The sequence below is a fragment of the Defluviimonas sp. D31 genome, from assembly GCF_033436765.1.
Lineage (GTDB): Bacteria > Pseudomonadota > Alphaproteobacteria > Rhodobacterales > Rhodobacteraceae > Albidovulum.
Map to the genome: position 1 here is coordinate 112,194 of NZ_JAWQFN010000010.1, position 54,342 is coordinate 166,535.

Sequence of the window (54,342 nt, forward strand, 5' to 3'; positions counted from 1 at the left end):
TCCGTGCTCTGCATCCCACCCAATACAACGGATCAGTACTGCGGCCACCCGTCGAGATGGATCCTTTATGAGGAGATCATCAACCGCTTGCAGGGCGAGTCCGGTGTTAGCCATAAGCATCTGAGCAAACCGCCTGATCCACTCCGGATCTTTGGCAGCAAGCCTGTCCATGGCTACAAGCGGCAGGTGAAACAAGATACTGGGCACGACGGCTTCGAGGCCAACAATGCGTGTCCCCCGCGTCATAAACGCCCCTTCTCCATACCACGTACCCGGCTGCGCCAGATGCGCAATTTTCGGTCCTGAAGGGTTTTCAGATACGGTCACGGCGATCTGACCCTCGATGATCGCATAACAGCCACCAGCCGGGTCTCCGACCGAAAATATCGTTGTACCTGCTTCGAAGGTCTGTGCGCGTCCCACGCTGAGAATGGCATCTTGTACTGCCGCGCACTGAAGCGACAGCCAGCCCTTGGTCCTTAGAACATCCACGATCATCCGAAAACCTCAGGCATTTGTCCGTTCCGACCCAATGTTCAGTGATCTTTTCTGTAATCTGAATCGTATCTGCCTAGGCAGAAGCGAACAGGGAGAGAAAACCATGATACGACCTTTGGCACTAGCGGGGGCTTGCACAGCTATCTTGGTTGGTGCGGCTTTCGGTCAAGAAAAGCCCAACATTCTCGTCATCTGGGGGGACGACATTGGGTGGCAGAACGTCTCGGCCTACGGAATGGGCACGATGGGTTACACCACGCCCAATATCGACCGAATCGCCGAGGAAGGCATCCGCTTCACCGATCACTACGCCCAACCCTCTTGCACCGCCGGACGTGCCGCGTTTCTCACCGGCCAGTACCCGATCCGCTCAGGCATGACGACCGTGGGCCAGCCCGGCTCGCCGCTTGGTCTTCAGGCCGCGTCGCCCACACTTGCTGAAGAGTTAAAGCAGATCGGGTATCGTACCGGGCATTTCGGCAAGAACCACCTTGGCGACCGCAACGAGCACCTGCCCACCGTCCATGGCTTCGACGAGTTCTTCGGCAACCTCTATCACCTCAACACGCAAGAAGAGGCCGAGCAGCGTGACTACCAGCTCTTCGGCGAGGCGTTCTCGGGTTCATTGGAGGAGTACGAGGCGCAATTCGGCACCCGTGGCGTCATCCACAGCTTCGCCTCGGAAACGGACGATCCGACGGAGCAGCCGCGTTTCGGCAAGATAGGCAAGCAGACTATCGAGGATACCGGGCCGCTCACTCAGGAGCGGATGAAGAACTTCGACGCAGCCGAGGTCATCCCGCTGGCCGAAGATTTCATGAAGAATGCCCAGGAAGCAGGCGAGCCATTCTTCGTCTGGCTCAACACCAGCCGGATGCATCTTTACACCCGCCTCAACGAGGAATGGAGGTACGCCGCCGAAACCTACACCACAGAGGCCGACTACCACGGCTCTGGCATGCTCCAGCATGATCACGACATTGGCTTGGTTCTCGACTGGCTGGAAGCCCAGGGTTTGGCCGAAAACACCATCGTATGGTACTCGACCGACAACGGGCCGGAACATTCCTCGTGGCCGCATGGCGCAACAACGCCGTTCAGAGGCGAAAAGATGACCACCTATGAAGGCGGAGTGCGGGTCATCTCTATGGTCCGGTGGCCCGGCGTTCTGCCGGAGGGAGAGACGCTGAACGGCATTCAAGGCCACCAGGACATGTTCACGACTTTGGCCGCTGCTGCAGGCATCGAGGACGTTGCCGCAGAGGTCATGGAAGAAAAGCAGCAATACATCGACGGCGTGAACAACCTCGCCTACTGGAAGGGCGAGCAGGATCACTCCAACCGCAACCACATCTTCCACTATTACGAAGGAACCTTGGCAGCCGTCAGGATGGGTCCGTGGAAATTCCACTTCATCACCCGTGAGGACTACTACGGTGACATCGTCGCGCATTCGATGCCGCGAGTGTTCAATCTGCGCATGGACCCGTTCGAGAGCTACGACAGTACGGATTCCTTCGGTCACCTGATCCAGAAGGTCTCCTGGCTGTTCCAGCCAATGAACGTGCTTCTGACCCAGCACCTTCAGACGCTCGCCGACTACCCGCCGGTTCAGGGCGGCGCGTCCTTCGACATGTCCAACGTGGTCGAGGATTTCCTGAGCAAGTCTTTGCAATAGTAACGACACACTTCCCGGCGTTGACCACAATCGGCGCCGGGATATTATGAAACGAAAACAATGGCTTGAGTCAATTGGCGCCCGGGAGGCAAGGGTTCTCTCATCGGCTGAATCGAGCTCGAAACCGCCCATCCGGCCTGGTCAGGGCCGATGCCGGAAAGCCGTAACTTGGCCGTTACCGGCTTCGGTTCGGCACGCGCCACTTTTTCGAGCGTGATCCGGTTCAGCGCGTATCCTTCGGGGTCTGGACCCGCCGCGCCTGTCTCCTCAGCTGGGCGGCATCAGGATGGGTTCGGCGGTCTCGACCGGGCCGACGCCGACTGGGAGGGGCGTGTCCGGTCTCGCCATTGAAGCGCGCCCGAAGGCCGGGGCGCGCGGGGTCAGACGCTCTTGGCTTGCGCGAGGTAGCGCCGGAGCGGCGCGAGGCTGTCCGGGTCGCCGGCCAGTTCGGCCCGTGCGTGGTCGATGATCGCCACCTCGTGCGCGACGAGCAGGTCGGCGTGGTGCCTGAGGGCTTCGGGCGCGCCGGCGCGGACCACCTCGAATTCCGCGACATAGGCGCCGTAGTCGTCGCGCATCTCGGTGAGGAGGTCGTGCCAGTCCCGGCCGGCGAGGTCCCGTGCCTCGGCGCGGCCTTCTTCGAAAAGCGCCGGGCGGTCCGCGGGACGCACATCCGCGGCTTCGAGCAGCGGTTCGAGCGCCCGCGCCGTCGCCCGCTCCATTTCCGCCATAAGCGTGAGCGCGTCGCGCGCGCGGCCCAAGTGCATCCCGGCGAGTGCTGCGAAATAGGCTTCGCCCGACACCTCTTCTTCGTAGGCGGACAGAAGTGCTGCCGCATAGTCGGGAAACGCGCGGGCTTGCAAGGGCATTTGGTCCTCCGGCTCGTGACCCGCTCACTCTGCCGCGACCGGCTTCGGTTCGGCAAGCGCCACGATGCCGGGCGTGGCCGGTTCGGGGGGCTATTCGGCGCCGCCCACCCGGTTCCAGCGCCCCTCGTCCCAGGTCAGCGCGACGACGCAGCGGTTGAGGTTGGTCCCGCCGCATTCGGAGCCGTGAACCTGCGCCAGAAGCACCGGGCCGGTGTTCATCAAGGCGAGATCCCAGCCCTTGTTCAGGATCGTCGTGACGGTGTCGCCGACCTTGAAGGTCGTGGTGCAGCCGCCGGTGCCGCAAAAGAGGCTCACCGCCGTCGAGCATGCGAGCCGGAATTCATCAAGCGCCCAGTCCGGGTTGAAGTCACCGTCGAGATCGGGCCGCGACACCGCGCCCCAATCGACCGATAGCACGCCGTTGTCGAAGCCGGCGCAGTCGGCGCGCGCAGCCTCGATCCGGTCGCGGAATTCGGGCGGCAGGTCGGCGAGGTCCTGCGCCGCGGCGGGAAGGGCGCTGAGGAGCGCGGCGAGGCAGGCGGCATGGGCGGAAAACGAGTGCATGGAAACCTCCGGTTCAATGCGGTCTTTGTCCGTCAGGCCAGCGCCGAAGGCAATCCTCGCGTCGCGTCAGGCCAGACGCGGCGTCACTCCGCCGCGACCGCCTTCGGTTCGGCGAGCGCCACGATGTCGAACATGATCCGGTTCAGCTCGAAGTCCTTCGGGGTATAGACCCGCGCCACGCCCATCTCGCGAAGCTGCGCGGCATCCTCCTCGGGGATGATCCCGCCGACCACGACCGGGACATGCGCGAGCCCCGCCGCGCGCATCCGCTCCATCACCTCGGCCATCAGCGGCAGGTGCGAGCCCGACAGCACCGACAGGCCGACGACATGCGCCTCGGCCTCGGCCGCCGCCGCGACGATCTCGGCGGGGGTGAGGCGGATGCCCTCGTAGCTGATGTCCATGCCGCAGTCGCGCGCCCGCGCGGCGATCTGCTCGGCGCCGTTCGAATGGCCGTCGAGGCCGGGCTTGCCGACGAGGAACTTGAGCCGCCGCCCGAGCCGCTTCGACACGGTATCCACCGCGTCGCGGATCTCGTCGAGCCCCTCGGTGCGGTTCGACGGGCTCTTCGACACGCCGGTCGGGCCGCGGTATTCGCCGTGGACCCTGCGCATCACGCCGGCCCATTCGCCGGTGGTGACGCCGGCTTTCGCGCAGGCGACCGAGGCGGGCATGACGTTTTCCCCCGCAGTCGCTGCCGCGCGAAGCGCGGCCAGCGCTGCGTCCACCTCGCCCTCGTCGCGCGAAGCGCGCCAGTCGTTGAGACGCGCCACCTGGTCGACCTCGACCGCGGGGTCGACCGTCAGGATCGAGCCGTCGCCGGCCGTCAGCGGCGAGGCCTCGCCCTCGCGCCAGCGGTTGACGCCGACGACCACGGTCTCGCCTGCCTCGATCCGGCTGAGCCGTGCGGCATTCGACTCCACCAGCCGCGACTTCATGTATTCGATCGCCGCGATCGCGCCGCCCATGCCGTCGAGCGTCTTCAGCTCGTCGCGCGCGCCCGCCTTCAGCGCCTCGACCTTCGCGGTGATCGCCGGGTTGCCGTCGAAGAGGTCGCCGTATTCGAGAAGGTCGGTCTCGTAGGCGAGGATCTGCTGCATCCGCAACGACCATTGCTGGTCCCAGGGGCGGGGCAGGCCGAGGGCCTCGTTCCAGGCGGGAAGCTGCACCGCGCGGGCGCGGGCGTTCTTCGAGAGCGTCACCGCGAGCATTTCGAGGAGGATGCGGTAGACGTTGTTCTCCGGCTGCTGCTCGGTGAGGCCGAGCGAGTTCACCTGCACGCCGTAGCGGAAGCGGCGGTATTTCTCCTCGGCGATGCCGTAGCGCTCAAGGCAGATCTCGTCCCAGAGCTCGGTGAAGGCGCGCATCTTGCACAGCTCGGTGACGAAGCGGATGCCGGCGTTGACGAAGAACGAGATGCGGCCGACCATCGCCGGGAAGGCGTCCGGTGCCACCTTGCCCTTGAGATCGTCGAGCACCGCGATGCCGGTCGCAAGCGCGAAGGCCAGCTCCTGCTCCGGCGTCGCACCCGCCTCCTGCAGGTGGTAGGAGCAGACGTTCATCGGGTTCCATTTCGGCAGGTGCTCCGCCGTATAGGCCGCGACGTCGGTGATCATCTTCAAGGACGGCTTCGGCGGGCAGATGTAGGTCCCGCGCGAGAGGTATTCCTTGATGATGTCGTTCTGCACCGTGCCCTGCAGTGCGGCGACATCGGCCCCCTGTTCCTCGGCCACCGCGATGTAGAGCGCGAGCAGCCACGGCGCGGTGGCGTTGATCGTCATCGAGGTGTTCATCTGGTCGAGCGGGATGTCCCTGAACAGGGTCCGCATGTCGCCGAGGTGGCAGACCGGCACGCCGACCTTGCCGACCTCGCCCCTGGCCAACTCGTGGTCGCTGTCGTAGCCGGTCTGGGTCGGCAGGTCGAAAGCGACCGAAAGCCCGGTCTGGCCCTTGGCGAGATTCGCCCGGTAGAGCGCGTTCGACTTTTCCGCCGTCGAATGGCCGGCATAGGTGCGGAACAGCCAGGGCCGGTCGCGCTCGGGTTGGTCGGACATGGGCGTCACCTCGCGGGGTAATATAGTTCTTCGCTCGGCAACCTATGCGGAATAAAGTTGCGCGTCCAGATGCTGCAGTGCAAAAAGATCGGCTCTCCGCAAACCGTGCTGTCGCGCAGTACGGAGGCCGCCGCCGCTCGCCCGTCAGCCCTCTTTGAAGCGACCAGCCGAAGGTTCGATCAGTTACATACGCTGCGCTCCCGGGCCTAGGGCCGGGCGGGTTCTGAACGGATTCATTCCGCTACGTCAAGATGACCCAAATCAACTCGCTTTTTTAGCGCAGGGCCGTACATTTGCCGGGCCTTCGCGATCGAAAGGGATAACCGAATGAAGCAGCTTCTTCTTGCGGCCACGCTTGTGGCAAGTGCCACCGCCTCGGCGGCACAAGACGCACAACCGCAAACGCTATTTACCAATGTCAATGTATTCGACGGCATGAACGAACAGCGCATCGAGAATGCGAACGTTCTTGTCGAGGGCAATCTCATCAAGACCGTCTCGACGGAGGCGATCGACGCCGGCGGCGCCACGGTCATCGACGGCGGCGGGCGGACGCTGATGCCGGGCCTCATCGATGCCCATTGGCACACGATGTTCAATTGGTCGCCTATCAGCAATACGCTCGGATCCAGCTTCGGCTACCTCAATATCGGGGCGGCGAAGAAGTCTGAAGACACGCTGATGCGCGGATTCACGACCGTTAGAGACGTTGGCGGGAACAGTTTCGGGGTGAAACGGGCGATCGACGAGGGCTTGGTCGTGGGGACCCGCATCTATCCTTCGGGGCCCTACATCGGCCAGACCGCCGGGCACGGCGATTTCCGGGGGCCCAATGACGTGCCCGTTAACCCGGGAGACGCGCTGGATTACCAACAACGGGTCGGCAACACCCTGATCGCGAACGGCGTTCCCGAAGTGATCCTGCGCACACGCGAAGCCTTGCGCATGGGCGCGAGCCAAATCAAAGGCATGGGCGGCGGGGGCGTGTCATCCCTGTATGACCCGCTCGACGTGACCGAATACACGTTCGAGGAAGCCAAGGCGATGGTCGACACGGCCAAGAGCTGGAACACCTATGTCGCGGTCCACATCAACACCAAGGAAGCCATCAAGATGTGGGTCGAGGCCGGTGCCATGTCCATGGAACACGGCTTCTTCATCGACGAGGAAACCGCGCAGCTGATGGCCGAGAAGGGCGTCTGGTGGAGCATGCAGCCCATGGACGCCGAGGGCGAAGACGCGTTCACCTTCGAAAGCCCGATCAGCACGGCCAAGTACAAGGATCTGGTTTCGAAACTCGATACCGCCGTCGCCGCCGCGAAGAAGTACAACGTGAACACCGCCTTCGGCACGGACCTGCTGTTCGATCCCGAACTCGCCAAGAAACAGGGCAAGTTCCTCGCCAAGCTCAAGAAATGGTACACGCCCTACGAGGCGTTGAAGATGGCCACCCATGACAATGCGCAGCTTCTTAAGCTGAGCGGGCCGCGCGATCCCTATCCCGGCGAGCTGGGCGTCGTGAAGGAAGGCGCGCTGGCGGACCTCGTTCTGGTCGACGGCAATCCGCTGGAAAACCTCGATCTGGTGGCCGACCCCGACACAAACTTCAAGGTGATCATGAAGGACGGCGTGATCTACAAGAACGATATCGAGTAGACGCCGGGTCCAAAACCTTCCCGATTGCCCGGCGGATGCGTTCCGCCGGGCAATTTCTTGAAAAGGGGGAAGTCGCGCTGAACCGCTCCGGCGCCGAAGCGGGGCTCAGTTCACCGCGAAGCAGTAGAGCAGGCCGTCGCCGCCGGTGCCGCGCAAGGCTTCAAGCCCGCAGCCGCCGCGCGAGGGATGCGAGGAGTTCCACGATTTGGCGGCATCCGAGTCGTCGAGACCCATGCGGTCGTGATGGCCGACCATTCCGGCGGTATCCTCGGCGTTGCTGGTCCAGTCCTCGCAGGTTGCGCCCTCTGCCACGGTGCCGTCCGGCATCGAGCCGGTGAGGATGTCGTGCCGGTTCGGCTCGTCGCCGCGGCCGTTGACCACCGCGCCGGTCTCGTCGAGCGCGGTGTCCTTGGTGAGGTTGTTTCCGGCGCTGTGAAGCTCGTCGACGTTCGCGGCGACGGTGACGCCGGCGGCGTTGACCCAGGGGCCGGTTCCGATCCGGTCGCGCGCGTTCTCGGCGCTGGTGGAGAGATAGGCGTGCCAGGTCTTGCCGGCCACGCCGGCCGCTTCGGCCAGCGCGGCGCAATGGGCGTCCGCCCCAGCGAGCCCGCCGAAATTGCCGCCGGTGCCGGGGTTCTGGCTGGTCACGAAGAAACTCATCGTGCCGTCCTGCCCGAAGGCCGCCGTCGCGGCCAGCGTGATCGCGATGGCGCTCGCTGTCCTTGAAAACATACTGAATACCTCCCTTTGTTCCGCCCGGATTTCGGCAAGCGCCAAAAAGCTAGCACGGTTCGGCGGCCCGATCCCTCACGCATGCGTGATAGGGGCGCCAGCACCGCCGGCGCCGCGATTGTCGGCCGGTAACACCCTGTCGGCATCAGCAGGTTCCCGAACGGAAATGCTTCCATTCTATGGACTTGCGGCTAATCTTCTCTCGCTGACCGGCGCGGATCTTCGCGCGGGGCGTGCAGGGGGTGAGGGGATGTTCGATCTTCTGGAACTGGTGGCGAAGAGCCAGATCCTGTTCATCGTGATACTGGCCGTGCTCCTAGTGGCGATGAATGAACTCGGCAGGCGGGCCGGCAGCCGCAAGCGCGCGAGCGAACCCGAGGGCGATGACACGACCGGCCTCGTCATCGGCAGCGTTCTCGGGCTTCTGGCCTTCGTTCTCGCCTTCAACCTTTCGGCGGCGACATCCCGTAACGCCGACCGGCTCGCTTCGGCGATGGGCGAAGCCAACGCGGTCGGCACGGCCTGGCTTCAGGCCAAGGCCATCGGCGGGCCGGATGGAGAGGCCGTGGCCTCGGCCCTGGGGGATTACCTGAACGAACGGCTGATCTTTGCGGGATCCCGCAGGCACGATCCGGCAATCGACGCGGCCGACACCCGCACGAACGAGCTCCAGTCGGTCATCTGGGACCGCGTGAGCGCCATCGTCGAGGCGCGGACGGATCCGGTGGCGAGCTCTCTCATGAATTCGGTCAACAACGCCTTCGACGCCACCACCGAGATGCGGTTCGCGATGGGATTCGTCATGCCTCCTCAGCTCATCTGGCTCCTTCTCGGCATGAACCTCGTCGGCATGGGCGCCGTCGGCTACAAGTTCGGGCTATCGGGTCGCTCCAACCTGCTTGTCGTCGTGTCTCTGAGTGTCCTGTGGTGCATTGTCACCGCCGAAATCATCGACCTCGGCTCGGGACGCATCTGGTCCTTCCGCACCGATGTACGCACATATATATGGGCTCTGGAGAGCATGGGCCTGAGCCCGGCGAGCTTGCCGGACTGATGGTCCCAGCGACCCGACGCCGGACCGAAAGGCATGGACGGCATGATGGCGACCGTTGAAATCCCGATCTGGCTCCTGGTCGTGGTTCTCGTCTTCGCGACGATGTCGTTCTTCTCGCATTTCCTGTTTCCGTCCGTTCGCTGGTTCTTCCGCAACCGGATGGAACGCGTGGTGGCGCGGCTGAACGCGAAGCTCGACCGGCCGATCCAGCCCTTCAAGCTGATGGCGCGGCCCGACATGATCGTCCGGCTCGTCCACGACCCCAAGGTCGCCGAGGCGATCGCCGCCGAGGCCGCCCTGACCGGCGAGCCCGAGACCGTCGTCCACCAGCGCGCGCGCCGCTACGCGCGCGAGATCGTGCCGGCCTTCTCGGCCACGGTCTATTTCGGCTTTGCCGCGCGGGCGACGAAATGGCTTGCCCGGCTGGTCTACCGGGTCCGCATCGGAAGGCTCGACGAGGGCGCGTTCGACGCGATCGACAAGAAGGCGACGGTGGTCTTCGTGATGAACCATCGCTCGAACATGGATTACATCCTCGTCACCCATCTCGCCGCGAGCCGCTCGGCCCTGTCCTACGCGGTCGGGGAATGGGCGCGGATCTGGCCGCTTTCCGGGCTGATCCGCGCCTCGGGCGCCTATTTTATCCGCCGCCGCTCGAACAACCTGCTCTACCGCCGCCTGCTCGCCCGCTATGTGCAGATGGCGACGGCCGAGGGCGTGACGCAGGCGATCTTCCCGGAAGGGGGGCTCAGCCTCGACGGGCGGGTCGGGCGGCCGAAGCTCGGCCTTCTTGGCTACATCGTCTCGGGCCATCAGGAGGGCGGGCCGGATGTCGTGTTCGTGCCGGTCTCGCTCGCCTATGACCGGATCATCGAGGACCGGGTGCTGGTCGCCGCCCATGCCGCCGGCGTCCGCCGCTTCCGCGCCTCGGTCTGGTCGAGCATGATGTTCGTCGGGCGCCAGCTCCGCCGCATGCTGACCCGTCGGTTCCGCAAATACGGCATCGCCTCGGTCAGCTTCGGCGCGCCGCTGTCGCTGGCCGAGTTCCTGAAGGCGCCGCACGAGGACGTGACCGCCGAGCTTGCCGAGGCGCTGATGGAGCGGATCGCCCGCAACGTCCCTGTTCTGCCGGTGCCGCTGGTCACCGCCGCGCTGGGCGATGAGACCGAGATCGACCGGGCCGAGCTCCTGCGCCGCGCCGAGGCGCTCGCGGCGGAGCTGCGCGCCATCGACGTCCATCTCGAGCTTCCGAACGGCTCGGTGCCCGAGGCTTTCGAGACCGCGCTGGCGATCCTGTCGCTCCGCAAGATCGTCCGCTGCGCCAGGGGCAGGGTCACGGTGCTGCCGAAGGACCGCGCGCTGGTCGGCTTCTATGCAGCCTCGGTCCGGCAGCATCTTGCTGCAAGTGCGGCATCAGAAACGGGCGACTTTCGCCCGTCGGCCCGGATTCGAAATCGGACGGGACATAAAATTACAAAATAGGGCTGCGTGACTATTGCAATGTTGCTGCGCCAATCATATTCCATGACGTGAGCCCGCGTTGATTCTGCAATGCGGCGAGAACATCAGGAGAGGTAGATGGCCTTGGATACGCAGACCGAAATCGCGCCCTACGACGCGCCCGAAAAAGACCTCTACGAGGTCGGCGAGATGCCGCCCCTCGGTCATGTGCCGAAGCAGATGTATGCCTGGGCGATCCGCCGCGAGCGCCACGGCGAGCCCGAAACCGCGATGCAGGTCGAGGTGGTCGATACCTGGAAGCTGGACAGCAACGAGGTGCTGGTTCTGGTGATGGCGGCCGGCGTCAACTACAACGGCGTCTGGGCGAGCCGCGGAGAGCCGATCAGCCCCTTTGACGTCCACAAGCAGGACTATCACATCGCCGGATCGGATGCCTCGGGCATCGTCTGGGCCGTGGGCGAGAAGGTCAAGCGCTGGAAGGTCGGCGACGAGGTCGTGGTGCATTGCAACCAGGACGATGGCGACGACGAATACTGCAATGGCGGCGACCCGATGTATTCGCCCAGCCAGCGGATCTGGGGCTACGAGACCGGCGACGGGTCGTTTGCCCAGTTCGCCCGTGTGCAGGCGCAGCAGTTGATGCCGCGGCCGAAGCATCTGACCTGGGAAGAGGCCGCCTGCTACACGCTGACGCTGGCCACCGCCTACCGGATGCTGTTCGGCCATGCGCCGCACGATCTGCAGCCGGGCCAGAACGTGCTGGTCTGGGGGGCGTCGGGCGGTCTGGGGTCCTATGCGATCCAGTTGATCAACACCGCGGGCGGCAACGCCATCGGCGTGATCTCCGACGAATCCAAGCGCGACTTCGTCATGGGGCTGGGCGCCAAGGGCGTGATCAACCGCAACGATTTCAAGTGCTGGGGCCAGCTGCCCAAGGTCAACAGCCCCGAATACAACGCATGGCTGAAAGAGGCCCGCAAGTTCGGCAAGGCGATCTGGGACATCACCGGCAAGGGCGTCAACGTCGACATGGTGTTCGAGCATCCCGGCGAGGCGACCTTCCCGGTCTCGTCGCTGGTATGCAAGAAGGGTGGCATGGTGGTCATCTGCGCCGGCACCACGGGCTTCAACTGCACCTTCGACGTGCGCTACATGTGGATGCACCAGAAGCGTCTGCAGGGCTCGCATTTCGCCCATCTGGCGCAGGCCTCCGCCGCGAACAAGCTGATGCTGGAGCGCCGGCTCGATCCCTGCATGTCCGAGGTCTTCCCCTGGGCCGAGATCCCGGCCGCGCATATGAAGATGCGCCGCAACGAGCACAAGCCGGGCAACATGGCGGTGCTGGTCCAGGCGCCGAGGACGGGCCTGCGCACCTTCGAGGACGCGCTTGAGGCCGGCCGCAAGGCCTGAGCCGCCGGCGCAAGACGTGATCCGCGCCCGCGCCGTGACACCACGGCGCGGGCGTTTCCGATTCGTCCCGAGCTAAATCAACGGGTTGTCCGATTCGCCCCCGTCAATATCGGGGAGTTGATCGTAAGGATTCTATAAGGAAGACTCTGCATGCTTTGGTTGAGTTTCCGTCAGTTAATCCGCTTGCGCGAGAGTGAAAATGCAATACGAATGGATCCTAGACGTGCTGACCGATCTCAAGGCCTTCGCCAAGGGCAACGGGTTGTCGGCCCTGGCCGAGCAATTGGACGACACCTCGCTCGTGGCGGCGGCGGAGATCGCTCAGGTTGGGGGAACCCTGGCCGGAGGGATGGCTCTGGATGCAAACAAGGCTGGCAGGCGGTATTGCGGCGCTTCAGCAGGCGAGAACGCTTGACGAGCTGCGCGCCGCCGTCAGCGGCCTGCGCGACCAGTACGGGGTCGCGCATTTCGTCTACCACTCGGTCAATTCCACCGGCCAGCAATACGCGGTCCTGACCTACGCGGCGGATTGGGTGGAGCGTTACGTCGCGCAGGACTATGCCCGCATCGACCCGGTCGTCCAGGGCTGCTTCCGCCGCTTTCATCCCGTCGACTGGAAGCTTCTCGACTGGTCGGGACGCCCGGCCCGCGCCTTCCTCGCCGAGGCGGTCGACGCGGGCGTCGGCAACCAGGGCTTCTCGGTGCCGATCCGTGGCCCGAACGGCCAGTTCGCGATGTTCACGGTTTCCGACCGTTCCGGCGACGAGCATTGGCGGAAATTCACCGCCGAACATGTCGCGGACCTGATCCTGATCGCGCATTTCATCAATCAGAAGGCTCTCGAGATCGAACGGGGAACCGATTACCACGCCCTCCAAAATCTCAGCCCGCGCGAGGTCGATGCCCTGACCAAGCTCGCCATGGGACTGAACCGCGCCCAGGCCGCCGACAGCCTCGCGATCTCGGAACATACATTGCGCGCCTATGTCGAGAGCGCGCGGTTCAAGCTCGGCGCGGTCAACACGACCCAGGCGGTGGCGCGGGCGATCGCCGAGGGCTTCGTGCTGATCTGACATCCGTCCGGCTAGGCCCGTATTAACCAAGCTTCGCTAAGCCGTTCTCCATCTTGATGGAGGGCAGAATGCTACGATTCCTGACTGGCGAAGAACTCACCGATTATCCGCTCCTCAGCGACACCATGTTCTCGGACCGCGCGAAGCAGTTCCGGGAGCGGCTCGGCTGGGCCGTGCGCGTGGACGCCCGGGGCTTCGAGCGGGACGAATACGACGCGCTCGATCCGACCTATGTGCTGTGGCAGATGCCCGACGGCCGCCACGGCGGTTCGATGCGGTTCATGCCGACGCTTGGCCGCACCATGGTGAACGAGCATTTCTCGGCCCTCGCGGGCGGGCGGCGCTTCGCGCATCCGAAGGTCTGGGAATGCACCCGCTTCTGCCTCGGCGAGCAGGCGCCGGCGATGGTCTCGGCGGCGCTGATGCTCGGCGGCGCGCAGCTTGGCGTCGGGCTCGGGCTGTCGCGCGCGGTCGGCGTGTTCGACGCGCGCATGGTCCGCATCTACCGCCTGCTCGGCTGGCAGCCGACGGTGCTCGGCACGACGGGGGAGGGGGCGGACGCGATCAGCCTCGGCCTGTGGGAGTTCTCCGAGGAAATCCGCTGCAGGATGGCGCGCAAGGCCGGGATCGCGCCGGAGCTGGCGCAGGCGTGGTTCGACGGCGCGCGCGGCGACCGCAGGGTTCTGCCTGCGGCGGGCTGACCCCCGCGGCCGGCCGGGCGCGGCACTCGCGCCCCGGTCGCGCGCCGCCCGAAAAGCGGTTTCCCCCGGCCCGATTGCGCACTAGGGTCGCGCCCATGTCGGCGCCCGCGCTTACCTTTTCGGACGACCAGGCCGAGGCCTGGGACCGCGTCGCCGATGTGCTCGGCGGCGCGGGGATCGACCTCATCGAGGGAACGCTCACCGCGGCGGCACCGGGAAAGCCCTCGGTCCTCGCGGTGATCGGCAAGGCCGGCTCGGGCAAGACCATGCTGCTCGCGGCGCTGACGAAGGCGCTGGCCGAGGCCGGGGTCGACACGATCTCGGGCGATTACGAGGGAAAGCGCCGCAAGGAGCGGCGCACGCTCGCGATCCTCGCGCCGACCAACAAGGCGGCGAGCGTGCTGCGCAATCGCGGCGTGCCAGCGACGACGATCCACCGCATCCTCTACACCCCGGTCTACGATCCCGAATACGAGAAGATCGCCGAATGGCTGATCGGCAACGGCGAGCGCCCGGTGATCGAGGGGCTGACCGACACCGCGCTCGACCGCGCCAAGGCGTTCCACGACCAGGTGAAGTCGATCCCCGGCGCGCTCGCCGCCGCGGGCCTGCGCGGCTCCGACTTCATCCGCGGCTGGAAGCGGCGCGAGGACGCGCTCGACATCGGCTTCGTCGACGAGGCCTCGATGCTCGACGAGCGCCAGCTCGAGGATCTGAAGGAGATCTTCCCGACGCTGATCCTCTTCGGCGACCCCGCCCAGCTCGCCCCGGTCGGCCAGTCCGGCGAGATGGTCTTCGACAAGCTGCCCGAGCGCAAGAAGCTGACGCTGCACCGGATCCACCGGCAGGCGGACGACAACCCGATCCTCGACCTCGCCCATGCGCTCGCCGATCCCGACCTGACCTTCGAGAGCTTCGAGCGCATGGTCGCCGAGGCCGCCCGTCGCGACGACCGCGTGCGTTGGGCGGAGCGGGTGGAGTCGGGGCTGATGGCGCGCTCGCCGGTGCTCGTCTGGCGCAACCAGACGCGGATCCGGCTGATCCAGGCCTTCCGCGCCGCCTACGGCGCGCCGCCCGACGCGCTGCTGCCCGGCGAGCCCCTGATCTGCGACGGGATCGAACTGCCCTTGAAGCACCGCAAGAAGCGCATCGACCTCGAGGCGCGCGGGCTTATCAAGGGCGCGCAGGTGATCTATCTCGGCCCCGGCAAGAAACCGGGCTTCGCGAAACTCCATGTCATCGGCGCCGAGGACCCGCAGGTCTCCGCCGCGTCGATCATCAAGATCGAGCTGCCGGACGAGGAGGAGCCCTTCATCCCCGCCGCCGCGACGATGGGCGCGGCCTTCCTGCACGGCGCGGCGGTGACGATCCACAAGGCGCAGGGCTCGCAATGGCCCGAGGTCCAGGTCTTCGCCCCCGACCTCTTCGTCGCCGCCCGCACCGGGCGGATGGAGGCCGGCATTCCGCTTTGGAAGCGCCTCGCCTATGTCGCCATCACCCGCGCCGAGACGCGGCTCCACTGGGTGGTCCGCAACCGACTTGCCCGGCCGGCGGAGGCGCTGACGACCGCTGACCTGCCGAAGGCCGCGACGCCGCTCTCGCTGGTCTCCGAGAACGACACCTGACCCCTTCATCTTGCCCCGAATATCCCCGCCGGAGGCATCCGCCGCTTTCGGCGCGCGACCGGCCGCCGTCCGCTTCCCATCGCGCATCCCCGCCGCTAGTGTCACAGCAAAGAGAGGTGAGCCCATGCGCTGCGTTTTCGTCCAGTTCCGCTGCCAACCCGGCAAGACCTACGAGGTCGCCAACGAGATCTATGACCGCGAGATCGTGTCCGAGCTCTATTCCACCTCGGGCGACTACGATCTCATCGCCAAGATCTACATCCCCGAGACCGAGGACGTCGGCCACTGGCTGACCGAGAAGCTCTTCGACATCCCCGGCATCAGCCGGACCCTGACCACGATGACCTTCAAGGCGTTCTGACATGGCCGCCACGCTCGTCGTCACCGGCGCCTCGGCGGGGATCGGCCGGGCGGTCACGGAACGCTTTCTCGACGGCGGCTGGAATGTCGCGATGCTCGCCCGCCGCAAGGCGGTGCTCGACGGGATCGCGAAAGGACGCGGCAACGCGCTGGCGCTTGGCTGCGACGTCACGGATGCCGCGGCCGTCGATGCCGCCTTCGATGCGGCTGCGGCGCGGTTCGGGCGGATCGACGTGCTTTTCAACAACGCGGGCATCATGCGGCAAGGCGGTCTCATCGACGAGATCCCGCTCGACACCTGGTCGGACATGCTCGCGGTGAACCTCACCGGCATGTTCCTTTCGGCCCGCGCCGCGTTCCGGCAGATGCGGGCGCAGGCGCCGCAGGGCGGGCGGATCATCAACAACGGCTCGATCTCGGCCCATGCGCCGCGCCCCGGATCGGTCTGCTACACGACGACCAAGCATGCCATAACCGGGCTCACGAAGACGCTGGCGCTCGACGGGCGGCCCTTTGGCATCGCCTGTGGCCAGATCGACATCGGCAACGCGGCGACCGAGCTTGCGGCGAGGATCGCCGAGGGCGTGCCGCAGGCCGACGGCTCGGTCCGGGCCGAACCGATGATGGCGGTCGCGGACGTGGCCGGGACGGTCTGGTCGATGGCGACGCTGCCCCCCGGCGCGAACATGCTCTCGGTGACCGTCATGGCGACGAACATGCCCTTCGTCGGCCGCGGATAGCGGTCCGGAGGGGGGCGCCGTCAGCCCTTGAAGTACCGGAATACCGCCGATGCGATCCAGCCCGCGGCGATGGCGATGACGATCGACAGGATCCCGTAGATCAGCGGCTGCTGGTGCGCGAGGTTGTAGAGCCAGCGTTCCATCCCGACCTTCTGCACCGCGAGATTGGTCGTGTAGCTCGTCACCACCTGCTTGTTGCGGGTCAGGTAGAGCGTCACCTTGTAGGTGCCCTCGGTCAGGTTGGCGGGCAGCGTGACCGAGGTCTTGAACAGCGTCTGGTCGAAGAAGGCGACGGTGTTCGGGCGGAACTGGTAGTCGCCCCGGTTGGCGCGGATGCGGATCAGCGCCTCGGTGAAGGATGGAGCGTCCTGGATCGTCATCGGCGCCCCGACCGAGCGGATCGCCTGCGGGATCGAGATCTTGTAGCGCAGATCCTCGGTCGAGGAGAGGATCTGGTTGAACGGCCGCGAGGTGGCGACCGCGTAGAACGAGGGCGCGAGGTCGACCTCGACCGCGTCGGTGTTCACCCAGATCCCCGCCACCCGCTCCTTGCGGCGCACCACGACCGGCCGCGAGGGGCCCGCGACGGTGATGATGACCGACAGGGGGTCGGTGATCGAGATCGGCGTCTCGCGCTTGACCGCGCCGAAGAGGATCAGCTCCGACCCGTCGAAATCGGCGGTGATCGGCACCTGGCGCTGGCTGAGATCGGCGACGATCTGTTCCTCGGCGGCCATCGCGGGGCGCAGGACGGCCGCGAGCAGCGCGGCGAGGAGGGCGAGCCGGGCGATCATGCGTGCCCCACCGGGCCGAGCGAGTAGATCTCCGACGGCGTCAGCAGGAGGTCGAGCGCCAGCTTGGCGCAGACCGCGAGCACCATCAGCGCGAGCAGAATCCTGAGCTGTTCGGCCTTGAGCCTTGTGCCGATCATCGCGCCGAACTGGGCGCCGACCACGCCGCCGATGAGCAGCAGGACGGCGAGCGGAAGGTCGACCGTGAAGTTCATCGTCGCATGGAGGAGCGTCGTGAAGCCGGTGACGAAGATGATCTGGAAGAGCGAGGTGCCGACCACGACCTTGGTCGGCATGCCGAGGAGATAGATCATCGCCGGCACCATGATGAAGCCGCCGCCGACGCCCATGATCGCCGCGAGGATGCCGACGAGCACGCCGACGATGAGCGGCGGGATGACCGAGATGTAAAGGCCCGAGGTGCGGAACTTCATCTTCAGCGGCAGATTATGAATCCAGTTGTGCTTCTTGCGGGCCGGCACGGTGCCGGTCTTCTTGGCACGGCGGATCGCGCGCAGGCTCTCGACGAACATCAGAAGGCCGATGATGCCCAGAAAGACGACGTAGCAGAGCTTCACCAGGAGATCGACCTGGCCGAGGCTGCGCAGCATCGCGAAGACCTGCACCCCCACGGCCGCGCCGACGAGGCCGCCGACGAGGAGCACGGTGCCCATCCTCAGGTCCACCGTCTTGCGCTTGAGATGGGCGAGCACACCGGAGAACGAGGAAGCGACGATCTGGTTCGCCTCGGTCGCCACCGCGACGGCGGGCGGGATGCCGATGAAGAACAGGAGCGGCGTCATCAGGAAGCCGCCGCCGACCCCGAACATCCCCGAGAGCATGCCGACAATGCCGCCCAGCCCAAGAAGCAGGAACGCATTGACGGAAACCTCGGCGATGGGCAGATAGATCTGCATTGCGATGCCGCGCTTGCCGGTGAAAACCCTAGTCAAGTCATGCCCCTATGCGGGGGCGGTGTCAAACACTCGAAGACCTTCGGTTCGCACCAGATCGTGAACTCCGGTAGGTCCAGCCTTCGGACGGTCTAGCGTTCCTTGACATAGGGCTCTCCGCCCGCGCGCGGCGGGATCGCGCGGCCGACGAAACCGGCGAGGATCACCACGGTCAGGATATAGGGCAGGGCCTGCATGAACTGGACCGGCAGCACGACGGCGCCGAGGTCGATATTCTGGTAGCGGTTGGCGATCGCCTCCAGAAGCCCGAAGAGCATCGTCGCACCAAGCGCGTACCACGGCCGCCATTTGGCGAAGATGAGCGCGGCAAGCGCAATGTAGCCGCGCCCCGCCGTCATCTCCTTCACGAAGCCGGCCGAGAGCCCGGTCGCGAGATAGGCGCCCGCGAGCCCGCAGAGAAGCCCGCAGATCGCCACCGCCGCGTAGCGCATCCTGACGACCGAGATCCCGGCGGTGTCGACCGCCGCCGGGTTCTCGCCCACCGCGCGGAGCCTCAGCCCGAAGCGCGAGCGGTAGAGGAGCCACCAGGCGGCTGGCACCGCGGCAAAGGCGACGTAGACGAGGACCGAATGGCCGGAGATCAGCTCGCGGTAAAGCGGGCCGGCGACGGGGACGGGCAGCAGGACCTCGGCGAAGGGCAACTCGATGGGTGAGAAGCGCGCGGCGCCTTCGAGAGAGGGTGTGCGGCCGCCGAGCGCGAACCATTTCTGGCCGATGAGCACGGTAAGACCCGAGGCGAGGAAGTTGATCGCGACGCCCGAGATGAGCTGGTTGCCGCGGAAGGTGATGGACGCAAGCCCGTGGAGAAGCGCCAGCGCGAGGGAGGCGCAAAGCCCCGCCGCGACGCCGATCCAGACCGAGCCGCTCACCGCCGCGATGGCGGCGGCGGCGAAGCCCGCCATCAGCATCTTGCCCTCGAGCCCGATGTCGAAGATGCCCGCGCGTTCGGAGAAGAGCCCGGCGAGGCAGGCCAGGAGCAGGGGCGTGCCGAGCCGGACGGTGGAGTCGAGGATCTGGAGGATGGTGGCGTAGTCCATGGCTCAGCTCCTCGGCGTGGCCAGCGTGGCGGAACGACTGGGCGAGGCGATGCCCACGGCCTGGATCGACCAGGCGCGGAGAAGCTGCGGCAGGTATCCGGTCATCGCCGCGCCTCCCCGTCGGTGCGCCTCAGCGCGAGGAAGAGGCGTTCGAGCGGCATCCGGACCATGTTGTCGAGCGCGCCGGTGAAGAGGATCACCAGCGCCTGGATCACGGTGATGAGCTCGCGCGGGATCGTCGTCCAGAGCGCGAGCTCGGCCCCGCCCTGGAAGAGGAAGCCGAAGAGAAGTGCGGCGAGGAGGACCCCGAACGGGTGCGAGCGGCCCATCAGCGCGACCGCGATGCCGATGAAGCCCGCTCCCTCGACCGCGTTGAGAATGAGCCGCTTCTGTTCGCCCATCGTCGCGTTGATCGCCATCATGCCCGCGAGCGCGCCGGAGATGAGAAGCGCGTACATGGTGATCTTGACCGGCGAGATCCCGGCATAGACCGCCGCCGGTTCCGACCGGCCGAAGGCGCGGATCATGTAGCCGAGCCGCGTGCGCCAGATGAGGAGCCAGACCGCGACGCAGGCGGCGAGCGCGATGAAGAGCGTGACGTTGACGGGGGTGCTCTTGAAGAGGGGCATTCCCAAAGCCGAGGTCATGTCGAAGAGCGTCGGCAGCTTCGCGCCGGCCGGGAAGCGCGCGGTCGCGGGGTCCATCGAGCCCACCGGCCGCATCACGTTGACGAGTAGGTAGTTCAGGAGCGAGGCGCCGATGAAGTTGAACATGATCGTGGTGATCACGATATGGCTGCCGCGCTTGGCCTGAAGGTAGGCCGGCACCGCCGCCCAGGACGCGCCGAAGACTGCCGCGCCGACGGTCGCGGCGGCGAGCGCCAGCGTCCAGTGCGGCCAGTCGAAGGCGAGACAGACCACCGCGACGCCGAGGCCGCCCAAGGTCGCCTGGCCCTCGCCGCCGATGTTGAACTGGCTGGCGTGGAAGGCTACCGCGACGGCGAGCCCGGTGAACATGAAGTTGGTCGCGTAATAGAGCGTGTAGCCCCAGCCATAGGCCGAGCCGAGCGCGCCGGTGAGCATGATCTTCAGGGCCTCGACGGGGTTCTCGCCGATGGCGAGGATGACGAGCGCAGAGATCGCGAAGGCGAGAACCACGCTGATCAGCGGTACGAGGACGACGTCGGCCCATTTCGGCATCGCCTGCATCACGCCGCCTCCCCGCTCTTGCCATTGGCGATCCCGGCCATGAGAAGGCCAAGCTCGCGCTCGTCGGTCTCCTCGGGCAGGCGCTCGCCCATGATCTGGCCGTCGAACATGACGGCGATGCGGTCCGAAAGGCTCATGATCTCGTCAAGTTCGACCGAGACCAGCAGCACCGCCTTGCCGGCGTCGCGCAGCTCCACGATGCGCTTGTGGATGAACTCGATCGCGCCGATATCGACGCCGCGGGTCGGCTGGCCGACGAGGAGGAGGTCGGGGTTCCGCTCGATCTCGCGGGCGAGGATGATCTTCTGCTGGTTGCCGCCGGAGAAGCTTTTCGCCTGAAGCGTCGGGATCGGCGGGCGGACGTCGAAACGTTCCATCTGCTTCGCGGTGTCGGCCATGATGGCGCGGTTGTCCATCAGCCAGCGGTTCTTCTGGTAGGCCGGGTCGTGGTGATAGCCGAAGGCCATGTTCTCCCACGCGGTGAAATCCATGATCATGCCGAGATGCTGGCGGTCCTCCGGCACATGGGCGATGCCGTTCGCGCGCCGCGACTGGCCGTCGGAGCGGGTGCCGGTGAGGTCGAGCTCCTTGCCGTTTAGCCGGACCGAGCCCTCGCCGCGGGCGATGCCGCCGAGGACGGCCAGAAGCTCGGACTGGCCGTTGCCGGCGACCCCGGCGATTCCGAGGATCTCGCCCGCGCGGATCTTGAGCGAGATGCCCTTGAGCCGTTCGACCTTGTCCTCGTCGGTGACGCGCAGGTTGTCGATCTCGAGCACCGTCTGGCCGGGCTGCGCCGGGGCTTTCGGGACGTTGAGGAGCACCTTGCGCCCGACCATCAGCTCGGCGAGCTGTTCGGGATTGGTGTCGGCGGTCATGACGGTCGCGGTCATCTCGCCGCGGCGCATGACGCTGACGGTGTCGGTGATCTCCATGATCTCGCGGAGCTTGTGGGTGATCAGGATGATCGTCTTGCCCTGCTCCTTGAGGTTTTTCAGGATGCGGAAGAGGTGATCGGCCTCGGCCGGTGTCAGGACCCCGGTCGGCTCGTCGAGGATGAGGATGTCGGCGTGGCGGTAGAGCGCCTTGAGGATCTCCACCCGCTGCTGGTGGCCGACGGAAAGCTCCTCGATCACCGCGTCGGGATCGACGTCGAGCTCGTATTCCTCGGCAAGCTCGGCGAGCACCTTGCGCGCCTTGGCGAGCGAGGGGGTCAGGAGCGCCCCGTCCTCAGCGCCGAGGATGACGTTCTCGAGGACGGTGAAGTTCTGCACCAGCTTGAAATGCTGGAACACCATGCCGATCCCGGCGCGGATCGCGGCCTGGCTGTCGGGGATCTGCGTCGCGCGGCCGTCGATGAGGATCTCGCCCGTATCGGCCTTGTAGAAGCCGTAGAGGATCGACATCAGCGTCGACTTGCCGGCGCCGTTCTCGCCGATGATGCCGTGGATCGTGCCCTTCTCGACGCGGATCGAGATATCCTTGTTCGCCTGGACCGGGCCGAAGGCCTTCGAGATCCCGCGAAGCTCGATGGCGGGAGCGGCAGTCGCCTGCCGCTCCGTCTGGAGGCCCTGAGCCATCGTCCGGGCTCAGCTCACCGGGCAGGTGTTGTCGGACATGTAGTCATGGACCGAGATCTCGCCCGACTTGATCTTCCCGGCCGCCGCGTCGACGGCCGCCTTCATCTCGTCGGTGACGAGGGCGGCGTTGTTGTCGTCGAGCGCATAGCCCACACCCTGGGCGGAGAGATCCATCACGTTGATCCCCGGTTCAAGGTCGGGACCGGCCTTGAAGGCCTCGTAGACGGCGTTGTCGACGCGCTTCAGCATCGAGGTAAGGACCTTACCCGGATGCAGGTGGTTCTGGTTGCTGTCGACGCCGATCGAGAGGATGCCCTCGTCGGCCGCGGCCTGCAGCACGCCGATCCCGGTGCCGCCGGCGGCGGCGTAGATCACGTCCGCGCCCTGCGCCTTCTGTGCCTTGGCAAGCTCGGCGCCCTTCACCGGGTCGTTCCAGGCGGCGGGCGTGGTGCCGGTCATGTTCTCGATCACGGTGGCGTCCGGGTTGGCGGCCTTTACGCCCTGCACATAGCCGCAGGCAAACTTGCGAATGAGCGGGATGTCCATGCCGCCGATGAAGCCCACGGTGCCGGTCTTCGAGGCCATCGCGGCCATCATGCCGACGAGGTAGGATCCCTGCTCCTCGGTGAAGACGACGGAGCGGACGTTGGGCTGCTCGACCACCATGTCGATGATCGCGAACTTGGTGTCGGGGAAGTCGGGGGCCACGGTGTTGAGGACGTCGCCGAAGGCGAAGCCGGTCATGACGACCGGGTTGGCGCCGGTCTCGGCGAGCCGGCGCAGCGCCTGCTCGCGCTGGGCCTCGGACTGCATCTCGAGTTCCTTGTAGGTGCCGCCGGTCTCCTCCCTCCAGCGCTCGGCGCCGGCGAAGGCGGCCTCGTTGAACGACTTGTCGAACTTGCCGCCGAGATCGAAGATCAGGGCCGGGTCGGCCAGCGCGGCGCCGGAGGTCAGCGCCAGCGTCGCGGCGGCGCCGAGGAATGTCTGCTTGAGGGTCATGGATCGCTCCCGGTTATTGCTTTGCGCATCCGCGTCCGCGGTCGCGTCCCGATGACGGCCGGTCACGCGCGGATTGCATCGATTAGGGCGAATGCGCCGAAGCCGGTCAATAGCTATTTGGAGCTGACAGGGCGGAAGTTTGACTCTTTGGTCAAGGTCGCGCCGCCATCAGCACGGCATCGACGCGGTTGCCGCCCGGCGTGATGTAGTAGCCGCGCCGCCGTCCGGTTTCGGCGAAGCCATGCCCCGTGTAAAGCGCGAGTGCCGCGGCATTGTCGGCGGCGACCTCGAGAAAGGCGGTCTCGGCGCCGGCCGCCCGAGCGGCGTCGAGGAACCCGGCAAGGAGCCTTGCGCCGATGCCCTGCCGCCGCGCGGCGGGGTCGACGGCGACGGTGAGAAGCTCGGCCTCGCCGGCGATGGCGCGGCCGATGAGGAAGCCCCTGTCCTCGGCGATCAGGAAGGCGCCCGGCGTGGTCAGCAGCGCGGCGATCTCGGAGGCCGACCACGGCCGGGGATGGGAAAAGGCCGCCCTGTGGATCGCGGCCAGCCGCTCGGGATCGGCGGTCACGGCAGGATCGCGGGGCCGGTGTCGCGCGCGGGCGCGGCATCTGCGGGGCGCAGGTAGAGCGGCGCTGGGCGCGTCGGCGCGTCCTGCCAGCGGGTCGCGGTGACGCGGGCGATGTGGACGGCAAGCCGGTCGGCCGGCACGGCATCGAGCCTCAGGACCGGCGCGTCGAGCGAGGCGAGCGCGGTGTCGGGCAGGATCTCCGGATCGGTCGGAGCGCCGCCGCGGCGTTGGGCGTAGACCGTGCCGCGCGGCCCGGGGATCACCGCCCAGAACGGCGCCGCGCGGTCGGGGTCGGCGGCCTCGAAGCCCGACACCCCGACCGCCGGGATGCCGAGCGCGAGTGCCAGCCCGCGCGCGGCGGCGACGGAGATGCGGATGCCGGTGAAGTTGCCCGGCCCGATGCCGACGCCGAGCGCGTCGAGGTCGCGCCAGCCGTGGCCCGTCTCGGCGAGAAGTTCCTCGATCATCGGCATCAGCCGCTCGGCCTGGCCGCGGCCCATCTCCTCGGCGCGGGCGACGAGAACCGTGTCGCCGGAAACGAGCGCGGCCGCGCAATGCGCGGCCGAGGTGTCGAAAGCCAGGATCAGCGGGCCGGCCATGCGTCAGGCGGCGACCGGACGGACCTCGGTCACTTCCGGGATGTAGTGGCGCAGAAGGTTCTCGATCCCCATCTTCAGGGTCAGCGTCGAGGACGGGCAGCCGGCGCAGGCGCCCTGCATGTGCAGGTAGACGACGCCGCGGTCGAAGCCGTGGAAGGTGATGTCGCCGCCGTCCTGCGCCACGGCAGGGCGCACGCGGGTGTCGAGAAGCTCCTTGATCTGGCGCACGATCTCGGAATCGGGGCCGTCATGGGCGGCATGGCCCGAGGCCGCCTGCTCGCCCTCGATCACCGGCTGGCCGGACTGGAAATGCTCCATGATCGCGCCGAGGATCGCCGGCTTGACATGCTCCCAGAGCACCGCCTCGGCCTTGGTCACGGTGACGAAATCGGTGCCGAAGAAGACGCCGGTCACGCCCTCGACCGCGAAGATCCGCCGCGCCAGCGGCGAACCCGCCGCGGTGTCAGGCTGCGGGAAGTCGGCGGTGCCGGTCTCCAGCACCGTCTGGCCCGGCAGGAACTTGAGCGTGGCGGGGTTCGGCGTGGATTCGGTCTGGATGAACATGTCGGGGCCTCCGTTGCGCATTGGATATGCGCCCGGGGCGGGGGCGAGTCAAGGAATGGAACGATTCTAAGATGAGCCGCCGTCCGGCTTGTCATAGTGCGAACGCCAGTCCTGGCGTCGAGGCTCAGGAGCGGGTGTGATGATATGCTTAAGACGCAGGCGGTCAGCGGTTCGCGTTGCAACGGTCACTCGACAAAGCCTTCGCGCTTGAAGCGTACCTTTGCCTCGGGGCCGCGTTCGTCGAGATCATAGAGCGCTGTCCGCTTCGACAGGTATGCACGCCATGTACGCTCAGGTGCTTGGCTGATGCGCACACCATGCATAATGTGCATCTTTGGCCCAAGCTCGGTAATGCGCATGCCGCTGCCGTTCGTGCTGTTGGCGGCGATCAACTTCCTGATATTGCGGTCAAGCTCCGTGACGCCGGGTGAGGTCGGTGAGGTTGTCGGGACGGGAGCGCTGATCGCGCTCCGGAGCAGCGCAAAGGTGGTGCAGGCAGAACGAAAGCCCAGGGGCGCCTTCGTCTCGCCCGCGCCGACGACCTTGAGGCCGCGCTCGCGCAGGCGGGTGGCCAGATGGGTGAAGTCGCCGTCCGAACTGGCAATGACGAATGTCGTGAAAGATTGGGTCAGCGCGATTTCCATCGCGTCTATTGAAAGCAGGAGATCGGCCGCGTTCTTGCCGGTGCCGGCGTGGATGAGACGGTAGCCGTGTGTCTGGTGCCAGTCGCTGTTGCGGCTCGCGTCCGTATAGACCCGCATCACGTCCGCAGCGCCCGATCGCTCCGCAACTTCACGGATCTGAGGGGCAAATGTCGCACTGATATTGTCGCCATCCACAAACACCGCGACGCGGTCACACATGACGAACTCCGTTCAAATAGCTGACAAACAACGAAAACGAACATTGTCGCGAACGGACGCCGCGTCAATATCTTAGGGCGACTGCCTGCCCGGAATAAGCAACCATTAATTGTGATCATTGCGCCGGGTAAGCCCGGCGCTTCAGTCGTGAAAGCCCGGACGGCCGTATTCGGGGATGAACTGCTGGGCGATGCCGGCGAGGAGGAGGTAGAGCGAGGTGATCGCGAGGCCCCAGTGCGCCAGCTCGCCCGGCGCGAAGTCGACCCAGGCGGCGCGGGCGGCGAAGCCGACCCAGGCGAGCGCCATGGGCAGGGTGATCCAGCGCCAGCGTTCGGTGCGGACCGGGTGGACGAATTTCAGGTTGGTGAACATCGAGACGGCGAGCGCGAGAATGATTGCCGTCATCAGGTAGAAATTCGGCTCCAGCGCGAAGAGGACGAGCACCACCATGTTCCAGCAGGCCGGGAAGCCCGCGAAGGAATTGTCCTTGGTCTTCATCCTCGTGTCGACGAAGTAGATCACGCTTCCGTAGGTGATGACGATGATCGAGAGCCAGCCGGTCCAGCCGGGCAGGAGCCCGGACTGGAAGAGCGCGAAGGCCGGGATGAAGACGTAGGTCAGGTAGTCGATGATGAGGTCAAGAAGCACCCCGTCGTAGGTCGGCCAGTTGCTCTTGACGTGGTAGTGGCGCGCGAGCGGGCCGTCGATGCCGTCGACGATGAAGGCGACGACGAGCCAGAGGAACATCAGGCTCCACTTGCCCTGCACGGCGGCGAGCATGGCCAGCATCGACAGGACCGCGCCAGTGGCGGTGAAGAGGTGGACGGCAAGGGCCTTGATCTGCGGCGTCATCGGGTCACCCCTTCGGCTGGGCTGTAGCGGCGCGGGGATGCGCCCGGTCATAGATCTCCATCAGCCGGGCCGTGTCGACCGCCGTATAGGCCTGGGTCGTGGAGAGCGAGGCGTGGCCGAGCAGTTCCTGGATGGCGCGGAGATCGCCGCCGGCGGCCAGGAGATGGGTGGCGAAGCTGTGGCGCAGCGCGTGCGGCGTCGCGGTGGCGGGCAGGCCGAGCCCGGCGCGGGCCGATTCCATCGCCCGCGAGATCAGCCGCGGGTTCAGGGGGCCGCCGCGGGCGCCGCGGAAAAGCGCGGCCCCGGGCTCGTCGGCGACCGGGAAGGGACAGAGCCGGACGTAATCGGCCACCGCCCGCCGCGCCACCGGCAGCGTCGGCACGACGCGCTCCTTGCCGCCCTTGCCGAGGATCCGGAGCGTCTCGGGAAGCGGGCTTGCGGCGCCGGTGAGGCCGAGCGCCTCGGAGATGCGGAGCCCGCAGCCGTAAAGCAGCGTCACCACCGCCGCGTCACGGGCGGCGACCCATTCCTCGCGCGGCTGGGTGCCGATCTGGCCGATCACCTCGCGCGCCGCGTCCTCGGACAGCGGGCGCGGCAGCTTGCGCTGGAACTTGGGGCTGCGCGCGGCGAGGATCGCGGTCGGGTCGAAGCCCTCGCGCTCGGCGAGCCAGCGGGTGAAGCTCTTGACCGCCGAGAGGCTGCGCGCGAGCGAGCGGGCCTGGGTGCCGCTGGAACGCGCATGCGCCATCCAGGCGCGCATGTCGGATTGCGTCACGCGGCCGAGCCGCGCGGGGCCGATGCTTTCGCCAGTATGGGCGGCGAGGAAGGCGAGAAAGCCCGCGACATCGGTGCGATAGGCACGCAAGGTGTTTCCCGCCGCGCCGTCGAGGGCCGAGAGTTGGTCGAGCCAGGTCGACAGCGCATCGCGCAGGGCGGCGGAAAGCGCCAGGCTCATCGCCCCGCGCTCAACCCAGCCAGCGCCGCATCGCGCGTTCGAAGACGCCCGCGAGGAAGGCGAGAAGATCGGTGCCCTGGTTGGCGCGGAACTGGTGCGGATCCTCGGCGCCGAGCGCAAGCATCCCGGGCAGGCGACCCGGCCCGAGATCGAGCCGGAGCGCGGCCTCGGAGCGGATCCAGTCGCCGGACTTGCCGTAGATCGTCGCAAGCTCCGGCAGGGCCGGGCGCAGCACCACGGGGCGGCTCGCGGTCGGCCGGCCGCCGGCGAGATAGTTGTCGACGAAGCCCGGCTCGGCCACGCAAAGCACGTCGCCCAGCCGGTCGAGCGCCGGTTCGCGCTCGGCCTGCCTGGTCTCGAGCACGAGCCGCACCGAATCGACGCGCAGGATCTGCGCGACCTCGCCGCCGAGATCGCGGACGAACTCCTCGAAATTGATCGGGTCGAGGATGCGCAGGATCGCGCGGTGGATCTGGTTGGTGCCGGCGAGGTTTTCGTAAGCCGCGGCGATGACCGAGCGGTGCGTGTCCTCGAGCCGGTCGAGCCGCGCCTCGAGCCGCTCCATCGCGATGCCCCTGAGATCGACGATATTGGCGCCCATCGCGCGTTCGTTGGCCCCGATCAGGGCCCGCATAAGGTCGCGATCCTCAAGGATGACTTCGGGTTCGGCAATGAGCCGGTCCCTGACTTCTGCCGCGATGTTCGCCCTCTCGCCCATCTCTGCCCTCGTCTTGATTTCTGGTTTTGGTGGAACTCTAACAGGCCCTTCGCCGGTTTGCCTCAACTTTTTGCCGTCATTGTGGCGCGGCGGATCAACCTTCCCGGTCGGGTCCGCCGCGGCCCTAAGGCGATCAGAGAATCTTCTGCCCGGTCTTGGCCCAGTCCTTGAGGAACTGGTCGAGTCCCTTGTCGGTCAGCACATGGTTGGCCATCGCCTTGATCACCGCGGGCGGGGCGGTCATCACGTCGGCGCCGATCTTGGCGCATTCGATGACATGGTTCACCGAGCGGATCGAGGCGGCGAGGATCTCGGTCTTGAAGTCGTAGTTGTCGTAGATCGTGCGGATGTCGTGGATCAGTTCCACCCCGTCGAGATGGATGTCGTCGAGCCGGCCGATGAAGGGCGAGATGAAGCTCGCGCCGGCCTTCGCCGCGAGGATCGCCTGCGCGGACGAGAAGCAGAGTGTCACGTTGACCATGTGGCCTTCGGATGCGAAAGCCTTGCAGGCGGTGAGGCCGTCCCAGGTGAGCGGCACCTTGATCGCGATGTTCGGGGCGATCTTGGCAAGCTTCATGCCTTCGGCAATCATCTCCTTGGCCTCGGTGGCCACGACTTCGGCGGAAACGGGGCCCGAGACCATGTCGCAGATCTCTTTAGTGACCTCGATGATGTCGCGGCCCGCCTTCAGGATGAGCGAGGGGTTGGTGGTGACCCCGTCGACCATGCCGAGATCGGCGAGTTCACGGATGGCGGCGGTGTCGGCGGTATCGACGAAGAATTTCATGGGCGGCGTTCCCGGATTGAGGCTTGCGTTCGGGCGTCCTTCTAGCGCAAGCGCCGCCGGGCCGGAACCCGTCATCGGGGGGCGGCTTGGCTGAACCGTCGTTCTTTGAGGCCGGCGCGCTGGTTTCGGTGCTGACGACCGAGCCTCTGGGCCGGGCGCTCGACTACCGCGCGCCGGAGGGGGGCTGCTTTCTCGGCGCCTTCGTCGAGGTGCCTTTGGGCCCGCGCCGGGTTCTCGGCGTGGTCTGGGGGGCGGGCGAGGGCGGCTATGACCTTGCCAAGGTGCGTCCCGTGACGCGGGTGCTCGATGCGGCGCCGATGGGCGAGGCGATGCGGGCCTTCCTGGTCCGCGTGGCCGACTACACGCTGACGCCGATGCCGGCGATGCTGCGGCTTGCGACCCGCGCGCCCGGCCTCGCCGATCCGCCGGGGCCGCGCCGGGTCTACCGCAAGGGCTGGGCCGAGCCCGACCGGATGACCGAGGCGCGGGGGCGGGTGCTCGATGTTCTCGACGAATATGGCGGGGCGGCGTTCACGCTCGGCGAGCTGGCCGGGCTTGCCGGGGTGTCGTCGGGGGTCGTGAAGGGGCTGGTGACGCAGGGCGCGGTCATCGAGGAGGAGGCGCCGCGCGACCTGCCCTATCCGGCGCTCGATCCCGATCTTCAGGGCAAGGCGCTGGCGGAGGATCAGGCGGCGGCGGCGGAGCGGCTCTGCGCGGGCATCCGCGCCGGGCGCTACGGGACGACGCTTCTCAAGGGCGTCACCGGCTCGGGCAAGACCGAGGTCTATCTGGAGGCGGTGGCGGAATGCCTGCGGGCCGGGCGGCAGGCGCTGGTTCTGTTGCCGGAGATCGCGCTGACGGCGGAGTTCCTGACGCGCGTCGAGGCGCGGTTCGGCGCGATGCCCGGCGAGTGGCATTCCGGCGTGACCCAGACCGAGCGGCGGCGGCTCTGGCGCATGGCGGGCGAGGGCGGCGTCGGATTGGTCGTCGGGGCGCGCTCGGCGCTCTTCCTGCCGTTCCGCGATCTCGGCCTCATCGTCGTCGATGAGGAGCACGACACCTCCTACAAGCAGGAGGATGGGGTGCTCTACAACGCCCGCGACATGGCGGTGCTGCGCGCTTCCTTGTGCGATGCGCAGGTGGTGCTGGCCTCGGCGACGCCCTGCCTCGAGACCTGGGCAAATGCCGAGGCGGGCAAGTATGCGCGCATCGACCTCACCTCGCGTTTCGGCGTGGCGGAGATGCCGGAGCTGATGGCGGTCGACATGCGCGCCGAGGCGCTGGAGCCGAACCGCTGGATCGGGCCGACGCTGGTCCGGGCGGTGACGGCGCGGATCGCGGCCGGGGAGCAGGCATTGCTGTTCCTCAACCGCCGCGGCTATGCGCCGGTCACGATCTGCCGCGCCTGCGGCCACCAGATCGGCTGCGAGCATTGCGACGCGCGGATGGTCGAGCACCGGTTCCTGAAGCGCCTCGTCTGCCACCAGTGCGGCGAGACGAAGCCGATGCCCGAGGCCTGTCCCTCCTGCGGCGTCGAGGGGCGGCTCGCGCCGGTGGGGCCGGGGGTCGAGCGGCTGGCCGAGGAGGTGGCGGAACGATTCCCCGAGGCGCGGGTGGCGGTGCTGTCGTCGGATCTCTTCGGCTCGGCCCGCGCGCTGAAGGAGAAGATCGCCGAGATCGCGGTTGGCGGGGCTGACATCATCATCGGCACCCAGCTGGTGGCGAAGGGGCACAACTTTCCCCTGCTGACGCTGGTCGGCGTGATCGACGCCGATCTCGGGCTGCAGGGGTCGGACCTCAGGGCGGCGGAGCGGACCTTCCAGCTCATGCGCCAGGTCTCGGGGCGCGCGGGCCGGGGCGCGCGGCCGGGCGTGGCGATGCTGCAGACCTGCCAGCCGGAGCACGCGGTGATCCGGGCGATCCTCTCGGGCGACGAGGAGGCGTTCTGGCAGGCCGAGGCGGGCGAGCGGCAGGCGGCGGGTATGCCGCCCTATGGCAGGCTCGCCGGGATCGTGCTGTCGTCGCCGGATGTGCAGACGGTCTTCGATTTCGGCGCCGAGCTTGCGCGTCGCGCCGCGCCGCTCCGGCGGATTGGCGCGCAGGTCGTCGGCCCGGCACCGGCGCCGGTGGCGCGGGTCAGGGGGCGGCACCGGGTGCGGCTGCTGGTGAAGGCGGCGACGGGAGTGGCGTTGCAGGCGGCCTTGGCGGAGTGGGTCGGGCAGTTCCGGGTGCCGAACAATCTCAGGCTGGCGATCGATATCGACCCGAAGTGCTTCTACTGCGGTGCGGGGGGCGCTGCCCCCGGACCCCCGGGATACTTGTGAAAAGAAGACGTCGGATGCGTTTGTTGCCGTAAGTTCAGATGAGCTGTTCGTAGGCCGCGAGGGCGATGGCGCGGAGCCGGTCGCGGTCGATGTCGCCGATCACGGCGTAGCTGAGACCGGCATCGTGCCAATAGAAGCCCTGCGCGGCGCCGGAGGAGAGGAACTGGAAGGCGCTGTTCTCAGCGCCGCCCTCGGGCAGGACATGGAGGGTGAGGCGGCGCCCGGTGTCGTCCTCGTACATGAAGAGGGCGGCGGGGCTCGTGTCGCCGGGCAGGAGCCTTCCGCCCATCAGGCGGAAGCCCTCGGCGGCGAAGTCGGGGGCCTTGACCGGGTGGCCGAGGCGTTTGGAGAGCCATTGCACGAGGTGGCCGGCCTGGTCGGAAGCGACCTCGACCGGGTGGGCGATCTCGGCGACATAGGTGACATGGGCGCGCAGCGCGCTGTCGGCGAGGCTGAAGGCGGGGGCGTCGGGCTGGGTGGAGCGGGCGGCGAACCAGCCGGAGGCGGCGCCGATGGCGAGAAGTGCGAGGGCGGCGGCGAGCGCGAAGGCGGGTCGGCGTCGCGTCGGCGTCTCGGCGGCGGCGGCGAGGCGGGCGCGGAGCGGCTCGGGCAGCGGTTCCTCGGCCACGGGACCGTAGAGGGCCGCGAGGGCGGCGTCCTGGCGGTCCCATTCGGCGAGCACCGCCTGCGCCTCGGGATCGGCTGCGATGCGGGCGGCGAGCGCGGTGCGGGCCGCGTCGTCGAGCCCGCCTGAGTGGAAGGCGACGAGGTCTTCCTCGCGGATCGGTTCCGGACCGGTCATGTCGTGCCCTCCTTCTTCGCGGGTCGCGGCCCGGCCCGGCCGGTCATCTCGCGCAAGGTGGCCCGCGCCCGGCCGAGGCGCGAGACGAGCGTGCCTTCGGGGATGTCGAGGATCCCGGCGGCCTCGGCGAGGCTCATGCCTTCGAGCGCGACGAGAAGAAGCGCCCGGCGCTGGTCGGCGGGCAGGCGGGCGATCGCCGCCTGCACTTCGCGCAAGTCCATGTGCGCCTCCTGCCGGGCGGGGCCCGAGGGCTCCGCCGGCAGGCTCTCCACCGCGACGAGGTGGCGGCCCTGCGACCGCCGGACCCCGTCGCGATGGAGGTTCAGGAGGATGCGGAACATCCAGGCCCGGACCGGGCCGTCGCCGCGCCAGTGGTGGCGCCGGGCGAGGGCCCGTTCGAGACAGTCCTGGACGAGATCCTCGGCCGCGTCGCGATCCCGCATCAGCGCATGCGCGTAGCGGCGCAAGCCCGGGATGGCGGCCTCGATCTCGTCCAGAAGGCTCATCGCGTTTCCGATCAGGGTTTGGCCGCGTGCCAGACTTCCTTGACCCCGTCGCCGGTCACGTCGCCCGGGGCGGCATCCTTGACCCAGGTGTAGAGCGGCATGCCCTTGTAGGTCCACTGCATCGCGCCGTCCTTGCGCGCCGTGAGGCCGTAGTCGCCCTCGGCGGCGGCCCCTTCGGTGGCCATGAGCGGCGGCCAGTTGGTGGCGCAGTCGTCGTAGCAGGCCGAGGCGCCGTCCGTGTCCTTGTCGAAGGTGTAGAGCGTCATGCCATCGGCATTGGTCAGGACCGCGCCGAGCGTGCTCTCGCCGGTCTTGATGCCGGTCTCGGCGAAGGCGGCGGTGCCGGCGAGCAGCAGGGCGGCGAGGGTGAGGGGGAAGCGGGGCGAACGGATGGTCATCGGTCTCTCCTCTCGGCCCGGGATCGGGCCTGGTTGGGGCGCCCGTCACGGGGACACCTGAGGCAATGACGCGGCGCGGGCGAAATCCATCCCGCGCCGCCGGCGCGATCACGGAGACGTGATGGGCGGGTGTCGGCGGCGACGCATGAGGGGCCGCGCGCCGCGGCGCTTTTCTTTTCAACGGGGCGGGCGTATTGGCGGGACATGAAGCTGATCCCGCTTGCCGAAGCCAAGACCCTGCCGCGCTGGCGCCAGCCGGCGTTTCTTCTGTTCCTGATGGCGGCGGCGATGCCGATCGCGTTCTCGACCTGGTCCGCGCTTCTCAACAATTTCGTCAAGGAGGCGGCAGGCTTCACCGGGGTCGAGATCGGCTGGCTCCATACCGTGCGCGAGATCCCCGGCTTTCTCGCCATCGGGGTGATCGTCCTTCTGTGGGCTCTGCGCGAGCAGGTGCTGGCGCTTCTGGCGCTCGGGCTCCTCGGCGCGGCGACGGCGGTGACCGCCTGGTTCCCGACCTTGGGCGGGATCCTGACGATCACGCTCCTGTCCTCGATCGGGTTCCACTATTTCGAAACGGTCAACCAGTCGCTGCAGCTCCAGTGGATCGACAAGAAGCGGGCGCCGCAGACGATCGGCTGGATCGTGGCCATCGGCTCGGGCGCCTCGATGGTGGCCTACGGGCTGATCGTGGCGACCTGGAAGGCGTTCGATCTGAGCTACAATCTCGTCTACCTCGTCTCCGGCGGGCTGACTCTCGCGATCGCGGTCTTTGCCGCCTTCGCTTATCCGCAGTTCGAGGCGCCCGATCCGCAGCTCAAGCATTTCGTGCTGAGGAAGCGCTACTGGCTTTATTACGTCATGCAGTTCATGGCCGGCGCCCGGCGGCAGATCTTCGTCGTCTTCGCCGCCTTCATGATGGTCGAGCGCTTCGGCTTCGAAGTGCATGAGGTCACGGCGCTTTTCCTGATCAACTACCTCGTCAACATGGTCGCGGCGCCCTTCATGGGCCATGCCGTGGCGAAGTTCGGCGAACGCGCGGCGCTGGTCTTCGAGCATGGCGGGCTGATGCTCGTCTTCCTCGCCTATGGCGGGCTCTACTGGTTCGGCTGGGGCGTGATGCTGGCGGCGGCGCTTTATGTCATCGACCATCTCTTCTTTTCGCTCGCCTTCGCGCTGAAGACCTATTTTCAGAAGATCGCCGACCCCGGCGACATCGCGCCCACCGCGGCCGTGGCCTTCACCATCAACCATATCGCGGCGGTCTTCCTGCCGGCGGCGCTCGGCTATCTCTGGGTGATCTCGCCCGGCGCGGTCTTCGGCCTCGCGGCGGCGATGGCGGGGGTCTCGCTCCTGCTCGCGCTCCTGATCCCGCGGCACCCGGAGCCGGGCAACGAGACGGTCTTTTCGCGCGGCCTGCCGCTGGTGGCGGAATGAGGGCGGAGCGCGGCAGGTTCGTCACCGGCAGCCTGATGCGGCATGTCGTGGTGATGGCGCTTTCAGGGGCGCTGGGGCTGTCCTTCACCTTCCTCATCGACTTTCTGGCGCTCTGGTGGATTTCGCGGCTTGGCGACGAGGCGATGATCGCGGCCGTGGGCATGGCCGGGACGATCCAGTTCGTGGTGATCTCGGTCGGCATCGGCATGATGATCGGGGCCGTGGCGCTGGTGTCGCGCATGATCGGGCAGGGCGACGGGGCGCGCGCGCGGCGGATCGCGACGGTCGCGGTCCTGCTGACCGTGGCGGTGCAGGCGACGCTGGCGGCCCTGATCTGGATCTTCCGCGAGCCGCTTCTCGCGGCGACGGGGGCGGAGGGCGCGGTCCTGGACCATGCGCGGACCTTCCTCGGCCTCACGCTGCCGTCGATGCCGCTGATGGCGGCGGGGATCGTGTGCTCGTCGATCCTGCGCGCGGCGGGTGATGCCTGGCGCTCGATGGCGGTGACGATGGTGGCGGGGGCGGTGGCGGCGGTGCTCGACCCCGTGCTCATCGTCTGGTCGGGCTGGGGCGTGGCCGGGGCGGGCGTGTCGATCTTCGCGGCACGGGTCGTGATGTGCGGGATCGGGCTTTTCTTCGTGATCCGGGTCCACGACCTGCTGGCACGCCCGGCGCGCGAGGATGTGCGGACCTTCCTGCGCCCCTATCTCGCGATCGCGCTGCCGGCGATCGCCACCCAGGTCTCGGCCCCCTTCGGCAGCTGGATCCTGACCCGCGAGGTGGCTGAGTTCGGCGAGAGCGCGATGGCCGGCTGGGGCGTGGTCATGCGGCTCACGATCCTCGCCTTCGGCGGCATCTTCGCGCTGTCGGGCGCCATCGGCGGCATCATCGGCCAGAATTACGGCGCCGGGCGGCCGGACCGGGTGGCGGGCGCCTACTGGGCGGCGCTGAAGTTCTGCGCTGTCTACACTATGGTCACATGGGCGCTGATGGCCGCGATGACCGGCCCCATCGTCGCGTCCTTCGGCCTTTCGTCGGAGGGCGCGGCGATCGTCCAGGCCTTCACCCACTACGCGGCCGGCGCCTTCATCTTCACCGGCGCGCTTTTCGTCGCCAACGCGACCTTCAACAACCTCGCCCGGCCGCTTTGGTCCACCTGCACCAACTGGTTCCGCGACGGGGTGCTGATGCTCCCCTTGGGCATGGCCTTCACCGCCGCCACCGGCGCGGTCGGCGTGATCTGGGCGAACGCGCTCGCCAATGTGATCGCCGGCGGCGTGGCGGCGTTCCTCGCCTGGCGCTATATTCGGTCGCTGAACCGGACCGAGGCCGTCGCCGCCGCCGCGGAATAGGAGAGCCCCATGCTGCGCGCCCTTTTCGGAGGGAACCCGAACGCAACGATCTCGACCGAGGTCTGAGCATGGCCCGTTCGCCGCGCGAGATCATGGCGAGCGGGGAATGGTATTCGTGCCTCGGCGCGGACTACGAGGACCTGCGCCGGGCCGCGCGGCGAGCCTGCCATGAACATGCGACGATGGAGCCGGATGAACGCGGTGCCTGCGGGCCGCGTCTGGCGAAGCTGATCGCGATGGGCGAGGATTGCTGGATCGAGGCGCCGTTCCATTGCTCCTACGGGTTCAACATCCGCCTCGGCGCGCGGGTCTATCTCAATGCCGGCTGCGTGGTGCTGGATTCGGCGCCGGTTTCCATCGGGGCGCATTCGATGCTCGGGCCGGGCGTGCATATCTACTGTGCCGATCACCACCGCGACCCGGCGCGGCGGCGGGAGGGGATCGAGCGGGCTTTGCCGGTCACGGTCGGAGTCGATGTCTGGATCGGCGGCGGCGCGATCCTTCTGCCTGGCGTCACCCTGGGCGACGGCGCGATCGTCGCCGCAGGGGCGGTCGTGACGCGCGATGTTCCGGCCGGCGCGCGGGTCGCGGGCGTGCCGGCGCGGCCGGTCTGAGCCGGAGGGTCACTCTCCGGCGCGTTTCCTGCGCTGCGCCGCGGCTTCCTCCTCCATCCGGTCAAGAAGGACGTTGAGGCCGTAGTCGTACATCGTCTTGTGATGCTCCGCCCCGAAGTAGCGGCCTACGGCCATGATCGCAGGGTAGGCCGCGCGCGCCTCGTCGGGCTGCACAGGCTCGACAGCGCTCGGGCCGTGGGCGTAGCCGAGCGCCTCGTCGATCCCCGCGCCCATGAGGTAGTAGCCGATGGTGCGGAAATGCCGGGCGCAGGCCTCGGTGTCGAGGCCGCTGTCCTCGAACACCCGCACGATCCCGTCGATGTGACGAAGGCCCGCGGCGTTGTTCATGCGGAAGGTGACGAAATAGAGGAAGAAGCCGGGATGGCGCAGGGCCGTCCGGCGATAGGCTTGCCCGATCTCGTAGATCCGGTCCCGCCAGGTGAGGCCCGGATCCGGCAGCGGCGTCTCGGCGATGCAGAGGTCGATCAGTGCCTCGAAGAGATGCGCCTTGGACGGGTAGTAATGGTAAAGGCTCATCGCCTGGCAACCGAGCCGCGCCGCGAGATTGCGGAAGCTGAAGCCGTCGAGTCCGGCGTCGTCAATGAGCTTCATCGCCTCCTCGGCGATTCGCTCGGCGCTGAGCGGCTGGCGCTTGCCGCGCGGCTTTTTCGCGGTCGGCTCGGTCATGTCGTCATCCCGACTGGTATTGGACCCGGCGTGCCCCAAGGCACGCCGGGTCGGGCGGGCGGGGCGGTCAGCTGCCGCCAAGCTCTTTCTTGAACGTGTCGAAGTCAACCTGCAGGCCGTTAAAGATCGTGCTCCAGTTGCGGGTCATGCCGGCCAACGCGACGGCCTCGCCGATCTCCTGGTCGGTGGCGCCGGCCTGGCGCGCGGTGTTGGTGTCCATCCAGATGCAGTAATCGCAGGGGATCTGCGAGGCCACGGCGAGCGAGATCAGCGCCTTGGTCTTGGTGTCGAGCGCGGTCTCGTCCGACATCTCGAGCATCTTGAGCTCGGTCCAGAGGCCGGGCAGCGCGGCATCCGGCACCTGGCCGATGAAGGTCGGCACGGTGCCGAAGGCGGCGGCGATCTCGTCGCGCGCCGTCTTGGCGGCGTCCTCGGCACGCAGCGACGCCGGGAGTGCCACTGCAACGGCACTGATCGAAAGCGAAAGGCAAAGGCTCTTGAGGGCAGGCATTGTCAATTCCTCCGAAACTAGTGCCTTACGACGTAAGGCAAGAATATCTCTAAACATACACTGTAAGAAATCAAATCACGAACGCGTGATTGGACGCGTCCAGCCGATGCGGCGGGATACCTCCCGGCGCTTCCACCGAGCCTTGACGCCGGTTCCGGCCCGGACTAAGGCCCGCCCGACCGCGATGCGCCCCGGGAGGACGCCATGCCCACCTATTCCGCCCTCACGACCCTGCCGGCCAGGGAATCCGCCGAGGCGCTCGCCGAAGCGATGGAGAACTTCCTGCCGGAACCGACGGGCATCGGCGTGTTCGAGATCGAGGACGGCTCGGGCAATTTCGAGGTCGGCGTCTATTTCGAGGAAGAGCCGGACGCGATCGAACTGGCGCTGCTGGCGGCGATCTATGGCGCCAAGCCCTTCGCGGTGTCGGAAGTGCCGCAGACCGACTGGGTTGCCCATGTGAAGCGCGAGCTGCAGCCCGTCGAGGCCGGGCGCTTCTTCGTCTACGGCAGCCACGACGCCGAGCTTGTGCCGGCAGACCGCGTGGCGCTTCTGATCGAGGCCGCGATGGCTTTCGGCACCGGCCATCACGGCACCACCAAGGGCTGCCTCCTGGCGCTCGACCGGCTCGACCGGGCCGGGTTCCGCGGCCGCCGTGTTGCCGATATCGGCTGCGGCACCGCGGTCCTCGCCATGGCCGCGGCGTCGATCTGGCCGGAGCCGGTGATCGCCTCGGACATCGACGCCGTCGCGGTCGAGGTCGCAAAGGCCAATGCCGAGGCGAACGGCCTCGGCGATCGCGTCACCTGCGTCGAGGCGGCGGGGTTCGATCATCCCGAGCTCGCGGCAAGGGCGCCCTACGATCTGGTCTTCGCCAATATCCTCAAGGGACCGCTGATTCAGTTGGCGCCGGAGATGGCGTCGGCGATCGCTCCGGACGGCTATGCGATTCTGTCGGGACTGCTGGCGACGCAGGCCGACGAGGTCATCGCCGCCTACAAAACCGCCGGCTTTGTTCTCGTTTCGCGCGACGAAATCGCCGAATGGGCGACATTGGTTCTGAAGCGGCGACAAATTCGCTAGACGCGCGCCCTGCCCCATTTACGCCGCATTTTTTCCCAATCCTTGTCGGATCGGGGGCGCGCGAGTGTTGGAGGGTCGGCATGGTCGATCGGAACATGGCGAATTTCAACGGCCGTCTGGGGCGCATCGAGCGTATCCGCCAGGCGGGCGGCGGCTTTGAAGCCCAGGGAACGCTTGGAAGATCCTTTTACAACGAGCAGCAGCGCCCGCGCCGGCTTCGGCGCGGACTTTTCGCGCCTTTCGTGCTCGTGCTGCTTGCGATCGTGGCGCTGAAGTCGGTCGTGTACGCCTCGGTCGGGCCGGAGGCCTACCGCGAACGCATCGCGGCGCTTGAGGCGGGCGGGACTGCTGACCGGATCGGTGCCTATGTGCTTCGGGCCGATCCGCTCACGATCGCCACGGCCGCGCAGATCGGCAAGATTCTCAACTGAGCAGTGACGGCGAACGCCGTCAAAAAAGAAAGGCCGTGTCGGGAACTTCCCGGCACGGCCTTTGGCGACATCCGTCGCACGTCGAACGTCAGGCGGCGGTTCAGCCGCGCATCGCGATCGCGTCGATGTCGCCACGGCAGAGGCCGATATCGTCCAGCTCGCGGTCCGAGAGCTTGGACAGCGCGTTGCGGGTGACGCGCGCGTCGTTCCAAGCCGCGAAGGTCGCGACGAAGAGGTTGAAGATGCCGGACGTGCCGGTAGCGGGGCGGTGGGCTTCGTAAACAGCCATGGTCGTTTCCTCGATATCGCGGACCTCACCGTGAGGATCCCGCGTTCGAGACTGGAAATAGAGCTCGTGTGCAGTTGCAGCAATAGACGCCGATGCAGGGCCGGCATGCACGCATTGCATGGGTCATAAATCTGATAACTTCCTGTAAAGAAACCGTTTCTGCAAGTGCAAAATGCGTCGATTCCGGTCGATGTGATGTCGATTTTGAGCCGCCGGACGGAGAACGGCGACACGCGCCGGGCCGCGACTTTCTCCCTTTGCGATGTTCGCGTTTCGTGCTAGTCGTGGGAAAAAAGCAACAGATGAGGGGCAGATGCGCGTTCTCGGGATCGATCCGGGCCTACGGAACCTCGGCTGGGGGGTGATCGAGACCGCCGGATCGCGACTCAGTCACGTCGCCAACGGCATCATTCATTCCGAAGGCAAGGATCTCGCGGCGCGGTTGCTGTCGCTTTATGCGGCGCTGACGCGGATCGTGGCGGACCATGCCCCGGATGCCGCGGCGGTGGAGCAGACCTTCGTCAACAAGGACGGCGCGGGCACGCTGAAGCTCGGCCAGGCGCGCGGCATCGCCATGCTGGTTCCGGCGCAGGCGGGGCTCGCGGTCGGTGAATACTCCCCGAACGCGGTCAAGAAGGCGGTGGTCGGCGTCGGCCATGCCGACAAGGGCCAGATCGCCCATATGGTGCGCTACCAGCTGCCGGGGGTGGAGCTTGCGGGCGCCGATGCCGCCGACGCGCTGGCGATCGCGATCTGCCATGCCCATCACCTCCAGAGCGCGGGCCGCCTGGCGGCGGCGATGCGGGGTGTGGCATGATCGGGCGGATCGCCGGGGTGATCCTGCACCGGGCGTCCGACCACGTCCTGATCGACGTGCGCGGCGTCGGCTACGTCGTCCATGTCTCGCAGCGCACCGCTGCCGCGCTGCCGCCGGCCGGCGAGGCCTGCGCGCTCTATACCGAGCTTCTGGTGCGCGAGGACCTCTTGCAGCTCTTCGGCTTCCCGACGCTTCTGGAGAAGGAATGGCACCGGCTCCTGACCACGGTGCAGGGCGTCGGCGCCAAGGCCTCGATGGCGATCCTCGGCACGCTCGGCGCCGAGGGGGTCGGCCGCGCGATCGCGCTTGGTGACTGGTCGGCGATCAAGGCCGCGCCCGGCGTCGGCCCGAAACTCGCGCAGCGCGTGGTGATGGAATTGAAGGACAAGGCGCCCGGGGTGATGGCGCTCGGCGGCGCGCTGACCGTCGATGTCGGGGCCGCGCTGCCCGATGACGAGGTCATCGAGGCGCCGGCGGCCCGCAAGGCGCCCAAGCCCGCGCCGGCCCTGGCGGCCAGCGCGACCGCCGACGCCCTCTCGGCGCTAATCAACCTCGGCTATGGCCAGGGCGAGGCGGCGGCGGCTGTCGCCGAGGCGGCGGGTGCGGACGGCTCGGCCGCGGCGCCGGCACTGATCCGGGCGAGCCTCCGGCTCCTCGCGCCGAAAGGGTAACTCATGGACCCCGATCCCACGCTCCGTGCCGCGCCCCAGCCCGGGGATGCCGACCGCGCGATGCGGCCGCAGGCGCTGACCGAGTTCGTCGGCCAGGCCGAGGCGCGGGCCAACCTGCGCGTCTTCATCGAAAGCGCCCGAATGCGCGGCGAGGCGATGGACCACACGCTCTTCCACGGCCCCCCCGGCCTCGGCAAGACGACGCTCGCGCAGATCATGGCCAAGGAGCTCGGTGTCAACTTCCGCATGACCTCGGGCCCGGTTCTCGCACGCGCCGGCGACCTCGCCGCGATCCTCACCAATCTCGAGGCGCGCGACGTCCTCTTCATCGACGAGATCCACCGCCTCAACCCGGTCGTCGAGGAGGTGCTCTATCCGGCGATGGAGGATTTCGAGCTGGATCTCGTGATCGGCGAGGGGCCGGCGGCGCGGACGGTCCGGATCGAGCTTCAGCCCTTCACGCTCGTCGGCGCCACGACCCGGCTTGGGCTGCTGACGACGCCTTTGAGGGATCGCTTCGGCATCCCGACGCGGCTCCAGTTCTACACGGTCGACGAGCTTGACCACATCGTCTCGCGGGGGGCGCGCCTGATGGGCGTCGACAGCGAGCCGGAGGGCACGCGCGAGATCGCGAAACGCGCGCGCGGCACGCCGCGGATCGCCGGGCGGCTCCTGCGCCGGGTCGTCGATTTCGCGCTCGTCGAGGGCGACGGACGGCTCACGCGGGAGATCGCCGACGGCGCGCTGACCCGGCTCGGGGTCGATCATGTCGGGCTCGACGGGGCGGACCGGCGCTATCTGGGGCTCATCGCCGAGAATTACGGCGGCGGCCCGGTCGGGGTCGAGACGATCTCGGCGGCGCTCAGCGAAAGCCGCGACGCGATCGAGGAGGTGATCGAGCCCTTTCTGCTGCAGCAGGGGCTGATCCAGCGCACCCCGCGCGGCCGGATGCTGACCGCGAAGGCCTGGGCGCATCTCGGCCTGGCCGCGCCGAAAGCGCCGGGTCAGGGCGAGCTTTTCGGCAAGTGAACCGCCACCCCGGTTCGCTTGCGCGCACTGTTGGGCGGAGGATGCGGCTTGAGCCTGTGGCGCAAAGATTCTAAGCCTCCGGCGGGGATATTTCCGGCAAGATGAAGGTGAAGGCATGCGGGCAGAGGATATCGAGCAGCTCTTCACCCGCGCATCGGGCGAGTATATTTTCGCCCGCTGGGGCCGGCCGATCGTTCCGGTGGTCTTCGGTGTCGATGACGCCACGCTCGCCACGGTCAAGGGTGCGGTCGAGGCGGTCGTGACGCTCGCCGGCCACCGGATGGCCGAGACCGATCCCGAGCAGGGTGCCAACCTGATGATCTTCTTCTTCCGCGAGTGGCGGGAACTTCTCGACCTGCCCGATCTCGACCGGCTGGTCGAGGGGCTCGGGCCGCTCGTGGCGCGGCTCGAGGCGGAGGGGGCGAACCAGTACCGGCATTTCCGTTTCGAGGAAGGCGGCGCGATCCGTGCCTGCATCGCCTTTCTGCGCATGGATGACGCGCTGTCGCAGATGCCCGCCGAGACGCTGGCGCTTTCGCTTGCGGCGCAGGTGATTCTGCTCTGGTCGGACAGGGCCTTCCGTGACCGCTCGCCGCTGGCGCAGGCCGGCGGGACGGTGTTTCTCGGCCCCGAAATCGGTGCCGTGATCCGCGCGGCCTACGATCCGGCCATGCCCGAGGTGGCGCGCGACCCGAGCCATGCGCTGCGGCTCGCGGCGCGGATCGGATGAGGCTCAGGGCCATCTCGCGGTGAAGAGGTTGACCCGCGCCGGAACGCGCACGCCCTTCGGTCCGGCGAAGGGGGCGAGGGCGCGCTCGAGCTCGGCTGCTATCGCGAGCCGGTCGTCCTCTGTGCCGCCATGCTCCGCCATGATCCGTGACACCGGTCCGATCACTGTGGCGAGTTCGGCGGCCTCGGTCGCCGTGGCGCCGGCCCGGAGATGGGTGTCGAGCGTCTCGCCGGTGATCCCGGTGAAGCCGGCGGAGGCGAGGATGTCCTCGACATAGCCGATCTCGGCGAAGGCGAACTGGCCGGGGACGCGCGGGCCGTCGACCGGCACCGGACCGAGCCGGGCGACGGCGGCTGCGCGCGGCAGGTGGCTCCAGGGATTGCGTTCGGCCGCGTCCCAGCTCATCAGCACCGCCCGTCCGCCGCGGCGCAGGGCGCGGCCGATATTGGCATGGGCCGCCGCCGGGTCGGCGAAGAACATGCAGCCGAAGCGCGACAGGGCGAGGTCGAAGGCCCCGGCCGGGAAGGCGTGGGTCTGGACGTCGGCGAGGCGGAAGCTGACGGTGCCGCGCCCGGTCGCGCGGGCCCGCGCCTCGGCAAGGAGCGTCTCGGAGATGTCGACGCCCTCCACCCGGCCGGACGGGCCCGCTCGGTCGGCGGCGGCCAGCGTCGTGGCGCCGGCGCCGCAGCCGATGTCGAGCACCGACTCGCCCGGCGCGACCTCAGCCCGTGCGAGCAGAGTCTCGGTGATCTCCGTGAATAGTGCGTCGAGCCTGTCGCGGTAGCGCGCCCACTTCTGGCCCGGAGCCGCGTTCCAGAACTCGGCCTGGCCGGCATTTGCGCCGGCCGCCGGATCGGTATCCTGCATCGGACATCCTCCCGCGGCCATTACACCACGGGGCCCAAGATCGGGCAATCCGCGCGGAGCGGATCAGCCGCCGGTGATCTGCACCTTGCCGACGAGCCGGGCGCCCTTTTCCGAGATCAGCGTCTGGGCCGTCACGTCGGCCTTCACCTCGGCGTGCTGGTCGAGCGACAGTTCGGTGCAGTTGATGCTGCCCGACTGCTTGCCCTGGATCCGCACGGTTTCAGCTGAGATCGAGCCCTTGACCTCGCCGCCGACATGGATCTCGACCGAGCGCGAGGCGATGTCGCCCGAGACGCGGCCCTTGACCTCGACATCGCCCTCTTTCGAGGCGACGTTGCCCTCGATGATGAGGTCTTCCTCGATAACCGATCGCGTCATTTGGTTCCCCCCATTGCGCCGACGAAGGGCCGAACGCTGCCTCTGGCCCCCGGCCTTGGCTACAGAAACGGCGCGGTCCTGCCAAGTCGCGATCGCAAAATGGGCGGGAAGGCGCGGATCGGAGTGTCTTGCGGATGACACGCGCCCGCGCTAGGTCGAAGGCATTCCGCCGCCACGGGGCCCCGACGATGAGCCACGAATTCCCGATCCGCGTCTATTACGAGGACACCGACCTCGCCGGCATCGTCTACTACGCCAACTACCTGAAGTTCATCGAGCGCGCCCGCACCGAATGGGTGCGCGGGCTCGGCATCGACCAAGGCCGGCTTCGCGACGAGACGGGGATCGTCTTCGCGGTGCGCCGGATCGAGGCGGATTACCTGCGCCCGGCGACCTTTGACGACGAACTGGTCGTGACCACTCGGATGCAGGGCGCGACCGGCGCGCGGCTCATGCTGGAACAGGTGGTCCAGCGCGGGGCGGAGCGGTTGTTTCATGCCGTTGTGACGCTCGTGTGCCTGACCGAGACCGGCCAGCCCGCGCGGTTTCCGGCGGAAATCCGCCGCCTGCTCGGGGTCGCGCTGCACTGAAGCGGGCCGGAGTGCGCGATTGCGGCACGGTCTGACGCGGTTGTGTTGGCATTCCCTCTAAAACCCGGATAGAATCAAGTGTAAGAGAGCCGCGAAAACGTGGCCCAACCGGCGAGCAGAGACCCATGGAAACCGAAACCCTTGCCCTCGCGCAGGAGATGGACTTCTCCTTGCTTGCGCTGTTCTGGCGCGCCTCCTTCATCGTTCAGCTGGTGATGATCATGTTGACCGTGGCCAGCTTCTGGTCGTGGTCGATCATCGTGCAGAAGTTCATCTCCTTCCGCCAGGCTCGGCAGGAGGCGGCGGTTTTCGACCGTGCCTTCTGGTCGGGCGAGCCCCTCGACGAGCTCTTCGAGAAGATCGGTTCGCAGCCCGACGGGGCGTCCGAGAAGATCTTCGCCTCCGGCATGGTCGAATGGCGCCGGTCGCACCGCCAGGACGGCGAGCTGATTGCCGGCGCGCAGGCGCGGATCGACCGGTCGATGGACGTCGCCATCGTCAAAGCGACGGAAAGCCTGACGCGCGGCCTGCCGTTCCTCGCCACGGTCGGCTCCACCGCGCCCTTCGTCGGGCTCTTCGGTACCGTCTGGGGCATCAAGGTCGCCTTCGAGCAGATCGCGATCAGCCAGAACACCTCGCTCGCGGTCGTCGCGCCGGGGATCGCGGAGGCGCTCGTCGCCACCGCGCTCGGCCTCGTCGCGGCGATCCCGGCGGTGATCTTCTACAACAAGCTCTCGACCGACAGCGACCGGATCATCTCGGGCTACGAGGCCTTCGCCGACGAATTCGCCACGATCCTCTCGCGCCAGCTGGACGGCTGATCCGATGGGTGCGGGGGTGATGAAATCGGGCGGTGGCGGCGGCAGGCATCGCCGCCGCGGCGGGCGCGGCAAGGCCGGTGTCATGAGCGAGATCAACGTCACGCCCTTCGTGGACGTGATGCTGGTGCTTCTGATCATCTTCATGGTCGCGGCGCCCCTTCTGACCGTGGGCGTGCCCTTGGAACTGCCGAAGACCGCCGCGCAGGCGGTGGCGACCGAGCAGGAGGAGCCGCTGACGATCTCGGTCCAGGACGACGGCACGATCTCGATCCAGAACGAGCCGATCGCCGAGGACCAGCTCATCGGCAAGCTCCAGGCGATCTCGGCCGAGCGGACCGACGACAAGCTCTATCTGCGCGCCGACGGCAAGATCCCCTACGAGCGGGTCGTGCAGGTCATGGGCGCGCTGAACTCGGGCGGCTTCGCCAACATCGTGCTGGTCACCGATGCCGGGGGGCCGAGCTTCGACGGCCAGGGCGCGGCCGGGCAGGCGGGGAACTAGGGCACCGCCCATGGAGAGGTCCGAACGCACAGGCATGATCGTCTCGGGGGGCGCGCATCTCGGCGCGATCCTCTGGCTCATCCTGGGCGGCATCTTCTTTTCCCACGATCTGCCGCCGCCGGTGCAGACCTCGGAAGTGACGCTGATGTCCTCTGCCGAGTTCGCCGCATTGCAGGCCGCCGCGCCGACAGCCGCGACCGAGGCGCCGCCGCAGCCCTCGCTGCCCGAGCCCGCCGAGGCGACCCCGCCGCCGCCGAAGCCCGAGCCGAAGCCCGAGCCGCAGCCGGAGCCCGAGCCCGAACCGCAGCCGGAGCCCGATCCGGCGCCGGACGTCACCGAGATCACGCCGCCCGAGACGGTGGTCGAGGACACGCCGCCGACGCCGCCCGCGCCGCCGACCGAGATCCCGGCGGAAACCCAGCTTTCCGAGATCCAGCCCGATCCCAAGGCCGCCCCGCGCGTCGCGCCCGACCCGACCGAGGCGCCGGCAGAGAATATCGACACCGCCCCCGAGGCGGTGGCGGAAACCTCGCCCGAGCCCGCCGAGGAGGCCGTCCCCGAGGAGCCGGTCGAAGCCGCCGCCCCGCCGGAAGCCGGCGAGGTGCTGGAGACCGAGGCCAACAAGGACCAGACCGAGCTCGCCTCGGCCGCGCCGGCGTCCTCCGTCCGGCCCCGCACCAAGCCGGAGAAACCGGCACCCGCACCGGAACCGGAGCCGGCAGGCGAACCCGCGCCCGAGCCCGAGCCGGCCCCGACCGAAACCGCTGCGGCCGAGGCTCCCGAACCCGAGGCCCCCGCGCAGGACGCCGTCGCCGACGCGCTGGCCGAGGCGCTGGCGGGCGAGGCGTCCGAGGAACCGGCGCCGGGCACCGGCACCGCGCCCTCCGGCCCGCCCATGACCGGGGGCGAGAAGGACGCGCTGGTGATCGCGGTGAAGCAGTGCTGGAACGTCGGCGCGCTCTCGACGGATGCGCTGCGCACCGTCGTCACTGTCGGCGTCACCATGGAGCAGTCGGGAAAGCCCGTCACCGGTTCGATCCGCATGATCGGTTTCGAGGGCGGCACCGAGGCCTCCGCGCAGCAGGCCTACGAGGCCGGCCGGCGCGCTATCATCCGTTGCGGCCAGAACGGCTTTCCGTTGCCGGCCGAGAAATACGAACAGTGGCAAGAGGTCGAGATCGTCTTCAATCCCGAAAAGATGAGGATGAAGTGACCCCGCGCCGCGACACCATGAATCCGCCCCTAGCAAAAGGGAAAGCCATGACCTTCATCCGGACCCTCTGCGTCTCTCTCGCATTCGCCGGCATCGCCGCGCCGATGGTGGCGGCCGAACCGCTCAGGATCGTCATCGACGAGGGCATGATCGAGCCCTTGCCCTTCGCGGCGCCGAACTTCGTGGCCGAGAACCCCGGCGCGGCCGAGGTCGCGGCGGCGATGACCCAGGTGATCGTGGCGGACCTCGCCGGCACCGGGCTCTTCCGCGAGATCCCCTCTTCGGCCTTCATCAGCCAGGTCACGAGCTTCGACGCGCCGGTCTCCTATGCGGACTGGAAGGCGATCAACGCCCAGGCGCTGGTCACCGGCGCGGTCGCGGCGACCTCGGACGGGCGCATCAACGTCAAGTTCCGGCTCTACGACGTCTTCTCCGACGCGCCGCTCGGCGACGGGTTGCAGTTCGGCGGCGGGCAAGGCGACTGGCGGCGCATCGCCCACAAGGTCGCGGACCAGATCTACGCCCGCATCACAGGCGAAAGCGCCTATTTCGACAGCCGCGTCGTCTATGTCTCGGAAAGTGGTCCGAAGGACCAGCGGCTGAAGCGGCTGGCGATCATGGATTACGACGGCGCCAACGTGCAGTACCTGACGGACTCGTCCACCATCGTGCTCGCGCCGCGCTTCTCGCCCGCCGGCGACCGCATCCTCTACACCTCGTTCGAGACCGGCTTCCCGCGCATCAAGCTGATGGACATCGCCACCGTCTCCTCGCGGGCGCTCGCCGAGCTTTCCGGCAACATGACCTTCGCGCCGCGCTTCTCTCCGGACGGCGGAACCGTGGTCTTCTCGCTAGAACAGGGCGGCAATACCGACCTCTATTCGATGCAGCTCTCCTCGGGCCAGGTCAGCCAGCTCACGAACGCGCCCTCGATCGAGACGGCGCCCTCGTTCTCGCCCGACGGCAGCCAGATCGTCTTCGAAAGCGACCGGTCGGGGAACCAGCAGCTCTACGTCATGCCGGCGAGCGGCGGCGAACCGACGCGGATCAGCTTCGGCGAGGGCCGCTACGGCACCCCGGTCTGGAGCCCGCGCGGCGATCTCGTGGCCTTCACCAAGCAGAATGCCGGGCGGTTCCACATCGGCGTGATGCGGACCGACGGCAGCGAGGAGCGGCTTCTCACGGCCTCGTTCCTCGACGAGGGCCCGACCTGGGCGCCCAACGGACGGGTGATCATGTTCACCCGCGAGACCTCGGGCGCGGGCGGCGCGGCGCAGCTTTATTCGGTGGACATCTCGGGGCGGAACCTGCGCAAGGTGCCGATGGAAGGCGCCGCCTCGGATCCGGCGTGGTCGCCTCTCCTGCCGTGAGAACGGCGGATTCCCAAGGTCAAGACACAGTGTTATGGTAGCGGCCATCGAGCCAAGAACAAAGGCGGTAAACCCGATGTACAAAGTCTCCTCCCTCCTTCTCCTCGTTGGCGCGCTGGCGCTGTCGGCCTGTAACAATCCCGACCGCTATGGTGCCGGCAGCGGCGCTGGTGGCGTGGGTGGCGCGGGCGGTGCCGGCGGCTACGGCGCGGGCGGCATCACCGCGGGCGGCCTCGGTGACCCGAACGACCCGAACTCGCTGGCCTATTTCCAGCAGCGGATCGGCGACCGGGTGCTCTTCGCCGTCGACCAGTCGACGCTGACGGCGGAGGCGCAGGCAACGCTCGCGAGCCAGGCGGCGTGGCTGAACCAGCACCCGACCGCGACCGCCATCGTCGAGGGCCATGCCGACGAGCAGGGCACGCGCGAATACAACCTGGCACTCGGCGCGCGCCGCGCCTCGGCGGTGCAGCAGTACCTGATCGCGCAGGGCGTCGCGGCCAACCGGCTCCAGACCGTGTCCTACGGCAAGGAACGCCCGCTCGCCGTCTGCTCGGACGAGGCCTGCTATTCGCAGAACCGCCGCGCCGTCACGGTGATCGGCGCCGGCGCGGGCGTCTGAGGCGTTGCGCATGATCCGGTCGATCCTGACTTCCTTGGCGGCGGCGGCGGTTCTTGCCGCCCCCGCCTTTGCCCAGGACCGGGCGCAGACGCTGGCCGACATCCGGGCCGAGCTCTCGACGCTCGCGGGGCAGATCCAGGCGCTCCGGGGCGAGCTCGTCTCGGGCGGCGCCGCCGCGATGCAGGCCGCGGGCGGCGCCTCGGCGCTCGACCGGATGAACGCGATGGAGGCGGAGCTGTCGCGGCTCACCTCCCAGACCGAAGCCTTGCAGAACCAGGTCAACCGCGTGGTCGCCGACGGTTCGAACCGGATCGGCGACCTCGAGTTCCGCATCTGCGAGCTCGAGGAGGGCTGTGACCCGGCCAACCTGCCCATCACGCAGAGCCTCGGAGGCGCGCCCGCCGGCGCCGTCGCGGCAGCCCCGGCCACGCCCGTCACCCCGCTGCCCGTTCCGGGCACCGGCGGTTCCGCGGAACTTGCGGTCAGCGAACAGGNAACCTGCCCATCACGCAGAGCCTCGGAGGCGCGCCCGCCGGCGCCGTCGCGGCAGCCCCGGCCACGCCCGTCACCCCGCTGCCCGTTCCGGGCACCGGCGGTTCCGCGGAACTTGCGGTCAGCGAACAGGCGGATTTCGATCGGGCGAAGGCGGCGCTCGATTCCGGTGACTTTCAAGGCGCCGCCAACCAGTTTGCGGCCTTTACCGAAGCCTATACGGGCGGCCCCCTGACCGGCGAGGCGCACTACCTGCGCGGCGAGGCGCTGCGCCAGGCGGGCGACACGTCGAACGCGGCGCGGGCCTATCTGCAGGCCTTCTCCGGCCAGCCCGACGGGCCGCGTGCCCCGGCAGCACTCCTGAAGCTCGGCGCCTCTCTGGGGCTTCTGGGCCAGACCCAGGAGGCCTGCGTGACGCTTGGCGAGGTCGGCGTGCGCTTCCCGACCGCGCCCGAGGCGGTCGAGGCGACGACCGCGATGCAGGCGCTCGGCTGCCAGTGACGGCGGGCGAACTCCAGCACATCCTTGAAAAGGCATTCACGCCGGGCCCGCCAGACGGGCTCGGCGTCGCCGTTTCCGGGGGCGGCGATTCGATGGCGCTTCTCCATCTCGCGGCGGACTGGGCGCGCGAGGGCGGGTCGGAGATCGCGGCGGTGACGGTCGACCACCGGCTGAGGCCCGAGGCCGCTGAGGAGGCGCGGTTCGTGGCAGGGATCTGCGCGGGGCTCGGCGTCCCGCACGACACGCTGGTCTGGGATCACGGCGACATCGACGGCAACTTGCAGGATCAGGCGCGGCGCGCGCGCTACCGGCTCATAGGCGACTGGGCGCGGGGGCGGGGGCTTTCACATGTCGCTCTTGGCCATACGGCCGACGATCAGGCCGAGACCTTCCTGATGGAACTGGCGCGCAAGGCCGGGGTCGACGGGCTTTCCGGCATGCGCGGCGCTTGGACCGAGGGCGGCATCCGCTGGACGCGGCCGCTCCTTGCCGCGTCGCGCCGGGACCTGCGCGATATCCTTGCCGCGCGCGGCGCCTCCTGGGTCGAGGACCCGTCGAATCGCGACGACCGCTTCACCCGCGTGAAGGCGCGCCGCGTTCTCGAGGCGCTGGCGCCGCTCGGGATCACCGCCGACACCCTTTGCATGGTTGCCGAGCGGCTGGGGCAGGCACGGGCGGCGCTGGTGCAGGTCACGGCCGCAGCGGCAGCGGACCATGTGCGAACCACGGCGGGCGCCGTTCGCATCCCCCGCGAGGTTTTCCTTCGCGACCTTCCCCCCGAGGTCGCGCGGCGTCTGCTGGTCGGCGCGCTGCTTTGGGTGGCGCGGGCCGACTATCCGCCCCGGTCAGAAGCGGTCGACCGCGTTCTCTGCGTGATTCGCGACCTGAAAGCGGCAACGCTCCTCGGGTGCAGCATCCGCGTCACCGAGGACGAGATCGCCATTTCCCGCGAACCGAGGGCGGTCGCCGGTCTCGAGTCGGGACCCGATGTGCTCTGGGATGGCCGCTGGCGCGTGCGGGGGCCGCACGATTCCGGCCTGACGGTGCGGGCGCTTGGCGCCGAAGGGCTTGCTCAATGCCCGAATTGGCGTGAAACCGGGCATTCGCGCGCGGCGCTCTTGGTCACGCCGGCGATCTGGCGCGGCGAGGCGCTGGTTGCCGCGCCGCTCGCCGGCCGCGCGGAGGGCTGGACGGCGGAAATCGTCACAAGCTTCCGCTCTTTCCTCATCGCGCATTGAACCCGGCCCGCATATCTCTATTTTAGAAGCAAGCCCGCGCCGCCCGCCGTCGCGGCTGGAATTCGTTTGGAGGACTTCCCCTTGGGTAACGCGAGAAACATCGCCTTCTGGGTCGTGTTGTTTTTGTTGATCCTGGCGCTGTTCAATCTGTTCGGCAACGGCCAGACCACGATGAACTCGCGCACGCTGAGCTATTCGGACTTCATCCAGAAGGTCGATTCCGGCGAGGTCGGCGCCGTCGTCATCGACGGCGAGCAGGTGCAGGTGCAGACCCGCGACGGCCAGAACTGGGTGACCATCAAGCCCGAGGGCGAGGTTCTCAACGAGACCCTGATCGACAATCTGATCGCCAAGGGCGTCAGCGTTAAGGCCGAGCGCCAGCAGCAATCGGGCTTCTTCTCGGTCCTGTCGCTCTGGCTGCCGTTCCTCGTGCTCATCGGCATCTGGATCTTCTTCATGAACCGGATGCAGGGCGGCGGGCGCGGCGGCGCCATGGGCTTTGGAAAGTCGCGCGCCAAGCTCCTGACCGAAAAGCACGGCCGGGTGACCTTCGACGATGTCGCCGGCATCGACGAGGCCAAGGAGGAGCTCGAGGAGATCGTCGAGTTCCTGCGCAACCCGCAAAAGTTCTCGCGTCTCGGCGGCAAGATCCCGAAGGGCGCGCTGCTCGTCGGTCCTCCGGGCACCGGCAAGACGCTTCTGGCCCGCGCCATAGCCGGCGAGGCGGGCGTGCCGTTCTTCACCATTTCGGGCTCCGACTTCGTCGAGATGTTCGTGGGCGTCGGTGCGAGCCGTGTCCGTGACATGTTCGAACAGGCCAAGAAGAACGCGCCCTGCATCGTCTTCATCGACGAGATCGACGCGGTGGGCCGTTCGCGCGGTGTCGGCTACGGCGGCGGCAACGACGAGCGCGAGCAGACATTGAACCAACTCCTGGTCGAGATGGACGGGTTCGAGGCCAACGAGGGCATCATCATCGTCGCCGCGACCAACCGGCCCGACGTGCTCGACCCGGCGCTGCTGCGCCCGGGCCGCTTCGACCGCCAGGTGCAGGTGCCGAACCCGGACATCAAGGGCCGCGAGAAGATCCTCGGCGTCCATGCCCGCAAGGTGCCGCTCGCTCCCGATGTCGATCTGCGCATCATCGCCCGCGGCACGCCCGGTTTTTCCGGCGCCGATCTCGCCAACCTCGTGAACGAGGCCGCGCTTCTGGCCGCGCGTGTGGGCAAGCGATTCGTCTCGCTCGAGGATTTCGAGAAGGCCAAGGACAAGGTGATGATGGGCCCCGAGCGGCGCTCCATGGTCATGACCGAGGACGAGAAGAAGCTGACCGCCTATCACGAGGCCGGCCACGCGATCGTCGGCATCCATGTTCCGCAGCACGACCCGGTCCACAAGGTCACGATCATTCCGCGCGGCCGTGCGCTTGGCGTCACCTTCTACCTGCCCGAGCGTGACAAGCTCTCGCTGACGCGCGAGGCGGCCCTGTCGAAGCTCGCCTCGGCGATGGGCGGCAAGGCGGCGGAGGAGCTGGTTTTCGGCCCCGAGAACGTCACCAACGGCGCCTATTCGGACATCCAGCATGTCACCAACCTCGCCACCGCGATGGTCAGCCAGTGGGGCATGTCGGACAAGCTCGGCAACATCAACTACACCTCGACCCAGGAAAGCTTCCTCGGGTCGCAGTCGCATTTCAACGCCTCCGAGGAGAGCCGCGAGATAATCGACCAGGAGGTGCGGCGGCTGGTTGACGAGGCCTATGATCGCGCCAAGACGATCCTCAAGGACAACTGGCAGGAGATGGAAAACCTCGCCCAGGGGCTTCTGGAATACGAGACGCTCACCGGCGAGGACATGATGCGGGTGATCCGCGGCGATGCGCCGAAGACCGGCGACGACGAGGATGACAGTTCCGACAAGGGCAGCGCGGTGCCGTCCCTGACGGCGATTCCGAAGACGAAGAAGCCGAAGGAGCCGAAAGGCGGGCTGGAGCCGGAACCCTCGGCCTGAGGCGGCGGGAGGGGCGCGCGCGAGGGAGGCCACCATGCCAGGGCGCAGCGACTGGAATCCCGAAGCCTACGCGCAGTTCGGTGACCTGCGCCTGAGACCCGCGCTCGACCTTCTGGCGCGGGTCGGCGACCTCCCTGCGGGCGACATCGTCGACCTCGGCTGCGGCAGCGGTGCCGCCGGCGCGGCGCTGGCCGCGCGCTTCGGCGACCGCCGGCGGATCCACGGTGTCGACGCCTCGCCGGCGATGCTGAAGGCGGCACGGGGCGCGGGCTGCTACGACCGGCTGATCGAGGCCGACGCGGCGGTGTGGACCCCGGAGACGCCGCCGGCGCTCATCTTCTCCAACGCCGCGCTGCACTGGTTGCCCGATCACGACGTGCTCATGCCGCGGCTCGCGGCCTGCCTCGCGCCGAAGGGCGTTCTCGCGGTGCAGATGCCACGCCAGTACGGCGCGCCGTCGCACCGCTTCCTGCGCGACTTCGCCGCCGAGATGTTCCCCGACCGCTTCGATCTCGCCTCCTGGAAGGCGCCGGTGGGACCGCCGGTCGAGTATCACCGCATGCTGTCGGAACTCGGCCGGGTCGATGTGTGGGAAACCGATTACGTTCAGCGACTCGACCCAGCACCGGAAGGTCATCCGGTCCGCCGCTTCACGCAGGCGACGGCGATGCGGCCCTATCTCGACGCGTTGAGCGCCGCCGAGGCCGCGGATTTCATCCGCCGTTACGACCAGGGGCTCGCTGCCGCCTATCCGGTCGAGTCCGATGGCTCGGTCCTGTTTCCGTTCCGGCGGCTCTTCTTCACGCTGAGGCGCTGAGCCGGCCGCGGCGCGCCACGGCGCAAAGTGTCCCATTGCATGCCGAAGTTTCCGATGAGAAACAGACGCGGAGCGCGGCTGGCGATTCCGGCGGAGGATTGGTCGCAATCGGTCCGTTTCGTATCGGCCCTCGCCGCTATAGCCGGGGCGACGTCCCGACCCGGGCCCGAAGGAGAGACAGAGAAGATGGCGTTCAAGACGGATATTGAGATTGCGCGCGAGGCGAAGAAGCGTCCGATCATGGAGATTGGCGACAAGCTGGGGATCCCGGCGGAG

General features: G+C 67.8%; 58 protein-coding genes (1 of these 58 cut by a window edge). 31 read left to right on the forward strand and 27 right to left on the reverse strand.

Translation table 11 applies throughout. The annotated features are described in order from the left end of the window. A protein-coding gene (locus R5H32_RS16725; RefSeq protein ID WP_318339835.1) for a Crp/Fnr family transcriptional regulator crosses the window boundary here: on the reverse strand, positions 1-498 show its 5' portion. It extends 168 nt beyond the left edge of the window; the window shows 498 of its 666 coding nt (coding positions 1-498); the start codon lies at positions 496-498; its stop codon lies off the left edge, out of view. Positions 499-601: 103 nt separating this feature from the next. On the opposite strand from R5H32_RS16725, the gene R5H32_RS16730 reads away from it, so the two are divergent. Further along, positions 602-2,176, forward strand: a complete 1,575-nt coding sequence (locus R5H32_RS16730) for an arylsulfatase (RefSeq protein ID WP_318339836.1) — start codon at positions 602-604, stop codon at positions 2,174-2,176. Between the two features lie 380 nt (positions 2,177-2,556). Here R5H32_RS16730 and R5H32_RS16735 read toward each other — a convergent pair whose 3' ends face one another. From R5H32_RS16735 to R5H32_RS16745, 3 genes are all read right to left on the reverse strand, one after another. Further along, positions 2,557-3,045 carry a hypothetical protein gene (locus tag R5H32_RS16735; protein ID WP_318339837.1) on the reverse strand — a complete coding sequence of 163 codons (489 nt, stop codon included), beginning with the start codon at positions 3,043-3,045 and terminating at the stop codon, positions 2,557-2,559. A gap of 90 nt (positions 3,046-3,135) precedes the next feature. After that, positions 3,136-3,609 carry a hypothetical protein gene (locus R5H32_RS16740; RefSeq protein ID WP_318339838.1) on the reverse strand — a complete coding sequence of 158 codons (474 nt, stop codon included), beginning with the start codon at positions 3,607-3,609 and terminating at the stop codon, positions 3,136-3,138. Between the two features lie 83 nt (positions 3,610-3,692). After that, positions 3,693-5,663 carry a methylmalonyl-CoA mutase family protein gene (locus R5H32_RS16745; RefSeq protein WP_318339839.1) on the reverse strand — a complete coding sequence of 657 codons (1,971 nt, stop codon included), beginning with the start codon at positions 5,661-5,663 and terminating at the stop codon, positions 3,693-3,695. A gap of 327 nt (positions 5,664-5,990) precedes the next feature. Between R5H32_RS16745 and R5H32_RS16750 the strand changes: the two genes are divergently transcribed. Continuing rightward, positions 5,991-7,319 (forward strand): amidohydrolase family protein, encoded by a 1,329-nt coding sequence (locus tag R5H32_RS16750; RefSeq protein ID WP_318339840.1) that lies wholly within the window; start codon positions 5,991-5,993, stop codon positions 7,317-7,319. Positions 7,320-7,424: 105 nt separating this feature from the next. On the opposite strand, the gene R5H32_RS16755 is transcribed toward R5H32_RS16750, so the two are convergent. Next, positions 7,425-8,051, reverse strand: coding sequence for a hypothetical protein (locus R5H32_RS16755; protein WP_318339841.1), 627 nt, complete (start codon positions 8,049-8,051; stop codon positions 7,425-7,427). 250 nt (positions 8,052-8,301) lie between these two features. Here R5H32_RS16755 and R5H32_RS16760 point away from each other — a divergent pair, with 250 nt between their 5' ends. From R5H32_RS16760 to R5H32_RS16800, 9 genes are all read left to right on the forward strand, one after another. Then, on the forward strand, positions 8,302-9,105 hold the full coding sequence (locus tag R5H32_RS16760) for a hypothetical protein (protein WP_318339842.1): 804 nt from the start codon (positions 8,302-8,304) through the stop codon (positions 9,103-9,105). 45 nt (positions 9,106-9,150) lie between these two features. Further along, complete coding sequence (locus R5H32_RS16765; RefSeq protein WP_318339843.1) at positions 9,151-10,587, forward strand: 1-acyl-sn-glycerol-3-phosphate acyltransferase; 1,437 nt, start codon at positions 9,151-9,153, stop codon at positions 10,585-10,587. A gap of 96 nt (positions 10,588-10,683) precedes the next feature. Continuing rightward, the gene (ccrA, locus tag R5H32_RS16770; protein ID WP_318339844.1) at positions 10,684-11,976 is read left to right on the forward strand and encodes a crotonyl-CoA carboxylase/reductase; all 1,293 of its coding nucleotides are present in this window, start codon (positions 10,684-10,686) and stop codon (positions 11,974-11,976) included. A 199-nt stretch (positions 11,977-12,175) separates the two neighbouring features. Next, on the forward strand, positions 12,176-12,391 hold the full coding sequence (locus R5H32_RS16775; protein ID WP_318339845.1) for a hypothetical protein: 216 nt from the start codon (positions 12,176-12,178) through the stop codon (positions 12,389-12,391). Continuing rightward, positions 12,336-13,049: a LuxR family transcriptional regulator gene (locus tag R5H32_RS16780; RefSeq protein WP_318339846.1), complete on the forward strand. Its 714-nt coding sequence runs from the start codon at positions 12,336-12,338 to the stop codon at positions 13,047-13,049. The genes R5H32_RS16775 and R5H32_RS16780 overlap by 56 nt, the downstream gene beginning before the upstream one ends. Positions 13,050-13,117: 68 nt before the next feature. After that, positions 13,118-13,750, forward strand: a complete 633-nt coding sequence (locus R5H32_RS16785) for an acyl-homoserine-lactone synthase (RefSeq protein WP_318339847.1) — start codon at positions 13,118-13,120, stop codon at positions 13,748-13,750. A gap of 95 nt (positions 13,751-13,845) precedes the next feature. Continuing rightward, a complete protein-coding gene (locus tag R5H32_RS16790) occupies positions 13,846-15,375 on the forward strand; it encodes an AAA family ATPase (protein WP_318339848.1) in 1,530 nt (509 codons plus the stop codon). A gap of 124 nt (positions 15,376-15,499) precedes the next feature. Beyond that, the gene (locus R5H32_RS16795) at positions 15,500-15,736 is read left to right on the forward strand and encodes an Lrp/AsnC ligand binding domain-containing protein (protein ID WP_318339849.1); all 237 of its coding nucleotides are present in this window, start codon (positions 15,500-15,502) and stop codon (positions 15,734-15,736) included. Between the two features lies 1 nt (position 15,737). Then, a complete protein-coding gene (locus tag R5H32_RS16800; RefSeq protein WP_318339850.1) occupies positions 15,738-16,475 on the forward strand; it encodes an SDR family oxidoreductase in 738 nt (245 codons plus the stop codon). Positions 16,476-16,495: 20 nt separating this feature from the next. Here R5H32_RS16800 and R5H32_RS16805 read toward each other — a convergent pair whose 3' ends face one another. The 14 genes from R5H32_RS16805 to fsa form a co-directional block, all read right to left on the reverse strand. Further along, positions 16,496-17,269, reverse strand: a complete 774-nt coding sequence (locus R5H32_RS16805) for a TIGR02186 family protein (RefSeq protein WP_318339851.1) — start codon at positions 17,267-17,269, stop codon at positions 16,496-16,498. Beyond that, positions 17,266-18,183 carry a sulfite exporter TauE/SafE family protein gene (locus R5H32_RS16810; protein ID WP_318339852.1) on the reverse strand — a complete coding sequence of 306 codons (918 nt, stop codon included), beginning with the start codon at positions 18,181-18,183 and terminating at the stop codon, positions 17,266-17,268. The genes R5H32_RS16805 and R5H32_RS16810 overlap by 4 nt, the downstream gene beginning before the upstream one ends. Positions 18,184-18,311: 128 nt before the next feature. Beyond that, entirely contained in the window at positions 18,312-19,277 is a 966-nt protein-coding gene (locus tag R5H32_RS16815; RefSeq protein ID WP_318339853.1) for an ABC transporter permease, read from the reverse strand. A gap of 101 nt (positions 19,278-19,378) precedes the next feature. Beyond that, complete coding sequence (locus tag R5H32_RS16820; protein ID WP_318339854.1) at positions 19,379-20,485, reverse strand: ABC transporter permease; 1,107 nt, start codon at positions 20,483-20,485, stop codon at positions 19,379-19,381. Then, a complete protein-coding gene (locus R5H32_RS16825; RefSeq protein WP_318339855.1) occupies positions 20,485-22,062 on the reverse strand; it encodes an ABC transporter ATP-binding protein in 1,578 nt (525 codons plus the stop codon). The genes R5H32_RS16820 and R5H32_RS16825 overlap by 1 nt, the downstream gene beginning before the upstream one ends. A 9-nt stretch (positions 22,063-22,071) precedes the next feature. Next, entirely contained in the window at positions 22,072-23,061 is a 990-nt protein-coding gene (locus R5H32_RS16830; RefSeq protein WP_318339856.1) for a BMP family ABC transporter substrate-binding protein, read from the reverse strand. A 151-nt stretch (positions 23,062-23,212) separates the two neighbouring features. Beyond that, the gene (gene rimI / locus R5H32_RS16835; protein ID WP_318339857.1) at positions 23,213-23,629 is read right to left on the reverse strand and encodes a ribosomal protein S18-alanine N-acetyltransferase; all 417 of its coding nucleotides are present in this window, start codon (positions 23,627-23,629) and stop codon (positions 23,213-23,215) included. Then, complete coding sequence (gene tsaB, locus R5H32_RS16840; RefSeq protein ID WP_318339858.1) at positions 23,626-24,228, reverse strand: tRNA (adenosine(37)-N6)-threonylcarbamoyltransferase complex dimerization subunit type 1 TsaB; 603 nt, start codon at positions 24,226-24,228, stop codon at positions 23,626-23,628. Before tsaB ends, rimI begins: the two co-directional genes overlap by 4 nt. A gap of 3 nt (positions 24,229-24,231) precedes the next feature. Continuing rightward, a complete protein-coding gene (locus tag R5H32_RS16845; protein ID WP_318339859.1) occupies positions 24,232-24,792 on the reverse strand; it encodes a NifU family protein in 561 nt (186 codons plus the stop codon). Positions 24,793-24,977: 185 nt separating this feature from the next. Next, the gene (locus tag R5H32_RS16850; protein ID WP_318339860.1) at positions 24,978-25,655 is read right to left on the reverse strand and encodes an NYN domain-containing protein; all 678 of its coding nucleotides are present in this window, start codon (positions 25,653-25,655) and stop codon (positions 24,978-24,980) included. 141 nt (positions 25,656-25,796) lie between these two features. Next, complete coding sequence (locus R5H32_RS16855; RefSeq protein ID WP_318339861.1) at positions 25,797-26,507, reverse strand: CDP-alcohol phosphatidyltransferase family protein; 711 nt, start codon at positions 26,505-26,507, stop codon at positions 25,797-25,799. 4 nt (positions 26,508-26,511) lie between these two features. Continuing rightward, positions 26,512-27,462: a tyrosine recombinase XerC gene (locus tag R5H32_RS16860; RefSeq protein ID WP_318339862.1), complete on the reverse strand. Its 951-nt coding sequence runs from the start codon at positions 27,460-27,462 to the stop codon at positions 26,512-26,514. Between the two features lie 10 nt (positions 27,463-27,472). Beyond that, a complete protein-coding gene (locus tag R5H32_RS16865) occupies positions 27,473-28,180 on the reverse strand; it encodes a DUF484 family protein (RefSeq protein ID WP_318339863.1) in 708 nt (235 codons plus the stop codon). Between the two features lie 133 nt (positions 28,181-28,313). Next, positions 28,314-28,967 carry a fructose-6-phosphate aldolase gene (fsa, locus tag R5H32_RS16870; protein ID WP_318339864.1) on the reverse strand — a complete coding sequence of 218 codons (654 nt, stop codon included), beginning with the start codon at positions 28,965-28,967 and terminating at the stop codon, positions 28,314-28,316. Positions 28,968-29,053: 86 nt separating this feature from the next. Between fsa and R5H32_RS16875 the strand changes: the two genes are divergently transcribed. Beyond that, entirely contained in the window at positions 29,054-31,291 is a 2,238-nt protein-coding gene (locus R5H32_RS16875) for a primosomal protein N' (protein ID WP_318339865.1), read from the forward strand. A 34-nt stretch (positions 31,292-31,325) separates the two neighbouring features. Here R5H32_RS16875 and R5H32_RS16880 read toward each other — a convergent pair whose 3' ends face one another. The 3 genes from R5H32_RS16880 to R5H32_RS16890 are packed head-to-tail and all read right to left on the reverse strand — an operon-like array spanning position 31,326 to position 32,997. Further along, entirely contained in the window at positions 31,326-32,093 is a 768-nt protein-coding gene (locus tag R5H32_RS16880; RefSeq protein ID WP_318339866.1) for an anti-sigma factor, read from the reverse strand. After that, entirely contained in the window at positions 32,090-32,599 is a 510-nt protein-coding gene (locus R5H32_RS16885; RefSeq protein ID WP_318339867.1) for a sigma-70 family RNA polymerase sigma factor, read from the reverse strand. The genes R5H32_RS16880 and R5H32_RS16885 overlap by 4 nt, the downstream gene beginning before the upstream one ends. Before the next feature lie 11 nt (positions 32,600-32,610). After that, positions 32,611-32,997, reverse strand: a complete 387-nt coding sequence (locus tag R5H32_RS16890) for a hypothetical protein (RefSeq protein ID WP_318339868.1) — start codon at positions 32,995-32,997, stop codon at positions 32,611-32,613. 204 nt (positions 32,998-33,201) lie between these two features. Here R5H32_RS16890 and R5H32_RS16895 point away from each other — a divergent pair, with 204 nt between their 5' ends. From R5H32_RS16895 to R5H32_RS16905, 3 genes are all read left to right on the forward strand, one after another. Continuing rightward, positions 33,202-34,431, forward strand: a complete 1,230-nt coding sequence (locus R5H32_RS16895; protein WP_318339869.1) for an MFS transporter — start codon at positions 33,202-33,204, stop codon at positions 34,429-34,431. After that, positions 34,428-35,783 carry an MATE family efflux transporter gene (locus R5H32_RS16900; RefSeq protein ID WP_318339870.1) on the forward strand — a complete coding sequence of 452 codons (1,356 nt, stop codon included), beginning with the start codon at positions 34,428-34,430 and terminating at the stop codon, positions 35,781-35,783. Before R5H32_RS16895 ends, R5H32_RS16900 begins: the two co-directional genes overlap by 4 nt. A 68-nt stretch (positions 35,784-35,851) precedes the next feature. Continuing rightward, the gene (locus R5H32_RS16905) at positions 35,852-36,397 is read left to right on the forward strand and encodes a sugar O-acetyltransferase (RefSeq protein WP_318339871.1); all 546 of its coding nucleotides are present in this window, start codon (positions 35,852-35,854) and stop codon (positions 36,395-36,397) included. 9 nt (positions 36,398-36,406) lie between these two features. On the opposite strand, the gene R5H32_RS16910 is transcribed toward R5H32_RS16905, so the two are convergent. Beyond that, positions 36,407-37,084, reverse strand: a complete 678-nt coding sequence (locus R5H32_RS16910; protein ID WP_318339872.1) for a TetR/AcrR family transcriptional regulator — start codon at positions 37,082-37,084, stop codon at positions 36,407-36,409. A 67-nt stretch (positions 37,085-37,151) separates the two neighbouring features. Further along, complete coding sequence (locus tag R5H32_RS16915; protein WP_318339873.1) at positions 37,152-37,595, reverse strand: carboxymuconolactone decarboxylase family protein; 444 nt, start codon at positions 37,593-37,595, stop codon at positions 37,152-37,154. Positions 37,596-37,799: 204 nt separating this feature from the next. On the opposite strand from R5H32_RS16915, the gene R5H32_RS16920 reads away from it, so the two are divergent. Further along, positions 37,800-38,678: a 50S ribosomal protein L11 methyltransferase gene (locus tag R5H32_RS16920; RefSeq protein ID WP_318339874.1), complete on the forward strand. Its 879-nt coding sequence runs from the start codon at positions 37,800-37,802 to the stop codon at positions 38,676-38,678. Positions 38,679-38,758: 80 nt separating this feature from the next. Continuing rightward, positions 38,759-39,109 (forward strand): hypothetical protein, encoded by a 351-nt coding sequence (locus tag R5H32_RS16925; RefSeq protein WP_318339875.1) that lies wholly within the window; start codon positions 38,759-38,761, stop codon positions 39,107-39,109. A 100-nt stretch (positions 39,110-39,209) separates the two neighbouring features. Here the strand turns inward: R5H32_RS16925 and R5H32_RS16930 are convergent, their stop codons facing one another. Continuing rightward, positions 39,210-39,398 carry a DUF1127 domain-containing protein gene (locus tag R5H32_RS16930; RefSeq protein ID WP_318339876.1) on the reverse strand — a complete coding sequence of 63 codons (189 nt, stop codon included), beginning with the start codon at positions 39,396-39,398 and terminating at the stop codon, positions 39,210-39,212. A gap of 313 nt (positions 39,399-39,711) precedes the next feature. Between R5H32_RS16930 and ruvC the strand changes: the two genes are divergently transcribed. From ruvC to R5H32_RS16950, 4 genes are all read left to right on the forward strand, one after another. After that, complete coding sequence (gene ruvC / locus R5H32_RS16935) at positions 39,712-40,215, forward strand: crossover junction endodeoxyribonuclease RuvC (RefSeq protein WP_318339877.1); 504 nt, start codon at positions 39,712-39,714, stop codon at positions 40,213-40,215. Next, on the forward strand, positions 40,212-40,886 hold the full coding sequence (ruvA, locus tag R5H32_RS16940; protein WP_318339878.1) for a Holliday junction branch migration protein RuvA: 675 nt from the start codon (positions 40,212-40,214) through the stop codon (positions 40,884-40,886). The genes ruvC and ruvA overlap by 4 nt, the downstream gene beginning before the upstream one ends. 3 nt (positions 40,887-40,889) lie before the next feature. Further along, positions 40,890-41,915: a Holliday junction branch migration DNA helicase RuvB gene (ruvB, locus tag R5H32_RS16945; RefSeq protein WP_318339879.1), complete on the forward strand. Its 1,026-nt coding sequence runs from the start codon at positions 40,890-40,892 to the stop codon at positions 41,913-41,915. A gap of 115 nt (positions 41,916-42,030) precedes the next feature. Continuing rightward, positions 42,031-42,645: a hypothetical protein gene (locus R5H32_RS16950; protein ID WP_318339880.1), complete on the forward strand. Its 615-nt coding sequence runs from the start codon at positions 42,031-42,033 to the stop codon at positions 42,643-42,645. A 3-nt stretch (positions 42,646-42,648) separates the two neighbouring features. Here R5H32_RS16950 and R5H32_RS16955 read toward each other — a convergent pair whose 3' ends face one another. After that, the gene (locus R5H32_RS16955) at positions 42,649-43,512 is read right to left on the reverse strand and encodes a class I SAM-dependent methyltransferase (protein WP_318339881.1); all 864 of its coding nucleotides are present in this window, start codon (positions 43,510-43,512) and stop codon (positions 42,649-42,651) included. Positions 43,513-43,575: 63 nt separating this feature from the next. Then, positions 43,576-43,890, reverse strand: a complete 315-nt coding sequence (locus tag R5H32_RS16960; RefSeq protein WP_318339882.1) for a polymer-forming cytoskeletal protein — start codon at positions 43,888-43,890, stop codon at positions 43,576-43,578. A 188-nt stretch (positions 43,891-44,078) separates the two neighbouring features. Here R5H32_RS16960 and ybgC point away from each other — a divergent pair, with 188 nt between their 5' ends. From ybgC to R5H32_RS17015, 10 genes are all read left to right on the forward strand, one after another. Next, a complete protein-coding gene (gene ybgC / locus R5H32_RS16965) occupies positions 44,079-44,480 on the forward strand; it encodes a tol-pal system-associated acyl-CoA thioesterase (protein ID WP_318339883.1) in 402 nt (133 codons plus the stop codon). 125 nt (positions 44,481-44,605) lie between these two features. Beyond that, positions 44,606-45,301: a protein TolQ gene (gene tolQ, locus R5H32_RS16970; protein ID WP_318339884.1), complete on the forward strand. Its 696-nt coding sequence runs from the start codon at positions 44,606-44,608 to the stop codon at positions 45,299-45,301. A 4-nt stretch (positions 45,302-45,305) separates the two neighbouring features. Then, positions 45,306-45,803, forward strand: a complete 498-nt coding sequence (gene tolR, locus R5H32_RS16975; protein ID WP_318339885.1) for a protein TolR — start codon at positions 45,306-45,308, stop codon at positions 45,801-45,803. Positions 45,804-45,813: 10 nt separating this feature from the next. Then, a complete protein-coding gene (locus R5H32_RS16980; RefSeq protein WP_318339886.1) occupies positions 45,814-47,016 on the forward strand; it encodes a hypothetical protein in 1,203 nt (400 codons plus the stop codon). A gap of 47 nt (positions 47,017-47,063) precedes the next feature. Further along, complete coding sequence (tolB, locus tag R5H32_RS16985) at positions 47,064-48,386, forward strand: Tol-Pal system beta propeller repeat protein TolB (RefSeq protein ID WP_318339887.1); 1,323 nt, start codon at positions 47,064-47,066, stop codon at positions 48,384-48,386. A gap of 76 nt (positions 48,387-48,462) precedes the next feature. Then, positions 48,463-49,008: a peptidoglycan-associated lipoprotein Pal gene (pal, locus tag R5H32_RS16990; protein WP_318339888.1), complete on the forward strand. Its 546-nt coding sequence runs from the start codon at positions 48,463-48,465 to the stop codon at positions 49,006-49,008. Between the two features lie 573 nt (positions 49,009-49,581). Then, positions 49,582-50,001, forward strand: a complete 420-nt coding sequence (gene ybgF / locus R5H32_RS17000; RefSeq protein WP_412099033.1) for a tol-pal system protein YbgF — start codon at positions 49,582-49,584, stop codon at positions 49,999-50,001. Then, positions 49,998-51,239 carry a tRNA lysidine(34) synthetase TilS gene (gene tilS / locus R5H32_RS17005; protein WP_318339890.1) on the forward strand — a complete coding sequence of 414 codons (1,242 nt, stop codon included), beginning with the start codon at positions 49,998-50,000 and terminating at the stop codon, positions 51,237-51,239. Before ybgF ends, tilS begins: the two co-directional genes overlap by 4 nt. 81 nt (positions 51,240-51,320) lie before the next feature. Then, positions 51,321-53,249, forward strand: a complete 1,929-nt coding sequence (gene ftsH, locus R5H32_RS17010; RefSeq protein ID WP_318339891.1) for an ATP-dependent zinc metalloprotease FtsH — start codon at positions 51,321-51,323, stop codon at positions 53,247-53,249. 34 nt (positions 53,250-53,283) lie between these two features. Continuing rightward, entirely contained in the window at positions 53,284-54,066 is a 783-nt protein-coding gene (locus R5H32_RS17015; protein ID WP_318339892.1) for a methyltransferase domain-containing protein, read from the forward strand. The last annotated feature ends 276 nt before the right edge of the window (positions 54,067-54,342 follow it).

Excerpts from the sequence above, each read along its gene's own strand:
- R5H32_RS16730 (WP_318339836.1), top strand. The coding sequence starts at position 602 with ATGATACGACCTTTGGCACTAGCGGGGGCTTGCACAGCTATCTTGGTT.
- R5H32_RS16735 (WP_318339837.1), bottom strand. The coding sequence starts at position 3,045 with ATGCCCTTGCAAGCCCGCGCGTTTCCCGACTATGCGGCAGCACTTCTG.
- R5H32_RS16740 (WP_318339838.1), bottom strand. The coding sequence starts at position 3,609 with ATGCACTCGTTTTCCGCCCATGCCGCCTGCCTCGCCGCGCTCCTCAGC.
- R5H32_RS16745 (WP_318339839.1), bottom strand. The coding sequence starts at position 5,663 with ATGTCCGACCAACCCGAGCGCGACCGGCCCTGGCTGTTCCGCACCTAT.
- R5H32_RS16750 (WP_318339840.1), top strand. The coding sequence starts at position 5,991 with ATGAAGCAGCTTCTTCTTGCGGCCACGCTTGTGGCAAGTGCCACCGCC.
- R5H32_RS16755 (WP_318339841.1), bottom strand. The coding sequence starts at position 8,051 with ATGTTTTCAAGGACAGCGAGCGCCATCGCGATCACGCTGGCCGCGACG.
- R5H32_RS16760 (WP_318339842.1), top strand. The coding sequence starts at position 8,302 with ATGTTCGATCTTCTGGAACTGGTGGCGAAGAGCCAGATCCTGTTCATC.
- R5H32_RS16765 (WP_318339843.1), top strand. The coding sequence starts at position 9,151 with ATGGCGACCGTTGAAATCCCGATCTGGCTCCTGGTCGTGGTTCTCGTC.
- ccrA (WP_318339844.1), top strand. The coding sequence starts at position 10,684 with ATGGCCTTGGATACGCAGACCGAAATCGCGCCCTACGACGCGCCCGAA.
- R5H32_RS16775 (WP_318339845.1), top strand. The coding sequence starts at position 12,176 with ATGCAATACGAATGGATCCTAGACGTGCTGACCGATCTCAAGGCCTTC.
- R5H32_RS16780 (WP_318339846.1), top strand. The coding sequence starts at position 12,336 with ATGCAAACAAGGCTGGCAGGCGGTATTGCGGCGCTTCAGCAGGCGAGA.
- R5H32_RS16785 (WP_318339847.1), top strand. The coding sequence starts at position 13,118 with ATGCTACGATTCCTGACTGGCGAAGAACTCACCGATTATCCGCTCCTC.
- R5H32_RS16790 (WP_318339848.1), top strand. The coding sequence starts at position 13,846 with ATGTCGGCGCCCGCGCTTACCTTTTCGGACGACCAGGCCGAGGCCTGG.
- R5H32_RS16795 (WP_318339849.1), top strand. The coding sequence starts at position 15,500 with ATGCGCTGCGTTTTCGTCCAGTTCCGCTGCCAACCCGGCAAGACCTAC.
- R5H32_RS16800 (WP_318339850.1), top strand. The coding sequence starts at position 15,738 with ATGGCCGCCACGCTCGTCGTCACCGGCGCCTCGGCGGGGATCGGCCGG.
- R5H32_RS16805 (WP_318339851.1), bottom strand. The coding sequence starts at position 17,269 with ATGATCGCCCGGCTCGCCCTCCTCGCCGCGCTGCTCGCGGCCGTCCTG.
- R5H32_RS16810 (WP_318339852.1), bottom strand. The coding sequence starts at position 18,183 with ATGCAGATCTATCTGCCCATCGCCGAGGTTTCCGTCAATGCGTTCCTG.
- R5H32_RS16815 (WP_318339853.1), bottom strand. The coding sequence starts at position 19,277 with ATGGACTACGCCACCATCCTCCAGATCCTCGACTCCACCGTCCGGCTC.
- R5H32_RS16820 (WP_318339854.1), bottom strand. The coding sequence starts at position 20,485 with ATGCAGGCGATGCCGAAATGGGCCGACGTCGTCCTCGTACCGCTGATC.
- R5H32_RS16825 (WP_318339855.1), bottom strand. The coding sequence starts at position 22,062 with ATGGCTCAGGGCCTCCAGACGGAGCGGCAGGCGACTGCCGCTCCCGCC.
- R5H32_RS16830 (WP_318339856.1), bottom strand. The coding sequence starts at position 23,061 with ATGACCCTCAAGCAGACATTCCTCGGCGCCGCCGCGACGCTGGCGCTG.
- tsaB (WP_318339858.1), bottom strand. The coding sequence starts at position 24,228 with ATGGCCGGCCCGCTGATCCTGGCTTTCGACACCTCGGCCGCGCATTGC.
- R5H32_RS16845 (WP_318339859.1), bottom strand. The coding sequence starts at position 24,792 with ATGTTCATCCAGACCGAATCCACGCCGAACCCCGCCACGCTCAAGTTC.
- R5H32_RS16850 (WP_318339860.1), bottom strand. The coding sequence starts at position 25,655 with ATGTGTGACCGCGTCGCGGTGTTTGTGGATGGCGACAATATCAGTGCG.
- R5H32_RS16855 (WP_318339861.1), bottom strand. The coding sequence starts at position 26,507 with ATGACGCCGCAGATCAAGGCCCTTGCCGTCCACCTCTTCACCGCCACT.
- R5H32_RS16860 (WP_318339862.1), bottom strand. The coding sequence starts at position 27,462 with ATGAGCCTGGCGCTTTCCGCCGCCCTGCGCGATGCGCTGTCGACCTGG.
- R5H32_RS16865 (WP_318339863.1), bottom strand. The coding sequence starts at position 28,180 with ATGGGCGAGAGGGCGAACATCGCGGCAGAAGTCAGGGACCGGCTCATT.
- fsa (WP_318339864.1), bottom strand. The coding sequence starts at position 28,967 with ATGAAATTCTTCGTCGATACCGCCGACACCGCCGCCATCCGTGAACTC.
- R5H32_RS16880 (WP_318339866.1), bottom strand. The coding sequence starts at position 32,093 with ATGACCGGTCCGGAACCGATCCGCGAGGAAGACCTCGTCGCCTTCCAC.
- R5H32_RS16885 (WP_318339867.1), bottom strand. The coding sequence starts at position 32,599 with ATGAGCCTTCTGGACGAGATCGAGGCCGCCATCCCGGGCTTGCGCCGC.
- R5H32_RS16890 (WP_318339868.1), bottom strand. The coding sequence starts at position 32,997 with ATGACCATCCGTTCGCCCCGCTTCCCCCTCACCCTCGCCGCCCTGCTG.
- R5H32_RS16895 (WP_318339869.1), top strand. The coding sequence starts at position 33,202 with ATGAAGCTGATCCCGCTTGCCGAAGCCAAGACCCTGCCGCGCTGGCGC.
- R5H32_RS16900 (WP_318339870.1), top strand. The coding sequence starts at position 34,428 with ATGAGGGCGGAGCGCGGCAGGTTCGTCACCGGCAGCCTGATGCGGCAT.
- R5H32_RS16905 (WP_318339871.1), top strand. The coding sequence starts at position 35,852 with ATGGCCCGTTCGCCGCGCGAGATCATGGCGAGCGGGGAATGGTATTCG.
- R5H32_RS16910 (WP_318339872.1), bottom strand. The coding sequence starts at position 37,084 with ATGACCGAGCCGACCGCGAAAAAGCCGCGCGGCAAGCGCCAGCCGCTC.
- R5H32_RS16915 (WP_318339873.1), bottom strand. The coding sequence starts at position 37,595 with ATGCCTGCCCTCAAGAGCCTTTGCCTTTCGCTTTCGATCAGTGCCGTT.
- R5H32_RS16920 (WP_318339874.1), top strand. The coding sequence starts at position 37,800 with ATGCCCACCTATTCCGCCCTCACGACCCTGCCGGCCAGGGAATCCGCC.
- R5H32_RS16925 (WP_318339875.1), top strand. The coding sequence starts at position 38,759 with ATGGTCGATCGGAACATGGCGAATTTCAACGGCCGTCTGGGGCGCATC.
- R5H32_RS16930 (WP_318339876.1), bottom strand. The coding sequence starts at position 39,398 with ATGGCTGTTTACGAAGCCCACCGCCCCGCTACCGGCACGTCCGGCATC.
- ruvC (WP_318339877.1), top strand. The coding sequence starts at position 39,712 with ATGCGCGTTCTCGGGATCGATCCGGGCCTACGGAACCTCGGCTGGGGG.
- ruvA (WP_318339878.1), top strand. The coding sequence starts at position 40,212 with ATGATCGGGCGGATCGCCGGGGTGATCCTGCACCGGGCGTCCGACCAC.
- ruvB (WP_318339879.1), top strand. The coding sequence starts at position 40,890 with ATGGACCCCGATCCCACGCTCCGTGCCGCGCCCCAGCCCGGGGATGCC.
- R5H32_RS16950 (WP_318339880.1), top strand. The coding sequence starts at position 42,031 with ATGCGGGCAGAGGATATCGAGCAGCTCTTCACCCGCGCATCGGGCGAG.
- R5H32_RS16955 (WP_318339881.1), bottom strand. The coding sequence starts at position 43,512 with ATGCAGGATACCGATCCGGCGGCCGGCGCAAATGCCGGCCAGGCCGAG.
- R5H32_RS16960 (WP_318339882.1), bottom strand. The coding sequence starts at position 43,890 with ATGACGCGATCGGTTATCGAGGAAGACCTCATCATCGAGGGCAACGTC.
- ybgC (WP_318339883.1), top strand. The coding sequence starts at position 44,079 with ATGAGCCACGAATTCCCGATCCGCGTCTATTACGAGGACACCGACCTC.
- tolQ (WP_318339884.1), top strand. The coding sequence starts at position 44,606 with ATGGAAACCGAAACCCTTGCCCTCGCGCAGGAGATGGACTTCTCCTTG.
- tolR (WP_318339885.1), top strand. The coding sequence starts at position 45,306 with ATGGGTGCGGGGGTGATGAAATCGGGCGGTGGCGGCGGCAGGCATCGC.
- R5H32_RS16980 (WP_318339886.1), top strand. The coding sequence starts at position 45,814 with ATGGAGAGGTCCGAACGCACAGGCATGATCGTCTCGGGGGGCGCGCAT.
- tolB (WP_318339887.1), top strand. The coding sequence starts at position 47,064 with ATGACCTTCATCCGGACCCTCTGCGTCTCTCTCGCATTCGCCGGCATC.
- pal (WP_318339888.1), top strand. The coding sequence starts at position 48,463 with ATGTACAAAGTCTCCTCCCTCCTTCTCCTCGTTGGCGCGCTGGCGCTG.
- R5H32_RS17015 (WP_318339892.1), top strand. The coding sequence starts at position 53,284 with ATGCCAGGGCGCAGCGACTGGAATCCCGAAGCCTACGCGCAGTTCGGT.